The following is a 45,374-nucleotide window of genomic DNA, read 5'->3' on the forward strand; positions in this document are numbered from 1 at the left end:
ACCCTTCGGGCAGCCCTTCCACGCTGCGGCGGGTGACAAGGCCCACCAGCTCCAGCTGCTGGCCCGGCACGCGCAGAATCACGACCTGCTGCGCGGTGTTCTTCGAGCTGGGCGAGAAATAGTCCGCGAAGCTCTTCAAGGACGAATAGATGCTCTTGACCACGGGCAGGTTGGTGAACGGCATTTCAACCACGGTCAGGAAACGCTGCACGCGCTGTTTCGAGACCAGGTAGCCGATAGCCAGAATGCCCAGGATGCCCAGCGCCAGGCCCATGCCCGGCACGTAGAAGCCGCCGATGAAAGGGCGCAGGAAGGTCAGCGCCACGGCTTCCGTCCAGGCCAGGAAGATGTACAGCAGATAGAGGGTCAAGGCCAGCGGCAGGACCGTGATCAGGCCGCGGAAGAAGTATTTATAGAGACGATTCATAAGCAGAGTCGAAAAGAATTAGGGTCTGACCAGGCTTGCCGGCGCGGGTCGGAGGGCCGCCAGCATAGCAGCCGGCGCGTGCGGATTCGGTAATAAACCGCATCTCTTCGGGGCTATCAAGGGCAGGGCCCCCTTGCACCGCCGTGCACCGCCTATCGATCGACGGGCAGGTACAACGTTTCCTTGATTTCCTCCATGACCACGTAGCTGCGCGATTCCGCGGAGGCGGGCAGACGTTTGAGGATTTCGCCCAGCAGGCGGCGGTATTCGTTCATTTCGGTCAGGCGCGCCTTCACCAGATAGTCGAAGTCGCCGGAAACCAGATGGCATTCCATGACTTCGGGCACATACAGCAGCTCTTTCTTGACCTTGTCGAAGACATCGCCGGATTTGGCGGACAGCTTGATTTCCAGGAAGACGAGCAGGTTCTTGCCCAACGCGGCCGGGTTGACGCGCGCATGGTAACCCGTGATGACGCCTTCGCGCTCCATGCGTTTGACGCGGTCCGAGCAGGGGGTGGCGGACAGGCTCACCCGATCGGCCAATTCGGTGACCGAAATGCGGCCTTCGCGCTGCAGGATATCCAGGATTTTCAGGTCGATTCGGTCGAGGTCGCGCATTTCACTTTTGGCGATCAAAAAACAGGGCTGGGCCCGAGAAAAGCACTGGCGAACACAAATAATCAGTGCTTTTCACTGCCGAGAGGCTCTTAGACTACCGAAAATACTGTCTACATCCAAATACGGAAAGAATCATGCATGTCATCGTCCTCGGCAGCGGCGTTATTGGCACCACGACCGCGTACTACCTGGCCCGTCAGGGCGCCCGGGTGACGGTCCTGGACCGCCAGCCGGCCGCCGCCCAGGAAACCAGCTACGCGAACGCTGGCCAGGTGTCGCCGGGCTATTCCACGCCCTGGGCCGCGCCCGGCATTCCCTTGAAGGCCATCAAGTGGCTGTTCCAGAAACACGCGCCGCTGGCGATCCGGCTGGACGGCAGCCTGTACCAACTGAAGTGGATGGCGGCGATGCTGGCCAACTGCTCGGCCAACCGCTATTCGGTCAACAAGGAACGCATGCTGCGCCTGGCCGAGTACAGCCGGGATTGCCTGCGCGAACTCCGCGCGTCCACCGGCATTCATTATGAAGAGCGCACGCGGGGCACGTTGCAGCTGTTCCGTACCGAGGCCCAACTGGAAGCCGCCCGCCGCGACATCACCGTGCTGGAAGAAGTGGGCGTGCCCTACGAACTGCTGGACCGCAACCGCCTGGTGACGGCCGAGCCCGCCCTGGCGCGCTCGATCCACAAGCTGGCTGGCGGCTTGCGCCTGCCGAACGACGAAACCGGCGACTGCCGCCTGTTCACGACCCGCCTGGCCGAGATGGCCGCGGCGCTGGGCGTGGACTTCCGCTACAACCAGACCGTGTCCGGCTTGAACACCGTGGGCGGCCAGATCACGGGCGTGCGCGTGGGCGGCCAGGTCCTGACGGCCGACCGCTACGTGGCCGCCTTCGGCAGCTACACCCGCGGCTTCCTGGAACCGCTGGGCCTGGACCTGCCCGTGTATCCGGTCAAAGGTTATTCGCTGACCATTCCGCTGAAGGACGAGGCCGCCGCGCCGGTATCGACCATTCTGGACGAAACCTACAAGATCGCCGTGACGCGTTTCGACGACCGCATCCGCGTGGGCGGCATGGCGGAACTGTCGGGCTTCGACCTGCGCCTGAAGGACGCGCGCAGGAAGACGCTGGAATTGGTCGTCAACGATCTGTTCCCGGACAGCGGCCACGTTGCCCAGGCCGAGTTCTGGACGGGTTTGCGCCCGATGACGCCGGACAGCACGCCCGTCGTTGGCCCGACCCGCTACGGCAATCTCTTCCTGAATACCGGCCACGGCACGCTGGGTTGGACCATGGCGTGCGGCTCGGGCAAGCTGGTGGCGGATCAGGTCATGGGCCAGCGCCCGGCGATCCGCACCGATGGGCTGGACCTGTCGCGCTATGACCGCCGCGGAGCGTCCCGCACGCCGCTGGTGCTGGACGGCAACCGCGCCTGATCCGGCGCTCGCGCCACCGCCGAGCCGCTTATCGGGCATCGGCCAAAAGCCAAGCCCGCAACGGCCCTCCCTGCGCAACATGCAGGCAGGGCCGTTGTTTGTTTTGAACCGCGCGGCTTGTGCCAAAATCGGCCCATGATCCATTTCCTGCATACCGCCGATTGGCAGATCGGCCGTCAGTACGGCCAATTCGACACCGACGACGCCGCCTTGCTGGCCGAGGCCCGTTTTGACGTCGTGGCGCGCATCGCGGCGCTTGCCGCGGAACGTGGCGTGGACGCCGTGCTGGTGGCCGGCGACGTGTTCGACACGCAAGGTGTGTCGGATCGCACGATCCGCCGGCTGTTCGCCGCCATGGCGGCTTACGCCGGCCCCTGGGTAATGATTGCCGGCAACCACGATGCCGCGTTGGCCGACAGCGTCTGGAGCCGCGCGATGCAGCTGGGCTGTATTCCCGCCAACGTGCAGGTGCCGTTGCGCACCCACGTCGTGGACTTGCCCGCCATCAACCTGGCGGTGCTGGCCGCGCCGCTCACGCAGCGCCACACCTATGACGACGTGACGCAGGCTTTCGACACGCTTGAGACGGCACCTGGCCGCGTGCGCGTTGGCCTGGCCCATGGCAGCGTCGCGGGCCGCCTGCCCGACACCATCGACGCTACGAACCCCATCGCGCCTGACCGCGCGGCACGTGCAGGGTTGGATTACCTGGCGCTGGGCGACTGGCATGGCTGCCTGTCCATCGACGCGCGCACCTGGTACGCCGGCACCCCGGAACAAGACCGTTTTCGTGGCAATGAACCGGGCTACGTGCTGGATGTGCGTATCGACGGCCCGGGCGCCGAGCCCGTGGTTGAACGCGTGGCCACGGGCAAGTACCGCTGGTCCGCCTGGACCGAAACCGTCAGCCTGCCGACCGACGCGCAGGCGTTGGGCGAACGGCTGGCGGCGCTTCGCGCCGAAGACGTGCTGCGTCTGGACGTGCAGGGGCATGTCAACCTGGAGACCTGGGACGCGCTGCAACGCGCGGTGGATCAGGCGGCTGCGCAAGTGCGGGCCTTGCTGCCGGACCTGTCCGGCTTGCAACTGGAACCCGACCTGGCCGATCTGGCCGAGCTGGGGGCCAGCGGTTACATCGGCGAAGTGGCGGCGCAATTGCAGGCCTTGCAGGCCGATGCCGCGCAATCCGCGGTGGCGGGCGAAGCGCTGCGGCTGTTGCTGCGGTTCCAGCGTGAAAGCGCCGCGCAGGGGGGCGTCAAATGAAGCTCTCGCGTATCGCGCTTGAAGAATTCCGCAAATTCCGCCAGCCGATGGTGCTGGACGGCCTGCAAGACGGCTTGAACCTGTTCGTCGGCGCCAACGAGGCTGGCAAGAGCACGGTGGCCTCCGCCATCCGCGCGGCGTTCCTGGAACGCTATAGCACCAGCAAGGTCGCCGACCTGGCCCCGCGTGGGGAATCCGGCGCCCGGCCCACGGTCGAACTGGCGTTCACGCACGCGGATCATTCCTATGTGCTGAAAAAACAATTCCTGTCGCGCGCCCGTTGCGAACTGCTGATCGATGACGGCGCGCAACGGCTGGACGGCGAGGAAGCCGAAAATGCGCTGGCCGCCTTGCTGGGATTTGAACTGCCGGGGCGCGGCCAAAGCAAGCCCGACCTGGCCGGCATTCCTGGCCTGCTGTGGATCCAGCAGGGTGATGGGCACAATCTGCAGGAGGCCGCGGGCCATGCGGGCCCCCATCTGCGTGAAGCCCTTACACAGCTATCCGGCGAACTCGCGGCCAGCGACGGCGACCGGCTGTTCGAGCGGGTGTCCTCCGAGCGCGCTGCCTTGCTGGATGCCCGTAATGGCCGTCCCAAGGGCGCCTACAAGGATGCCGAGGACGCCTTGGCGCGCGCCATCGCCGAACGGGACGACTGCGCGCAGGCCATGGCCCAGCTGAATACCGATGTGGACCGTCTGGCAGAATTGCGCCGCGACCACGAGCGCGCGCAAACCGATCAACCCTGGAAGGACTTCGAGACCAGGGCCGTCGAGGCCCGGGCCCGGCTAGCCGCGCTGGCGAAGGAACGCGAAGCCTTCGAGGGCTTGCGGCGCGAGCAAAGCCAGGCCGCGCAGACGCTGACCCTGCTGCAGGATCAGGTACGCCGCGACCAGCAGGATGAATCCGATTACCAGGCGCTGGTCCAGGAAGCCCAGGCCGCCCGTGGCCGGGTCGAGGCGGCGCAAGCTCCGCTGGCCCGCGCCCGGGAACAACGCGAAATCCATGTGGCGGCGGTCGACGCGGCCCGCTTGCGGGTGGCAGCAGCCCAAGCCGTTGCCGACCGCGGCGACCTGGAACGGCAACTGGCGCAACTGAATGCCGAAGTCCAGCGGCTGGATGACGCGCTGAAAGCCGTCACCACGCTCATCGAGCAAGGCTCGACGCTGAAGGCGGAAGCCCTGCGCATCGAGATCGCGGATGCAGATATCGATGCGCTGCGCAAAAGCGAGCGCGAACTGGCCAATCTGCAGCTCCGCCAGCAAGCCATCGCCACGCGGCTGTCGTACCAGTTGGAAGCGGGGCGGGCGGCGACGTTGGACGGGCGGCCGCTGGCTGGGGCGGACCAAGTCCTGTTGACGTCCGCCGCGGAACTGGACCTGCCGGGCGTCGGACGCTTTCGCATCGAGCCGGGCGGCCAGGATTTGCCGGCGCTGCAACGCGAACTTGCTGGCGTGCAGGCCGCCTGGGCCGCCTTGCTGGAACGGCTGGGCGTGACGGCATTGGCCGATGCCGAACAACGCCACGCGCGGTTTACGGCATTGCAGCGCGAGTTGGACGGCATGCGCAAGACGCTGGCCATCCATGCGCCCAAGGGCGTGGATGTGCTGCGTGGGCAGCGCGACGACGCGTTGGCCCGGCGCGTGCCTTTGCAGGAGCGGCTGGCCAAGCTGCCGCCGATGACGGGCACGGCGCTGGATCAAGACGATCTGCCCGCCGCGGTGCAAGCGCTGCGCGAAGCCGAGGCGGTGGCTACACAGGCCGACGCATCGTTGGCCGCCGCTCAGCGCGCGCTGGACGCGGACAGCGCCCGCGCGCAATTGCTGGAAGGGCAGGCGGCGGCGCGACGCGCCGAATTGCAATCGCCCGAGCGTGCCGCGCAACGGCAGGCGCGCGCAGGCCGGCTGGCCGAAGTGCGTAGCGGCCACGACGAGCTGGAGCGTCGCGTGCGCGAGGCGCAGGGGGCGTTGGCCGCGCATCGGCCCGAACTGGTCGAGCAAGACGTGCAGCGCTATGAGAAATCAGCCGCCATCGAACGCGAAGCGCAACACAAGCGCCACGGCGAGATCCTGCAGTTGCAAGGCAAGCTGGACCAGGCGGGCGCTCAAGGCTTGGGTGAACGGTTGTCCGAATCCGCTGCCGCGTGCGAACGGCTGGTGCGCCGCCGCGATGACTTCACGCGCCGCGCGGCCGCGCTGGAACTGTTATTGACCTTGCTTACCGACAAGCGCGCCGCCGCCACCCAACGGCTGCAGGCGCCCTTGGCGCGGCGCTTGAACCATTATCTGGCCTTGCTGTTTCCCGAGGCGGCGTTGCGCCTGGACGACGCGCTGCTGCCCACTGCGTTGCGCCGCGGCGACGGCGAAGACCTGCTTGAAGCACTGAGTTTCGGCACGCGCGAGCAACTGGGCATCCTGGCCCGCTTCGCTTATGCCGACCTGTTGCGAGAAGCCGGGCGGCCCACGTTGCTGGTGCTGGACGACGCGCTTGTCCACACCGACGATGCGCGGCGCGATTTCATGAAGCGGGCGCTGTTCGATGCCGCCACGCGTCACCAGATCCTGATGTTCACCTGCCACGGCGATGCATGGCGGGACATGGGGGTCGAGCAGCGGCGGATCGGCGGTTCCTGACTCGATCCGCTTGACGTGGCAAGGGCGGAACGCTAGGCTACGCAAATGCCTCATTCCATGCCCTTCGCCGATGCTTGCGCCGCTGCCTCCACAGCCGGCCGTCGTGCGCGCGGGCGGTCCGGGCATGCCGGTTTCATCTCTCCTGTTGTTTCCCCTGTCATCTCCGCCGTCGTTTCGGCTGGGGTATCGCCGCCTGTCTCGCCGCCTTCCGGCGGTGTCTCGGGCGCCTACCCGCCTTCGGCGGTCGTGTTCGGCTAACCGCCAAACCGACGCTCCCATCCTTTTCCCTCAGTCCGCTTGATCCGTTGACGCGTATCGCGTCCGTCTCGCGCGGTTGATCGGTGCGCGCTCGCCGCCAATGGCGCGCGCGCAGGGCGGGAGCCTGTTCTTACCCTGACAGGTGAAACTCATGTCTTTTGATCGATCCACGTGGACCGCTTACGGTTCCACCACCTTGTTCGTGCTGCTGTGGAGCGGCGGCGCGATCTTCGCCAAATGGGGGCTGTCGCACGCCTCGGCTTTCGGCTTCCTGCTGCTGCGCTTCATCCTGGCCCTGACCGTGCTGCTGGCGATCTGCTTGTGGCGCAAGCGCTGGCTGCCCGAGCCGGGCACACGGGTGACCGTGGCGTTGACGGGCCTGCTGCTGATCGGCAGCTATTCCATTTGTTATCTGCTGGCGCTGGACCACGGCATTACGCCAGGGGTACTGGCCACGTTGCTGGGAGCGCAGCCCATCCTGACGCTGGCGATGATGGAACGGCGCTATTCGCCCGCGCGGCTGGCCGGGCTGTTCCTGGCCCTGTGCGGCCTGGTGATGGTGGTGTACCAAAGCATCGGCATGGCGCGCTTCTCCGTGGCGGGCATGGCATTCGCCTTTGCCGCGCTGGCCAGCATGACCGCGGGCGCCATCCTGCAAAAGCGCGTCAAGCAGGCGCCCATGGACGTCATGCCGCTGCAGTACGCGGTCAGCCTGGCGCTATGCCTGCTGTTCGTGCCGTTCCAACCGATCCGGGCCGACTGGACCGTGGGTTTCGTGTTGCCCCTGGTCTGGATGGGGCTTGTGATCTCGGTGGGGGCGACGCTGCTGTTCTACCGCATGATCCAGGCTGGCAACCTCGTCAACGTCACCAGTCTGTTCTACCTGGTGCCGGCTGGCACCGCGGCGCTGGACTACCTGATCCTGGGCAACCGTCTGTCCATGCTCAGCCTGGCGGGCATGGGGGCGATCCTGCTTGGGCTGATGCTGGTATTGCGCCATCCGGCGGCCGCCGTCAAACCAGCGCGGGATAAGCCTTCGGGTGCCAGGACGGCTGTGTAGCGCCCGGCGCCGCGTCGCCGTCTTCGGCTGCGTCCTGCCCAACCCAGTGACCACTGACAAGTTGGGCGGGGCGCGTCCGGGCCGATACGCGGGCGCAGACGGGCCAGGCGTCCAGCCGGACGCTCAGCCCGGCGTAGACGCCGTGGCCGTCGCCGGCCTGAATCGTGCCCTCGGCCTGCACGCCTTCACCCGCGCGGATCGAGCCGTCGGCGCGGATGTCTCCGCCGGCAATCATGCCCCAGCCGGATGCCAGATGGTCACCGCATTGGATGTCGCCGCCGGCCTGGATGCCGCAGGCCGCATTGATTTCCTTGTCTGCCCGCACGTCGCCGCCGGTCTTGATGCCTTGGCCGCATTTGATGGCGCCTTGCGTCTGCACGTCCTGGCCGGCATGCAGATGGCCCGTCACCGCCAGGTCCTGGCCTGCGCAGATGTCCCACTTGGCGCGCACGTTTCCCGCGCAGTCCAGGCGGGTGGCGGCGTCAATGCCCCAGTCGGCCGAAATGTCGCCGCCCGCGCGCAGGTTGCCGCCGCTGGCGATCGTGGCTGCCGCGGTGATGTTCTCGCCCGCCATGATCGTTTCGCCTGCCCGGATGCCGCCGCCGGTGAAGATGCTGCGGCCGGCGCGCACGACGCTGTCCACGTTGATGCCCATGCGCACTTCCAGCGTGCCAGCGAACACGATGGCATTGGCATCGACGGCGTCCAGCTTCAGCACGGCATCGGTGGGGCCGAACTGGTCCAGCAGCCAGCATGCGTCGCTGACGCGACCGTCGGCGACCAGCGCGTCAAGCACGGCCTGGTAATCCCCCTGTCCGTTGTGGTCGCGGATGAACCATTTGTAGCCGCCCGCGCAGGGGTTCTTGGCTTTGACGAATTTCTTGGTAAGTTGCATGGCGCTTAAGGCGTGATCGTTGCGTGGCGCGGCCGCCGGCGGCGAGGGCGGGCGGCGAAGAGTCGGGCGCGAACACCCGGCCACGCGGCAGGGCGTTCGCCAGCTCGGACGGGCGGCGCCTGCGCGGGATGTGCGCAGGCCACCGGCGGCGAGCCGGAACAGGAGGGGGGAAGCGGAAGCGCCGGGCGATTAGCCGGGCTTGGAGCGCGCGTAAGCGGAACGCGCGGCGACTTCCTGCGAGCTCAACAGAGTCGAGCGCAGGGCGCAAAGGACGCAGGCAGCGGGGGGGATGGGGGAAAAATCGGATCGCACGGGGCCAGATGCTAACACCCGCGCGATCGTAGTCAAGTGGGCAAGGCCGGCCCATCTGAAGGCGCGGCCTTGCCCCAAGGTCTGAATCAGTTCGTCGACACGATGTTGCGTTCCTTGGCGATGCGCTGGCGCAGCTCCAGTTCGCGCTTGATCTGTGCGGCGTACTCGGCGGGCGTGTTGCCGTCCACCAACGAACCGCCATCCGCCAGGCGCTTGACGATCTTCGGGTCTTTCAGCGCCTTTACGGCGGCGTCGTGGACGCGATCGACCACGGCTTGCGGCGTGCCGGCGGGCGCTACCAGTCCGTACCAGGCCATGTTGTCCATTTCGGGCAGGCCGCCTTCCTTGAAGGTCGGAACGTCGGGCAGGGCGGGCAGGCGCTTGGGCGCGGCCACGGCCAGGGCGCGCAGCTTGCCGGCCTGGATGTGGGGCATGGACGAGGGCAGGTTGTCGAACTGGGCGTTGACCTGGCCGGCAATCACGTCGTTCAGGGCCGGACCCGACCCGCGATACGGAACGTGGACCATGTCGGTCTTGGTCAGCGACTTGAACAATTCGCCGTCCAGGTGGCCGATGCCGCCGGCGCCCGACGACGCGTAGCTGTACTTGCCCGGGTTGGCCTTCAGCAGCGTGATGAACTCGGCCAGCGACTTGGCAGGCACGGCCGGGTTGACCGTCAGCACGTTCGGCACGTTCACCAGGTTGGTGATCGGCGTGAAGTCCTTGATCGGGTTATAGGGGTTCTTCGGGTTGGTGGCCGGATTCGTAGCCATGGTGCTGACCGTGGCCACGCCCAGCGTGTAGCCATCGGGCGCCGAGCGCACCAACGCATCGGCGCCGATCGAGCCACCGCCGCCGCCGCGGTTTTCCACCACGACGGCCTGGCCGAGCTCACGGCCCAGGCCTTCGGCCACGATGCGGGCCACGATGTCGGTCGTGCCGCCGGCCGCGAAGGGGACGATCAGCCGGATGGGCTTATTGGGGTAGGGGTCGGCGGCCTGGACGCCGGAACTAAAGCAGACGCCTGCGATGGCGGCGGCCAGAACGGCCTTGGCATGAGACAGCACGGTCAAGAGTCTTCTCCATATTTTGTTGTTCCGAGCCGGCCGGCTTCTTGGGCCGGCGTCGGTGAAGCGCGCGTTGCCGGGATGCTGGCCTTGCCGACGCTTCGTGGGCGCCATTCCACACAGGAATCCCCCTACGGTCAACTCAGGATTCTCCCTGCCCCATGCGAATATTTTTTTTCGGGGGACGGACCAATGTCCGGAGATCGCGTCAGATCGACGAAAATCTCATGCCTGACAACAACATGAACGTCTGCCCATTCCCTGTCATTGCGCAATCATTGCGCAGTCATCATGCTGTCATTAGACGGGTACATGCATAAATCTCTGCATAACTTACAAGAATCTGATATTTTTCGGATGAGATTCTTGCCCGGTCTTGCAAGAAAGCTGTTGCGTTTGTTTCTATCTGCGCCGTTCAATGGGGCGTTGGTTGATGTCCCCGCGGGGCAACGTGTAGTGCAGCGACGCACCGGGCCAGGGTTCCGTCCGTTTTTCAATCCCCGGTCTGTTTCGTCTCTCGCCGCCACGTGCCAGCGGGAGGGGGCCCGGACATTCTCGGAACGCCATGTCGCTGATCCTGATCCTCGCTCTGCCGTTTGCCGGCAGCCTGTGCGCCGCGCTGCTGCCTTCGAACGCCCGCAATGCCGAGGCGTGGTTGGCCGGTCTGATCGCCCTGGCCTGTGTGGTTCTGATTGCCAGCCTGTACCCGGAAGTCGCCAATGGCGGCGTGGTCCGGTTCGACATGCCGTGGGCGCCCGCCCTGGGTCTGCAATTCACTTTACGCATGGACGGCTACGCCTGGCTGTTCGCGCTGATCGTCTCCGGCATGGGCGCGCTGGTCGTCCTGTACGCCCGCTATTACATGTCACCGGAAGACCCGGTGCCGCGCTTTTTCTCGTTCTTCCAGGCCTTCATGGCCGCCATGCTGGGCGTGGTGCTGTCCGGCAACCTGATCCAACTGGTGATGTTCTGGGAAATGACCAGCCTGGCGTCGTTCATGCTGATCGCTTATTGGCATCACCGCCTGGATGCTCGCCGGGGCGCGCGCATGGCACTGACGGTGACCGGCGCGGGCGGGCTCTGCCTGTTGGCGGGGGTGCTGATCCTGGGCCATATCGTCGGCAGCTACGACATGGACCGCGTGCTGGCGGCGGGCGACCTCGTGCGCGCCGACCCCTGGTACCCGGCCGTGCTGGTGCTGGTGGCGCTTGGCGCCCTGACCAAAAGCGCGCAATTCCCGTTCCATTTCTGGCTGCCCAATGCGATGGCGGCGCCCACGCCCGTGTCCGCCTACCTGCATTCGGCCACCATGGTGAAGGCAGGGGTATTCCTGTTGGCGCGTTTCTGGCCGGTGCTGTCGGGAACCGACGAGTGGTTCTGGATCATCGGCGGCGCAGGCCTGATCACGCTGGTATTGGGCGCATATGCCGCCATCTTCCAGCAAGACATGAAGGGCGTGCTGGCCTATTCCACGATCAGCCATCTGGGCCTGATCACGCTGTTGTTGGGGTTGAACAGCGAACTGGCGCTGGTGGCCGCCATCTTCCACATGATCAACCATGCCACGTTCAAGGCGTCGCTGTTCATGGCGGCGGGGGTCGTCGACCACGAAACCGGCACCCGCGACCTGAGCCGGCTGTCCGGCCTGTACAAAGCCATGCCGATCACCGCCACGCTGGCAATGGTGGCCGCGGCTTCAATGGCGGGGGTGCCGTTGTTGAACGGCTTCCTGTCCAAAGAAATGTTCTTCGCCGAGACCACCTTCGTCAGCGGCGACAGCCTGATTCAGATCGGCTTGCCGCTGATGGCCACGATCGCGGGCGCCTTCAGCGTGGCCTACTCGTTGCGTTTCATCCTGCAAGTGTTTTTCGGCCCCCCGGCCACCGACCTGCCACGCGCCCCGCACGAGCCGCCGCGCTGGATGCTGTTCCCCAGCGCGCTGCTGGTGTTCATGTGCCTGCTGGTGGGCGTGTTGCCCGGCCTGACGGTCGGCCCGTTCCTGGCGACCGCGGCGCAGAGCATCCTGGGCGACAACATGCCGGAATACAGCCTGGCCGTCTGGCACGGCCTGAACCTGCCCCTGGTGATGAGCCTGGTCGCCACCGCGGCCGGGGTGTTGCTGTATCTGGTGCTGCGCGTGCATCAGCGCGCCAACCCGGGGCGCGTGCCGTTCATCTACCGTCTGGATGGCCGCCGCACGTTCGAGTCGCTGTTGGACGGCTCGAGCGTCGCGGCCGCCTGGTTGCTGCGCTGGGTGGCGTCGTCGCGCCTGCAAGTACAGATGCTGCTGATCGTGCTGGGCACGCTGTTCGTGGCGTGGCTGCCGCTGCGCGCGGGCGGCTGGCTGGAAGGCACGGGCCGCATGGCGCCGGTCGACCCCGCGTTCGCGTTGTTGTGGCTGGTGGGCGGGGCTTGCGCACTGGGCGCGGCCTATCAGGCCAAATACCACCGTCTGGCGTCATTGGCGCTGGCGGGTGGGGCGGGCTTGATCACTTGCCTGACCTTCGTATGGTTTTCCGCGCCCGACCTGGCGCTGACCCAACTTTCCGTTGAAGTCGTCACCGTGGTGTTGCTGCTGCTGGGCCTGCGCTGGCTGCCCCGCCGGATCGCAAAGGACGACGAGGAAACCCTCAAGGCCACGCTGCGCGCCCGGGGCCGCCGTCTTCGCGACCTGCTGATGGCCACCGCCGCCGGCACCGGCATGGCGGCGTTGGCCTACGCGGTGCTGGTGCGCCCGCAGGGCGACACGATTTCTTCCTATTTCGTGGATCGCGCGCTGCCCGATGGCGGCGGCACCAATGTGGTGAACGTGATCCTGGTGGACTTCCGCGGCTTCGATACCTTTGGCGAGATCACGGTGCTGGGCATTGTGGCGCTGACGGTCTACGCGCTGTTGCGCCGCTTCCGCCCGGCCGCTGAAAGCGCCGACCTGCCGCGTCAGCAAAAGGACCAGGACGGCGGTGTGCTGGCGGCGCCGGACATCAAGTCGCTGCTGCCGGAAGGCTCGATGATGGTGCCGACGGTGCTGGTGCGTCTCTTGCTGCCGACCGCCGCGCTGATTTCGGTGTATTTCCTGCTGCGCGGCCACAACCAGCCGGGCGGCGGCTTTGTTGGCGGACTGATCTTCGCAACGGCCGTCATCCTGCAATACATGGTGGGCGGCGTGTACTGGGTGGAATCGCGCAGCCGGCTCAACCCGCAGAACTGGATCGGGATCGGCCTGTTGGCCGCCGGCGTCGCGGCCGTGACCGCGTGGCTGGCGTACAAGCCGTTCCTGGCCGCACTGGCCTGGGACGTGGCGTTGCCGCTGGTCGGCCACGTCCATTTGTCCAGCGTGCTGCTGTTCGACCTGGGCGTGTACATGCTGGTCGTGGGCTCCACCGTGCTGGTGTTGGTGGCGCTGGCCCACCAATCGCTGCGCGCGCAACGCAAGGCCGCCGCCGAGATGGCGGCCGCCGCACAAACAGGGGAAGCCTGATGGAATTGATCTATGCCGTCGCAATCGGCGTGTTGGCGGGTTCGGGCGTCTGGCTGCTGCTGCGGCCGCGCACCTTCCAGTTCATCATGGGCCTGTCGCTGGTTTCCTACGCGGTCAACCTTTTCATCTTCGGCATGGGCCGGCTGACGTCCGGCCGCCCGCCGGTGGTGGACGACGCCATGGCGCATGACCCTTCCTGGTACGCCGACCCGCTGCCACAAGCCCTGGTGCTGACGGCGATCGTGATCGGCTTCGCCACCACGGCGCTGTTCCTGGTTGTGCTGCTGGCCTCGCGCGGCCTCACGGGTACCGACCACGTAGATGGACGGGAGTCCCAATCTTGAGTTTCTGGCTTCAACACCTTCCTGTACTTCCCATCATCACGCCGCTGCTCGCGGGCGCGGCGATGCTGTTGCTGGCCGATACCAGCCGCTACGCGCGCGGCACGATTTCGATGGTCGCCACCTTGGCCCAGCTGGCTGCCGCGATCGCGCTGTTGGCGGTCGCCGGCGGCGGCGTGCCCGGCGTCTGGCCCGGCGGGGTCGGCGTCTACCTGGTGGGCGATTGGCCCGCGCCGTTCGGCATTGTGCTGGTGGTGGACCGGCTGGCCGCCGTCATGCTGACGTTGACCGCCGTGCTGGGCCTGGCGACGCTGACGTATGCGCTGGCCCGCTGGGACCGCGCCGGCGTCCACTTCCATTCGCTCTTCCAATTTTTGCTGATGGGCCTGAACGGCGCCTTCCTCACAGGCGACCTGTTCAACTTGTTCGTGTTCTTTGAAGTGCTGCTGGCGGCGTCTTACGGGCTGCTGCTGCATGGGTCGGGCGTGGCGCGCGTCAGCGCGGGCCTGCAGTACATCGCCGTGAACCTGGTGGCGTCGTTCCTGCTGCTGATCAGCATCGCGCTGATCTATGGCGTGACCGGCACCCTGAACATGGCCGACCTGGCTTTGCGCGCCGGCAACCTGACGGGCGCCGAACGCATGCTGTTCGAAGCCGGCGCCGCTATCCTGGGGGTAGCTTTCCTGGTGAAGGCCGGCGCCTGGCCGCTGAATTTCTGGTTGGTGAAGGGCTATGGCTCGGCCGGTGCGCCGATCGCGGCCATGTTCTCCATCATGACGAAGGTCGGCATCTATGCGTTGCTGCGCATCGGGTCGCTGCTGCTGCCGTCCGGCGCGCCGGCGGCATTCAGCCTGGACTGGATGTTTGCGGCCGGCCTTGCCACGCTGCTGTTCGGCGCGTTGGGGCTGCTGGCGACCCAGCAGTTGGAGAAGATGGTGGGCTATTGCGTCATCGTGTCGGCCGGCACGTTGCTGACGGCGCTGGGCATGCCCGGCGTGACGCTTACTGGCCCCGCGCTGTTCTACCTGATCAGCTCCGTGCTGACGACGGGCGCGTTCTTCATGTTGGCCGAACTGATCGAGCGCACGCGCAGTTTCGGGGCAAACGTGCTGGCCGTGACGCTGGACGCCTTCGACCTTGACGATCCCGCGTCGGTGAACCGGTCCGACGACGTCGTCGGCGTAGCGATTCCGGCGGCGATGGCGTTCCTGGGCCTGGCATTCATCTGCTGCGCGCTGCTGGTGACCGGGCTGCCCCCGCTGTCGGGGTTCGTGGCCAAGTTCTCCCTGCTGTCGGCCGCCGTGTCCGCCGCGACGGAATCCGCGCCCCCGCTGGACGCATGGATCCTGGTGGCCGCGGTGCTGGTCTCGGGCCTGGCTGGCCTGGTGGGCCTGGGCCGCACCGGCATCCGCGTGTTCTGGGCAAGCGATGATCGCAGCACGCCGCGCCTGCGCGTGATCGAAGCCGGGCCGGTGGCGGTGCTGCTGTTGCTGTGCGTGGGTCTGGCCGCAGGCGCGGGCCCCGTATCCGTGTATCTGGACGACGCGGCGCGCTCGCTGGATCAACCCAAGTCGTATATCGACGCCGTGATGTCCGCGCAGACGGTCCGCGGCGCCAAGGGAGGAAGCTGATGCGCCGCCTTTACTTCCTTTTCCTGCCCGTTTTCCTGTTCGTCCTGTGGCTGGTCCTGAATGAAAGCCTGTCCGCGGGCCAGATCGCGCTGGGTGCGGCGCTGGCGCTGTGGTTCACGTGGGCGGCCTCGCGCCTGCGGCCGTTGCATGCGCGGCCGCGCCGCCTGTGGAAGGCGGTGCCGCTGTTCCTGCGCGTCACGAAGGACATCATCAAGTCCAACATCGCGGTGGGCAAACTGATCCTGAATCCGCGCCCGAATGATTTTTCGCCCGGGTTCATCATGATCCCGCTGACCATGCGCGATCCGCACGGCCTGGCGATGCTGGCTTGCATCGTCACCTACACCCCGGGCACGGTCTGGGTCGATCTGACGCCCGACCACCGCCTGAAGCTGCATGTGCTGGACCTCCAGAATGAAGATGACTGGGTCAAGCTCGTGCAGGAGCGCTACGAGCGCCCCTTGATGGAGATGTTCGAATGACTATGAATACCGCACTGTATTGGGCGGCGTCCTTTGCCCTGGTGTGTTTCGCGCTGGGCATGGTGTTCGCCGCCATCCGCCTCTTGCGCGGCCCCACCGCGCAAGACCGCGTGCTGGCACTGGACACGCTGTACATCAACGGCATGCTCGTCATGCTGGTTTTCGGCATCCGCTCCGGCGCGTCGCTGTATTTCGATATTGCGTTGCTGATCGCGTTGTTCGGATTCGTGGGGTCCACCGCGATGGCCCGCTTCCTGTTGCGCGGCGAGGTGATCGAGCCATGATCGAAACCGCCATCCCTCTGTGGGCCGGCATCCCGGCGTGCATTCTGCTGGTGTTGGGCGGCTTGCTGGCGCTGACCGGATCGGCCGGCCTGCTGCGGTTCCGCACGTTCTATGCGCGCATCCATGCGCCCACGCTGGGCAATACCCTGGGATGCGGCTGCGTGCTGACCGCGTCCATCCTGGTGTTCTCGGCTTTGTCCGCGCGCCCGGTGTTCCACGAAGTGATCATCACGCTGCTGCTGGTCGTGTCGTCGCCCGTGACGGCCATGCTGCTGATGCGCGCGGCCACTTATCGCAACCGGCTGACCAAGGCCGATGCCGACCTGGATGCCCGCTGACACCGGTAACAACCGCCACTGCATGTGAACGCAGCGTGCCATGTTGCACTGCGACAGGCGGCGGAACAGGGGCCACGCACCCCGGTTTTGTGTCGGGCACGCGCGTCCTCGCGCATTTGGCGCTTGATACGTAACCTTACGAATTCAAGTTGCTGGACATGTCCCCGACGCCGCATCGTGGGATAGTGGTTGTAAGCAAGCGGCGGGACGCGCAGCTGGTCTTGGCCGCTTACGGTTCAATTCTCTTCAAGGAGGTGGCCATGAACGTACGACCCATGCATACCAAACGCCTGGCAGCGACTCTCTGCGCGGCGGGCTTGATGTTGGCCGCGGGCGCGGTCCACGCGGCAGATGCGATCGGCCGCGCCGCCATCCAGTCCCAGTACGAGCAGGACGTGGCAAAGTGCAAAAGCGGCAACACCAACCAGGATCGCGCGACGTGCATGCGCGAAGCCGGCGCCGCGCGCGATGAAGCCAATCGCCAGAATCTGAAGGAAGGCAGCACCGGCCAGCACCAGCAAAACATGGTCGACCGCTGTAACCGGCTGCCTGCGGCCTCGCGCCAGGACTGCCTGACGCAGATGAGTTCGCCCACCAATGTGCGCGGCAGCGTCCAGGGCGGCGGCGTGTTGCGTGAAACGGTGATCCAGGTGCCGGCGGGCGAGGTTCCGCCCGCCACCACGGCGCCTGCGCCAGGGATGGCGCCCGCGCCGGGAACGATGCCCGCGCCGGGAACTACGCCTGCGCCGGCCCCTGGCACCATGAACGCCCCGATGCGCCAATAATGGCCGGATAGGGCCGGGGAGGGCGCACAGCCGTCGCTACATTCAGGCAAAATGGCGGCTGTCGCGCGTTTCTCGCCCTAATTCCGTCCTTTATTCACGCATCCCATGTCCGATGTCATCGCCCTGATTTTCGATTTCGACGACACGCTGGCCTCGGACAGCACGTCCGGCTTCCTGGAAAGCATCGGCGTGGACACGGCCTCGTTCTGGAAAGACGAGGTGGATCCGCTGCTGTCCCAGCACGACTGGGACCCCGTTCCTGCCTACCTCTACAAGATGATCCAGCTGTCGCAGGCGGGCACGAATGGGCTCATCACGCAGCAGCGGCTGAAGGAATGGGGCTCGCGCCTTGAACTGCACGACGGCGTGCCGACGTTGTTCCAGCGCCTGCGCGCAGCGGTGCGAGCCGAACAGCCGCAGGTGCAGCTGGAGTTCTACCTGATCTCAAGCGGCATTGGCGACGTGGTCCGTTCCACGCCCATCGCGCATGAATTCACCGAAATCTGGGCATCCGAATTCGTCTACGGCGATGACGGCGGCATCGCGTTCCCGCGCCGCATCGTCAGCTTCACCGACAAGACGCGCTATCTGTTCCACATCCAGAAGGGCATCATCGGGCGCGATTTCCGCAACAAACCCTTCGAGGTCAACCGCAAGGTGCCCGAAGACCGTTTGCGCGTGCCGTTCGACCAGATGGTGTTCGTCGGCGACGGCTACACCGATATCCCGTGCTTCTCGCTGATCCGCCGCGCCGGCGGCTTCGCGTTCGGCGTCTGGGACCCGAAGCATCGCGACAAGCGCAGCCGGGCCTGGGGCTTCATTGAAGAAGGCCGGGTGTCGAACCTGAACCAGGCGCGCTACGACGAGCAGGCCGAGCTTTACCAGTGGCTGGAAGAGGCCGTGACCAGCCTGGCCGGCCGTATCGCGCTGAAGTCCCGGGTGTACCGTGGTTGAGGCCGGTCCGCTTGCGCCCGTGCCGCCCTGGACCGAAGAAGACGCCCGCTACATTCGCCTGGCGCTGGAAGAGGCCCAGGCGGCTTACGACATCGGCGAAGTGCCCGTGGGCGCGCTGGTCGTGTCCGCCAAGGGAGAGATCCTGGGCCGCGGCTACAACCGCACCATCATCGACCATGACCCGACCGCCCACGCCGAGATCGTCGCGTTGCGCAGCGCCGCGCGGCAGCTGGAAAACTACCGTCTGCCGGGCATCACCGTTTATGTCACGCTGGAGCCTTGCGTCATGTGCATAGGCGCCATGCTGCACGCGCGGCTTGCGCGTGTCGTGTTCGGCGCCTATGACCCCAAGACTGGCGCTTGCGGCAGCGTACTGGACGTCGGTTCGATCCCGAAACTCAATCATCACACTTCAGTCACCGGCGGCGTGCTGGCGGAACCTTGCGGCGACCTGCTGCGCCGGTTCTTCCGTGAACGCCGCGCCAAGGAATCCATCGCATGAACACCCCCAAAGCCGCCAAGGCGGGCACGAAAGCAGCCGTCGGCAAGACGGCCGGCAAGACCGCCGCAAAGACGGCGATCAAGGCGGCCGCCCAAGGCCACGATCACCACGGCCCCGCCTGCGACGACGATTGCGGCCACGATCACAGCCACGACCACGGGCACAGCCACACGCTGCCGGACGCCCGCGGCATCTACCTGATCTCGCCGTCGTCGGCCGTGCGCGACCCCGCCACGGTCGAGCTTGCCCGCGAACGCCTGCAACAGCAGGGTTTCAAGACCGCCATCGACCGCACCGCCTACGCCGAACACCAGCGCTTTGCCGGCACCGACGCGCAGCGCCTGGCCAGCCTGGCGCGCGCCACCAAGCAAAAGCTGCCCATCGTCATGGTGACGCGCGGCGGCTACGGCATGGGCCGGCTGCTGCATCAGATCGACTGGAAAGCAATGGCCGACAGCGGCAAGCGCTTCGTCGGCATGAGCGATTTCACCGCCTTCAGCCTGGGCCTGCTGGCGCAGACGGGCGCGGTCAGCTACACCGGCGCCACGGCGGTGGCCGACTTTGGCGGCAAGAAAGTCGATGACCTGACGGAAGCGCTGTTCGGCGAAGTGATGCGCGGCGAACTCGAAATTCTCAGCTTCGAAACGCAAGACGCCGATCCGGTCGACGCGCGCGGCATCCTGTGGGGCGGCAATCTGGCCATGCTGACGTCGCTGCTCGGCACGCCTTATTTCCCGAAGATCCGCGGCGGCATCCTGTTCCTGGAAGACGTGGCCGAGCATCCTTATCGCGTCGAGCGCATGCTGATCCAGCTGTGGCAGGCCGGCGTCCTGGCCAAGCAGAAGGCAATCGTGCTGGGCCGCTTCTCGGACTACAAGCTGGCGCCGCACGACAAGGGCTACGACCTCCATGAAGTCGTTGCCTGGTTGCGCAAGACGGTCAAGGTGCCGGTCATCACCGGTTTGCCTTACGGCCATGTGGCTACCAAGGCCACCTTGCCCATCGGGCAGAAGGTGGGCATCGCGACTGAAAAGGGCCTGGCGCACCTGGTGCTGGACGAACATCACCACTGATCGTCGCTTCTGGCGATTCGCCCCTGGCATCCGGTCCCGGCCGGAACCGGGGGCGTTTTCATTCGGGCCAGGCATTGAAAATCGGGGCCGCAGCCCCGTTTGCTACACTATCGGGTTTCTCCGCATGCGTCTTCGGACGCCCTCAGACTCAAATACACCGTGATATCCACAGCCAATCTCACCATCCAGTTCGGTCCCAAGCCCCTTTTCGAGAACGTCAGCGTCAAGTTCGGGGAAGGCAACCGGTACGGGCTGATCGGGGCCAACGGGTCCGGTAAGTCTACGTTCATGAAGATCATCGGCGGCGACCTCGAATCGTCCGGCGGGAACGTCTCGCTTGAGCCGGGCGTGCGTCTGGGCAAGCTGCGCCAGGACCAGTTCGCGTTCGAAGACCTGCGCGTGCTGGACGTCGTCATGATGGGCCACACCGAGATGTGGGCCGCCATGTCCGAACGCGACGCGATCTACGCGAATCCGGAAGCGACCGAAGACGACTACATGCGCGCGGCCGATCTGGAAGCCAAGTTCGCCGAGTACGACGGCTACACCGCCGAAGCACGCGCCGGCGAATTGCTGCTGGGCCTGGAAATTGCCGTGGACCAGCACAATCTGCCCATGCGCGAAGTCGCCCCGGGCTGGAAGCTGCGCGTGCTGCTGGCGCAGGCGCTGTTCTCGAACCCCGACGTCCTGCTGCTGGACGAACCGACCAACAACCTGGATATCAACACCATCCGCTGGTTGGAAAACGTGCTCAATGGCTACCAGAGCACGATGATCATCATCAGCCACGATCGCCACTTCCTGAACCAGGTGTGCACGCACATGGCCGACGTGGACTACGGCGAGATCCGCATCTACGCCGGCAACTACGACGACTACATGCTGGCCTCGACCCAGGCGCGCGAGCGTCTGGTGTCCAACAACGCCAAGGCCAAGGAACGCGTCGCCGAACTGCAGGATTTCGTCCGCCGCTTCGCCGCCAACAAGTCCAAGTCGCGCCAGGCCACGTCGCGCCTGAAGCAGATCGACCGCATCAAGGCCGACCAGGTCGTGGTCAAGCCGTCGTCGCGCCAGAACCCGTACATCCGGTTCGAACAGAACAAGGTCATGCACCGTCTGGCCGTCACGGTCGAGAACCTGACCAAGGCCTACGACGCGCCGGTGATCACCAACTTCTCGGCGATGGTCGATGCCGGCGAAAAGATCGCCATCATCGGCGCCAACGGCGTGGGTAAGACCACGTTGCTGCGCTTGCTGGCCACCGAATTGCAGCCGGACTCGGGTTCGGTGAAGTGGTCCGACAACGCCGATCTGGGCTACATGGCCCAGGACGTCTCGGACCAGTTCCTGCAAACCGACATCAACCTGCTGGACTGGATGGGCGACCATCGCCAGCCCGGCGACGACGACCAGTCGATCCGCTCGGTGCTGGGCCGCCTGCTGTTCTCGGCGGACGATCTGCCCAAGGCGCCCAAGGTGCTGTCCGGCGGCGAAAAGAACCGCATGACCTTCGGCCGCCTGATGCTGGGCCGCCACAACGTCATGCTGCTGGACGAGCCGACCAACCACTTGGACATGGAGTCGATCGAATCCCTGCAGTTCGCGCTGGAAAAGTACGAAGGCACGTTGGTCTTCGTGTCGCATGACCGCGAATTCGTGTCGGGGCTGGCCACCCGCGTGATCGAAATCCTGCCTTCCGGCGAGATCATCGACTACCGCGGCGGCTACGAAGACTATCTGGAATCGCGCGGCATCGAGGCCTGATTCCGGCCGACCGCCGTGGCCTTGCCGCCAGCCTGGCGGCTGGCCGCCTGCCGGGGCGTATCGCTTACCGTGCGGCGCGATATCAGCCCCGACAATGACGTCAGGCGTGGGTGGGGGGCAGCCGGCCTTCCCACGGGCGCGCGCGCTCCAGTTGGCCCGCCAATTCGAATAGCGTGGTTTCGTCGCCGTAAGGCGCCATGAACTGAATGCCGATGGGCAGGCCCGCCGGGGTCTGGAATAGCGGCACGCTCATGGCGGGGATGCCCGCGGCATTGGCCGGGCGCGTGAAGACGGTGCCTTGCATGAACTCGCTTGCGAAGGCGCGCCAGTCCGGGCCGCGCACGTCCAGGGCGGTCATGGGCGGCGGCAACGTCGGCATGACAGGCGTCAACAGGACGTCGACCTCCGCGAACAACCGGCCCAGACTGCGGGCGACGCTGTTGGCGGTGTTGCGCGCGGCGAGCAGGGCCGGCGCCGACAAGCTGCGACCATACTCGGCCAGGCCCAGGTTGACGGGTTCGAAGCCGTCCGCGTCGGGCGGCCGTCCGGTGTCGGCGGCAATCGCGTCCACTTCCAGCGCCGTGTAGGCGGCGATGATGCGCAGGTAAGCATCGGCCAGGGCCGATTCGTCAAAATTGAAGGCGGCGGCCTGGACGCGATGCCCCAGCTGGCGGCACAGGGCTGCGGCATCGTCCAGCGCGGCGGCGATGGCATCGTCCAGACGCAAGCCCATGCCGGGCCCGGCCACGACGCCGATGCGCAACGGCCGCGGATCGCGGGATGCCGCCTGAACGTAGGGGCCGGACTTGGCCGGCGCGGCGTAAAGGGCGCCGGGCTCGGGCGCGTCGGTCAGGTCCAGCAGCAGGGCGGAATCGCGCACCGACCGCGTCAGGGCGTGGTGACTGACCAGCCCGCCCCAGTTCTCGCTGGACACCGGGCCGCAAGGCGTGCGCCCGCGCGACGCCCGCAGGCCGAACAATCCGCCGCAGGCCGCCGGGATGCGGATCGAACCCGCGCCGTCGTTGCCATAGGCCAACGGCACCATGCGAGCGGCCACCGCGGCCGCCGCGCCGCCGGACGACCCGCCGATGCTGCGGCCGGCGTCCCACGGGTTCAGCGTAGGGCCGTGCAGCGTCGGTGACGTGGCGATGTTGCCGGAGAACTCCGGCAGGTTCGTCTTGCCCACGATGACCATGCCGGCGGCCTTGTAGCGGCGCACGATCTCGTGGTCGTGCGCCGGCACGTAGCCACGGGCAGCGCGGCAGCCAAACGACATCGGCACCCCGGCATAGGTCGGGCAGTCGTCTTTCAGCAGCACCGGCACGCCACGCAGTGGCGCGTCGGCGGGCAGGTGGCGCAGCTGCTCCTCGGCCGCTTCGCGCATCGTCAGGATGACGGCATTCAAGTGGGGATTGACCCGGTCGATGGCGGCGAACGCGTGCGCGACCGCATCGGCGGGGCTGAGTTGGCCGTCGCGGATGGCGGCCGCCAGCGCGGTGGCGTCGGCGTGCCGGTAATGGATTTCAGCGTAGGACATGTCGGGTGGCCGTGTCAGGGTTGGGTCTTGGTCACGCCCCAGAAGCGGTGCGTGCCCGCTGGCCAGCCCGCGTAACCCTGCACGACGGGGCGCAGGGCGGTCACGACGGGCAGATTGAACAGGCCGATGATGGGGATATCGCGCGCCATCAGTTCGTGCAGCTGGTTGAAAAGATCGCGCCGCTTGGCCAGATCGGGCTCCATCGCGACCTGCTTGAGCAGGGCGGCGGCCTTGGGATCGTCCCATTGGCGGGTGGGCTCGAGCTTTTTATCGCCGATCAGCGATTCATACATCAGCAACGGATCCAGGCGCGCCGAATAGCCGAAGATGGCCAGCTCATATTGGCCGCGTCCGTACAGATCAAGTTGCGACGCCCAGTCGCGCACCTTCAGCTCGACATTGATGCCGGAGGCAGCCAGCATGGCCTGCACGATGGTGGCCGCCTGCACGCGTTCCTGGCGGTTGGCCACCAGCAGCGTGATCGGTTGGCCCTTGTAACCGGCCTGCGCCAGCAGTTTGCGGGCCGCGGCGGGGTCATAGGCCGGCCAGGTCTTGCTGCGTTCGTCGTAGTAGGGGCTTTGCGGCACCAGCACCGAAGGATTGGCCGTGTACAGCCCTTCGCCCGACGCTTCGGCCAGATCCGGCAGGCTGAGGGCCTGGGCGATGGCCTGGCGCATGCGGACGTCTTGCAGCGCCGGTGCGGTGGATTGCACCTGCATCACAAGCCAGCTGGGAGTTTGCTGCACCTGCACGGGGATGCCCTGGCTGCGCAGCGTGGCCAAAGTGGTGGGTTCAATGCCGTCCACCACGTCCAGATCGCCCGAGAGCAGTCCGTTGCTGCGGGTGCTGGCGTCCGGCACGGTCATGAAGCGCAGGACGGGAATGGTGGCCGTCTTATTGCCCGCGTAGCCGTCGCGCGCGCCGGGCAGGGCGTCGTACCCGGCGAAGCGCTTGAGGTCCAGCTGACGGCCCTGCATCATGCCGCCGAAGGCATAGGGGCCGGTGCCGATGGGCGTGTCGAAGCTGCCGTCCGCCTTGACGGAATCCGGGTGCAGGATCCATGGCGTGCATTGGACGGTGGCCATCGTCATGGGGAAATTGGGCGCGGGCGCGGCGAACGTGAAGCGCACGGTCAGCGGATCCACGGCCTGCACGTCTTGCAAGGCCGGGCCGATCTTGCCGTTGTAGCGGTTGACGCACTGGAAGTTGGTCTTGGGGTCCAGATAACGCTTGAAATTCCAGACGACGGTGTCGGCGGTCAGCACCGCGCCATTCTGGAAATGCACCTGCGGGCGCAACTTGAACTCGTAAACCTTGCCGCCATCGCTTGCCTGCCAGCTTTCCGCCAGCACGGGTTTGATCTTCAGGTCTTCGCCATAGGCCACCAGGCCTTCGACGACGTGCGCCAACACCATGTCGGCGTTGGCGTCGCGGTTGACCCCAGGGTTGATGCTGGCGATGTCGGCGTGCAGCGCCACGCGCAGCATCTGGGCGTCGCCCGCGGCGTGGGCGCCAGCGCTCAGCAGGCCACCTGACAGCAAGGCGAAAAAAGCAAGGTGTCGGTTCATGATTTCTCCTTTATTTTTAAAGCTTTAGCGGCGGGACTTCAAAAAGTCCTCGAAGAACGATTCCACCGCCTCGATGACCTTGAACGGTTCATGGGCCACGCCCGGCACGGTGTCGCGTCGTACCTTCACGCCATGGGCCTCGAAGCTTGCGGCCAGTGCCTCGATCCGCTGGATGCGGTTGTCGCCTTGCAGCTCGGCGCCCGGCATCCACAGCTTGCTGTCCCGCGGAATGGTGATTTCCCACGTGGCGGTGTCTTCCGTGCCCACCAGCGTCTGCACGGCGACTTCCCGCATGGCGCCGATGTCGATCGCGCGGCCGAAGCGGGCCGGTACGTCGCGCACGCCCACCCACCAGTCGTAGTCCTGATTCAGCAGGGTGACCACGCCGGGGGCGCCAATGGAGACGGCTTGCAGGCGTTCGGGGTGCAGCATGAAGAAACGCTGGCAGAACTGCCCGCCGCCCGAATAGCCGTACAGCAGGAAGCGGTGGCCGTTGACGCGGTATTTGGCGATGGTTTCGTCCACCATGGACAGCAGCACGTGGTCGTAGCGGATGTCGTGGAATTGGATGCGCTTGTAATTGGCCAGGTCGCCCGGTTCGATAATGCCCACCGGGAACAGGGGGGCCAGCACGATGCAGTCGTTGCGCTGGGCGAAATCAGCGAAGCGGTCGCGGTACTGCGCCGCCGTGCGGCCGGTGCCGTGCACGATGACCGCCAGGTCATAGGCCTTTGCGCCGGCCTCGTCATAGTCGGGCGGCACATACAGGCAATAGCTGAAGCGCTGGTCGAACTGGCTGGCGAAGAACGGCGTGGCGCCGAAGTCGTAGAAGCTGAGTTTGACGCCGTGGCCCTGGCGGGGCGGGGGTGTCGTGGACATGGACGGGATCTCCTAGGAAAACGATTCGGCGGGTTGCGCCATGGCCAGCGTGTCGTTGCGCCACTTCAGGCGGACGCCGCCGGCGGCGGTGGCTTCCAGCATGGGGATGGCGCCCAGCAACTGGCGTGTATAGGGTTCGCGGGGGCGGTCGAAAATGGCGTCGCGGGTGCCGGCTTCGACGATCCGGCCCGCCTGCATCACGATGACGCGGTCGGCGATCTGCTCCACCACGCCCAGGTCATGGCTGATGAACAGACAGGAAAATCCATAGCGTTGTTGCAGGTCCGCCAGCAGGTCCAGCACCTGGGCGCGGACCGTGACGTCCAGCGCCGACACCGCTTCGTCGGCGATCAGCAGCGCCGGCCGTCGCACCAGGGCGCGGGCGATCGCCACGCGCTGGCGCTGTCCGCCGGATAGTTCGTGCGGATAGCGCAGACCAAAGTCGCCGTCCAGGCCGACGTCGCGCAAGGTCGTGGCGACACGCTCGTCTTTTTGCGCCGCGCTGAGCCCGGGCGCCAGCCGCAGGGCTTCGGCCACCAGCGCGAACACGGTCATGCGCGGGTCCAGCGACGAATACGGGTCCTGGAACACCATTTGGCAGTTATAGCGATAGTCGTTGAAGGCGGCGCCGCGGGCGGCCAGCGGCTGGCCTTTGTAGCGCAGCGCGCCACCGGTCGGCGCGACCAGCCCGGTCAGCACGGAACCCAGCGTGGTCTTGCCGGAACCGGACTCGCCCACCACGGCCACGACTTCGCCGGGGTGGATATCCAGGTCGATACCGTGCAGCACGCGGTTGCCGGCCTGCCGGGTAAACCAGCCCTGGCGCGCGCCATATTCCACCGTAAGGCCGCGCGCCGACAGCAGTGGCGCCTGGGTGGCAAGCGGACGCGGCGGACGCCGTTGCGGCAGCGTCGCCAGCAACTGGCGCGTGTAGTCGTGCGCGGGCGTGGCCAGCAATTGCGCGGTCGGGCCGGTTTCGACGATATCGCCGCGCCGCATGACCACCATGCGCTGCGCATAGCGCGCCACCATCGGCAGATCGTGGCTGATCAGCAGCACGGCCGTGCCGTTCTCCTGGGTCAGTTCCACCAGCATCTCCATCACTTCCCGCTGAATCACGGCGTCCAGCGCCGTGGTGGGTTCGTCGGCGATCAGCAGCGCGGGGCGCAGCAGCATGGCCGAGGCGATCATGATGCGTTGACGCATGCCTCCCGAGAATTCGTGCGGATAGGCATCCAGCACGCGGGACACGTCGGTCAGCCCGACGCGGCGCAGCATGGCTTCGATGCGGTCGCGATGCGTGGCGCGTTCGCCGGGCGCATGCTGTTCCAGCCCTTCGGCCAATTGCTGGCCGACGGTCAGCGACGGCGTCAGCGACGTCATGGGTTCCTGGAACACCATGGCCACCTTCGGGCCGCGCAGGGCGCGCAATTGCGCGGGCCGCAGCCCGTAGACGGAAGTGCCGTCCAGCCGGATGTCGCCGCCCGCGCGGTCGATGGCCTGCGGGGTCAGCCGCATGATGGCCCGGCCCAGCATGGTTTTGCCAGAGCCCGATTCGCCGACCACACCGACGATCTCGCCACGCGCGACCTGCATGCTGGCTTGCGAAACCACGTTGTGGCCATGGCCGGCGGTCAGCGTCAGGGCGTCGATATCGAGCAGGACGGGGGAAGTCATACGCGCCTCCGCATGCGGGGGTCCAGCCGGTCGCGCAGTGCGTCGCCCAGCAAATTGATGCCCAGCAACGACAGCGAAATCGCCAGGCCGGGAAAGATGGCCAGCCAGGCGGCCTGGCCGATGTAGGTGCGGCTGCCGGCCAGCATGTTGCCCCAGGTCGGCGCGGGCGGCGCCACGCCCAGGCCCAGGAAACTGAGCGAGCTTTCCGCCAGGATGATCCAGCCGCACATGGACGTCGCCATGACAATCACTGGCGCCAGGCAGTTGGGCAGCAGATGCCGCATCAACGTATAGAACTCTGAGTTGCCCATCACGCGGGACGCTCGGACGAATTCGCGTTCGCGCAGGCTCATCACGGTGCCGCGCACCACCCGCACGACCGACGACATATAAGCCAGCGCCAGCGCCAGGATGATGCCGGTTTCGCTGGCGCCGAAAACGGCCAGCAGCCCAAGCGCCAGCAGCAGCCCGGGAAAGGCCAGCAGTGCGTCGTTCAGCGCCATCAGCACGCGGTCCGGCCAGCCGCGCAGATAGCCGCTGACGGCGCCGATCAGGACGCCGGCGCCCGTCGCCAGCAGCACGGTCATCAGACTGACGCGCAGGCTGGCGGTGGTGCCGCGCATCAGCCGGCTGAACACGTCGCGGCCCAGTTCATCCGTGCCCATCAGGTGGGTCAGGCTGGGCGCGGCCAGGCGCGACTTGAAATCAAGCTTGAGCGGGTCGTAGGGCGTCCAGAACAGGGCCACCAACGCCGTGATCACCACGGCCGCGACCAAGGTGCCGCCGATGACGGCGGTAAGGGAACGACGGGTCATTTCGCGGCCACCCTGGGGTCGAAAATCGGATAGAGCAGGTCCACCAGCAGGTTCACCAGGACGTAGACCGTGGCGATGAAAAGCAGGCAGCCCTGGATGACGGGGTAGTCCCGGGCGAAGATGGCGTCCACCAGCAGACGCCCCAGCCCGGGGATGGTGAACACGGTTTCAATGACCGCGATGCCCGCCAGCAGGTTGCCCAGGATCAGCCCCAGCAGCGTCCAGGTGGGGCCGAACGAATTCTTGAAGGCGTGGCGCCACATCACCTTGCTTTCCGGCAGGCCCTTGGCGCGGGCGTGGGTGATGTAGTCCAGATGCAGCACTTCCAGGGTCGAGGCACGGGTCATGCGCAGGATCACGCCGATCTCGTGCAGCAACAGCGTGGCGACCGGCAGTACCAGGTACAGCAGCGCGCGGCCGGGGTTTTCGCTGAAGGCGACGAAGCCCACCACGGGAAACCAGCCCAGTTTCAGCGCGAAGAGCAGCAACAGCAGCAGACCCATCCAGAACGCCGGCAGCGAGAGCAGCAGCGTGGCGCCGGCCACCAGCGCCAGGTCCGCCATGCGGCCTTGGCGCCAGGCCGCGAACATGCCCGCTGGCACGGCCACCAGGGTGGCGAGCACCACGGCGGGCAGCACGATCTGCGCGCTGACCGCGAACCGCTCGAGGATCAGCGTCATCACCGGCTGGCGGTTGGCGATGGATTGTCCCAGGTCGCCTTGCAGCACGTGCCCGGCCCAGATGGCGAATTGCGTCGGCCAACTGGCGTTCAGACCCAGCTGTTCGCGCAACGCCGCTAGGCTGGCCGCATCGGCGGAGTCGCCCAGCATCAGCGCGGCCGGATCCCCCGGGATCAGCCGCACCAGGATGAACACGGCAAGCGCGACGATCAGCAGCGTGGGCAGCGCCATGCCGATGCGCGAGGCGACGAATCTGAGCATGGCGTCAGGCTGCCGCCAGTTCGGACTCGCGCACGTCGACCGCGTCGCCCGGTTCGTCGCCGTCCAGCCGGTAGGTGGTGAAGCGCCGATTCGCTGCGGGCATGGGCGCGATTTCCATGATGCCCAACGCCGGTTCCATGACGATCATCGCCACGGTGGCGGTCAGGTTGCCGCCGTCGCCGTGGCGTGCGGGGCGGCAGACGGAATAGGGCGCCAGGAAGTCGTCGAACAGGGCGGCCTTGACGCCTTCGCGGTCAAGCAGGCGGCCTTGCGCCTGCAGCAGCCGGCGCACGCGCCAGTCGCGGTAGAAGCTCTCGGGCACGTGGGGAATGCCCGTGTCGCGCAGCTTGGACAGCGCGATGGCGCCCACCCAGTGGTTGGCGTGCACGATCAAGCCGTCGTCCGGATACAGCGGGAAGGCCTCGTCCGGCGCGCATTCGAAATCAATGCCGAAGCCCGCCGCCGACGCGATCATGATGTTGTTCGAGCACGACTTGGGCGTGGTCGCCACGACCTTGGCCGCCAGCGCGAAGTGCTCCTGTTCCAGCACCTTGCGGCGGATCAGGCCCAGCGGCACGCCCAGCGACCGGTAGTCGCGCTCGCATTCCAGGTAATTGGCGGTGATGGACACACCTGCCGCGTTCAAGCCGCTGCGCGCCAGCCCGCCGGCTTCGACGAAGGTCAGGTAGTCGGGGCCGTGGTTCTGACGCACCCGCAGCACCACGCCGGTGTCGGCGCATTCGGCGCGCCAGTCCCAGTTTTGCGCGTGGATCAGATTGCCGGAGGCGCTGCGTTCGGGCAGCAGGATGGCCCCGGTGCAACCGTCGTCGGCCTCGTCGTCGGGGTTGGCCGTGGCGCTTTGCGCCCGCGCCAGTGCCATGACCTCGGTGCGGGCGTTGATCATGACGATGTCTTCGAACGGTACCCCTGCGCCGGCCGCGATGCCGTGCATTTCCTCGACGTAGCGTTCGTCGAAGTCACCGATGCGGCGCGCGTAGTCGGCGATCAGGGCTGTCTTTTGCGCGGCGCTCATGCCGAATCCGTCCAGGGCCCCGCCGTATAGCGCCACGCTCTGCCGGATGCGAGGAGCCAGCGCCCGACCGTACTGGCGGCCGCGCTCTTCGGGGCCGCCCGTCAACGTCACGCAGGGAAAGGGGGTGATCGCCATCGCTTGTCCTTTTGTATTTTGATGCTGTGTAATACACTAAATAGGCCGGATGTTGGCTGTCAATCTGTTTTATGTGGCGTTATATGAAATTTAGGGAAAACGTGAATGCCAAGGATGCGAATTGGCATTGAGCATAGGAACCCACCGTGAAGCGCAGGAGCGCGATGCCATGCAGGAGCTAAGTCCCCTACAGATCGAAGTCGCCCGCAAGCTCACGGCGCTGATTCAAGGCGGCCGCTGGCAGGTTGGCGAACGGCTGTCGGATGCGCGCCTGGCGCAAGAACTCAAGGTGTCCCGGTCGCCGATCCGGCAAGCGCTGAATCTGCTGACGCGCCAGGGCCTGGTGGCGTATACGCCCGGCAAGGGCTACCGGCTGGAACGCGAACCGGGCAGCGACGAAAGCCTGGACGAACTGATGCCGCATTCCGAATCGGAAAGCCTGTACGGCGATTTGATGAGCGCGCGCGCGGTCGGCCGGCTGGGCGCGGAAGTGTCCGAGGCGCAACTGGTCGAGCAATTCCAGGTGACACGCGGCGCGGTGCGGCGCGCGTTGATGCGTTTTGCCACCGAGGGGCTGGCTGAGCGGCTGCCGGGGCATGGCTGGCACTTCGCGGAAAGCCTGGACAACGAGCAGGCGGTGAACGAGAGCTACGAATTCCGGCTGATCGTTGAATGCAACGCGCTGATGACGCCGGGCTACGCGCCGCGCCCCGACCAGTTGGCCGCCTTGCAACGCGAGCAGACCGAGATCCTGCAGATGCCCATCGAACAACTGCAGCGCGACGCCTGGTTCAACGCCAATGCAGCCTTTCACGAGACGTTGGCGGCGTGGTCCAACAACCGCTTCCTGACCGAGGCCGTGCGGCGCCAGAACTCATTGCGGCGCATGACGGAATACGCCAACTTTGGGCATCTGGCCGAGGTCCACATCCATCAGGCGTGTACCGATCACTTGGGGATCTTGGCGGCGCTGGCCGAGGGTGACCGCGACTACGCCACCGCGCTGCTCAGGCGGCACATCACGCGGTCGGCCGATATCTAGACGCGGGCTCGACGCCAGCAGGGCAGAGACGCAACCCGGCGCGCGGCCTGCCGGCCTGGCCGTCGTAATTCGACAACAGATAATAAAGATGCGAATCAGTTGCATTACACTTCTTCCCGATTCAGCAGATCGCTGTGGGAGAGGTAGTCGACATGCACGTTCACCGGCCGGGTGGCCATCCATCCAATATTCGTCCCCGATTCACGCTACGCCTCGCTGAAGGGCAGCAGACACGCAGCGCCTGCGTGGCATGGGGGCTTTTCCTGGCCCTGGCATCCGCCACCGCGGCGGCGCAGGAAGCCGGGGTAGCCACCCTGCCCAGCGTGCAGGTGGTGGGCGAAGGCGATGGCACCACGACCGAAGGCTCCGGCTCGTACACGCCGCGCGCCACCGCCGCCAGCACCGGGCTGGCGTTGACGTTGCGCGAGACGCCGCAATCGGTCACCGTCGTGACGCGCCAGCGCATGGACGATGAAGACATGCGTTCGCTGGCCGATGTGATGGCCAGCACGCCAGGCATCTCGGTGCAGAACTACGACAGCGAGCGGTACTCGTTCAGCTCGCGCGGCTTTTCCGTCAGCAATTACATGTATGACGGCATACCCACGAGTTTCGACACCGGTTACGCCGCCGGCGAATCGTCCGTCGATCCCATCATCTATGACCGCGTCGAGGTCGTGCGGGGCGCCACCGGCTTGTTGACCGGCGCCGGCAATCCCTCCGCGTCCATCAACCTGGTCCGCAAGCACGCCATCAGCCGCGAGTTCAAGGCCGACCTGAGCGTCAGCGCCGGCACGTGGGACAACTACCGCGGCACGCTGGACCTGTCGACGCCGCTGAACACCGACGGCAGCGTGCGCGGCCGCATCGTATCGGCGTATCAGGACAGCCATTCTTTCCTGGACGGCTATCAGAACAAGAAGACGGTTTTCTACGGCGTGGTGGACGCGGACCTGACCTCGCGCACCACCCTTAGCGCGGGCTTCAACTACCAGGACAATGACCCGCAGCGCAGCAGTTGGGGCGGTTTTCCGCTGTGGTACGCGGATGGCGGGCGCACCGACTGGAAGCGTTCGTTGAACACCGGGGCCGACTGGAGCGCTTGGGCAAGCACGACCCAAGGTGGGTTCGCCAGCCTGGAACACCGCTTCGACAACGACTGGCGCGTGCAGGCGGTGGCGTCGCACTCCAAGCACGAGATGGACGGCAAGCTGTTGTACCTGTACGGATGGCCCGATCGCGAGACCGGGCTGGGCATGGGGGCGTCGCCTTCCTGGTATCTGGGCGATCGCAAGCAGAACAGCATCGACGTCAAGGCGTCGGGCCCGTTCACGATGTTCGGCCGCCGCCACGAGGCCGTGGTGGGCGCAAGCTTCAACCGCCAGTACGCCGACTTCGACTACCGGTCGTCCTTATCCACCGCGCCGGTCGGCAATTTCCTGGATTGGGACGGCTCGTATCCGGAACCGGACTGGAACGGCACGTCCGTTACCGCTAGCCGCTACACGACCAAGCAAACTGGCTGGTACGGCGCATTGCGTCTGAATCTGGCCGATCCGCTGAAGCTGATCGTCGGCGGCCGTTACAGCACCTGGAAGACGGATTCCGTCGGCTTCGGCGGCGGCAATCACACCGCCTTCGACAAGAACGCCTTCACGCCGTATGCCGGGCTGCTGTACGACATCAACGACACCTACACCGCCTATGTGAGCTACACGGGGATTTTCAATCCACAAAGCTATCAGGACCGTAACGGTGGGTGGCTCGACCCCCTTGAAGGCAAGTCCTACGAGGCCGGCGTCAAGGGCGAATTCCTGGAAGGGCGCCTGAACGCCAGCGCCGCCGTGTTCCAGATCGACCAGGACAACGTGGCGCAGGCCGATACGGGATACCTGGTGCCGGGCACGATCAACGAGGCCTATCGGGCCGCGCAAGGCACGCGCAGCCGAGGCTTTGACCTGGAAGTGTCGGGCGAAGTCACGCCGGGCTGGAACTTGGCGGCGGGCTGGTCCCATTGGACCGCTAGCGATGGCGAGGGCAAGGCGATCCAGACCGACCAGCCGCGCAGCCTGGTGCGCGTGTTCACGACCTATCAGTTGCCCGGCGACTGGAACAAGCTGACAGTGGGCGGCGGCGTCAACTGGCAAAGCCACGTCTACACCATCGCCAGTGGTCCCAATGGCGCCGAACGCGTGGGCCAGGGCAGCTACGCCATCACCAACCTGATGGCGCGCTACCGGTTCAACCGCAATCTGTCGGCGCAGTTGAACGTGAACAATGTGTTCGACCGCAAGTACTACAGCCAGGTGGGGTTCTATAGCCAGGGCGCCTGGGGCGCGGGACGCAGCGCGATGATGACGATGCGCTATCAGTACTAACCGCGCCGGGCGGGGGCCCGATGCTGCGGCGCCAGCGGGCAGGCCGCGCAATACTGCGCGGTGGGCAAGAGGTGGTAGAGGCAGCACTCGCGGTGCAGCGTCACCGCGGGCCCCGGGCCGCGCGATGTTCGGGGCGGCAGGCAAAGCGGATTGGCGCGTTCGTTCGCGGGGCAACCCCACCAGGGGTTTTCCAGCAGCGCCAGCCTGTCCTGGCGCACGGCGTCGCTTGCCGCGGTGCCGTGCGTCTGCGTTTCGACCGCCTTCAGCACGACCTCCAGGTAGCGCACCGCGCCGCCCCACACCACTTTGCGCGGCAGCCGGCTGGCGCGAAACAACGCATCGGCCAAGGGCAGCAGGTGGTGCCAGACCAGCGCGTCGTACCGGCGCCAGACATCGCCGCCGGGGTCCGGCGCGCCCAGTTCCGCGATCTGGAAGCGGGCAGGCGCCGCGTTGACGTCCAGTTCGATCCACATGGCGTCGCTGCGCGCGGGCAGCGCGTGGCGTGCGCCGCTGGCGGCCGCGGCCACGGGCGGCAACAGGGTCCACAGATAGCTCATGGCCCAGGCGGAGGCCACCGCGCGTGGATCGGCATCCGACCAATGGCGGCGATGGCGGGCAAGCGTGTCGGCCAGCCCGGGCTCATCGCCCAGCAAGGCCGCGGCCTTGCTGGCGCCGGCCGGGGGCGCGCCCAGTTGCACCGTTTCGGCGTAGGGGCGCCAGTCTTCACGAAAGAAGGGCTGCAGCAACGCGATCATGCGCGCGGTGCCTGCATGGGACGGATCATCGTGTTCGGATAGGAAGGGAACCCGGGACCGGCGGATTCCGGCCTGCGAAAGAACCGCAGCGTAAAGAGAAAGCGGCGGCAGCGCAAATGTGGCGTCGCGGCGCGGTCCGCGTCACGCGGTGACGCACAGCGCGACCGGGCAATCGCGCAGCAGTTCGCTTACGTCCACGTCGCCGGCGGCGTCGATGCGCGGGCACTGTCCGGACAGCGTATTCAGCAGGGCATCCGGGGGCGTGCCGGCCGGCAGCCGGATGCGGGTGCCGGCCCAGAACCGGTGCGCCTGCCCGGCCTGGCCGTGCGCATAGGCGCCAAGCGTTTGCGCGCATAACCGGGGCACGACGACGAGCACGCTGCGGGCATCGTGCCGCCGAAGGTAGGCCACCACATGGGCGGCTTTTGGGCCATGCGCCGCCAGCGGTTCGTGGGGGGCCTGGCTGAACATCTGTGGATGGCGGGCGCGCAGATGCAGCGCGCGGCGGATCAGGGCTTGCTTGATTGCGCCGGTGTGCCAGGCCTGTGCGCCGGTGGCGATTGGTTCGCCCGCATCGTCCGAGGCCAGCAGGCCCGCCCGGGCCGCGTAGTCGACCGGGCGGCGGTTATCGGGATCGACCAGGCTGAAGTCCCATAGGTCCGTGCCCTGGTAGAGGTCCGGCACGCCGGGCAGCGTGCACCGCAGCAAGGTCTGCGCAAGGCTGTTCACCAGACCTGCGGGGGCGATGCGCAACGCGTGCTCGCCGATTTCCCGCAGCAGGACGCGGCCATCGTCCGTGTCCTTGAGCGCGTCGATGCAACGGCGCGCCGCGTGTTCGTAGACCGGATCGGGGTCCGTCCAGCTGGTGCGCAGCTTGGCCTCGCGCAGCGCCTTTTCCTGCCATTGGGCGATGCGGTCCAGGTAGCTTGCCAACGGCCCGTCGGGCGAGTCGGGCGCCAGGTCAAGCGGCCATGCGCCCACCAGGGATTGCAGCAGCACATAGGCGTCGGCGGGCGCGATGGGGCCAAGCCGGGCCAGCCGCGGCACCCAGGTCCGGGCAAGGCCAATCCATGCGTGGGGCGCTTCACTCAATACCGCCAGCCGGGCCCGCGTGTCTTCGCCCCGCTTGTGGTCGTGGGTGGCGGTGGCCAGCATGGCAAGGGGGAGGCGGGCGGCGCGTTCCGCGCATAGCGCGTGAAAGGCCTCGGGCGACAGCGAAAATCGTTCGGGGCTGGACCCCACTTCGTTGCGGGACAGCAGCGGCCCGCGCCGGTAGAACAGGGTGTCTTCCAGCGCTTTGGCCGCCAGCGGCGGCGTCAGCTGTTGAAAGCGGCGCAGGCAATGCGCCAACGCGCCCGCCAGCACAGGCGAGGTGGCGGCGTCACTGCCCGCCGCCGGCCCACTCTGGAATGAAGCGCCACCGAGCCATTGGTCAAGTTGCGCAAGCAGTTGTCCGTCGGCCGTGTTCGGCCCCAGCTGCGCACGGGCCTGGTCCAGGGCCGTGCCGATCCAATCGGTATCGGCGGGGCTGCGGCCCCCGTCTTCCGCGTAGGTGCGATACACCGGGAACGCGGCCAGCAGGGCGGTCAGCACGCGGTCGATGGCAGGGAACGTCCAGTCGCGCGTTGCCGGGTCCATGCGGGCGACATGTGCCAACGCATGCGCCAGTGCCAGGCGTTCCGCGGGGAAGTGCCTGGCCAGCATCCGCTGGCGGGCATCCAGCAATTGCGCCGGCGCGTCGCGGGGATCGCCGCTCAGCGTGTTCCAGAACGCCTGCAGCGGCGCTTCGGCGTCGGGCGCATGCAGCAGCGCGCCCGCCTGGTCCATGAAGTCGTAGCCCGTCGTGCCGTCGGCCGGCCAGCGGGAATCCAGGGTTTCGCCGTCGGCCAATATCTTTTCCACGACGAGGTAGGCCCCTGCGCGTCCTGCGCCTGCCTGCGTCAGTGCCTGGCGCAGCCGACGCAAATAGGCGCCGGGGCTGGCCAGGCCATCGACGTGGTCGATGCGCAACCCGTCCAGAATGCCTTCCTGGTACAGGCGCAACACCATCCGGTGCACGGCGTCGAAGACGGCCTTGTCTTCGACGCGCACGCCGACCAGTTCGCTGATTTCGAAGAAGCGGCGCCAGTTGATCTGTTCGGGCGCGGTCCGCCACCACGCCAGCCGGTAATGCTGGCGTTCCAACAAGTCGTGCAGGCGTGCGCGCCCGTCGGCGGCATGGGCGTCATAGGCGGCGCAGACGGCGGCGGCATCGTCGGTGTCCGCCGCGAATCCGGGCGCGATGGGCAGGTGCAGGTCGCCGACGGCCACGACGTAGGCATCCGAGTCATGGATGAGCCTTATGCCGCCGGCTTGCAGGCATTGCCCATAGGGTTCGGGCAGCACCGGCAGCAAGACCTTGCCGCGCAAGGCCGGGTCGGCCGGCCGCCAATCGATATCGAAAGCGCGCGCGTGCGGACTGCGCGGCCCCAGGCGCAGCACGTCGGCCCACCACGCATTGGAGGGGTGCGCGGCCATGTGGTTGGGCACGATGTCGGCGATCAGGCCCAAGCCCAGCGATCGGGCTGCGGCGGCCAGGCGGCGCAAGGCGGGTTCTCCGCCCAGCGCGCCGCTGACGCGCTGGTGGTCGATCACGTCATACCCATGGGTCGAGCCGTGCCGGGCTTCGGTGATGGGCGACAGGTACAGGTGGCTGACGCCCAGCGCGGCATAGTACGGAAGCTGCGCGCGGGCGTCGTCCAGCGTGAAGCCCGCGTGCAATTGCAGGCGCGCGGTGGCGCGGGGCGCGTTCATGGCCGGCCCCTGATGGCGCGCACGGATTGCAGGCGCGTGGTGGTGGCCGGCGCGTTCAGGCAATCGGCGACGGACAGCGGCGCGCGCTGACGCCAGTTGGGATGGTCGGCGACGGTGCCGGGCAGATTGGGCTGATCCAATTGGCCCGTCAGGTCTTCCAGCGTTACCAGCATCAAGGGGCATGGCGTTGCCGCGACGAAGCCCAGCAATTCCGCGCTCGGCGGTTCGCGGGAAGGCGGCAACGCGGAAGCGGTCGGCGAGGATGTCTGCACGGCTCGCCACAAGGCGGCGCGGTCGGCAAGCCGCCCGGCGCGCAGCGTGGCCTCGTCCTGTTCCGGGCCCAGCAGCCCTAGCCGCGAGCGCCACAGGATGTCCTGCCCATGCCACCACCCCTCCAGCGTGGGCAGGTCGTGCGTGGTGGTCATGGCCACGGCGTGCGGCGGCCAGTCGGCCGGCGCCAGAAAGCCCGCCGGTTCGACCGGCCGCGCACTCGGAGCAAGCGCGGGTTCAGGGTCGGGTTCAGGCGCGGGTTCGGGGGCGCGCATGAACCACAGCACGTTCATGCCCAGCAGACCCTGTTCTTGCAGCCGGGCGTCGAAGCCATCGGGCACCGTACCCAGGTTTTCGCCGATGACCAGGGCGCGGCGCAGCCAGGCTTCCAGCGCCGTCAGCCGCAGCAACTGAGTGAGCGGGTAGCGCAGATAGGCGCCGTCCTGCGGTGAGGCGCCATCCGGAATCAGCCACATGCGCGCCATGCCCAGGATATGGTCGATGCGCACGCCGCCCGCATGGGCCAGGCTGGCGCGCAACATGGCCAGGAACGCCGCGTATCCCGATTGCCGCAACGCGGCGGGCGACAGCGCGGTCAGGCCCCAACCCTGGCCCTGTGGATTATGCAGATCCGGCGGCGCGCCCACGCTGGTGCGCGTCATCAGGTCGGCCTGGCGGCTCCAGGCGTGGCTGCCCGCCGGGCTGCCGCCCACCGCCAAATCCGCCAGCACGCCGATACGCATGCCGGCGTCGCGTGCGGCTTGTTGGGCGTGCGCCAGGCTGGCCGATGCCAGCCATTGGCTGAACATGTGCGCGTCGACTTCCGCCCGATGCGCGTCGGCGTAGCGTTGCGCGGCGGGTGATCTCGGGTCGCGCAGTTCGGCCGGCCATTCGGTCCAGGGGATCGGCGCGCCTTGTGCCCGCGTCTGGTCCGCATGCAGCGCTTCAAACAAGGCGTGGTCATGCAAGTCTTGTCCCGCCGTGGCGCGGTAGTCGTCATAGGCCTTGCGCTGGGCCGGGGTGGCGGTGACGGGGAACCGGGCGTGCAGGCGGCGCAGCAATTCCAGACGGGACGCGGCGGCGGCAGGCCAGTCGATAAGCGGCCTCGCGTCCAGCGCGCGCAGCCGCGCCTGATCCATGCCGGACAATGCGTGATGCACCGCCGCTTCGCCCAGCACGCTGGCGGGGTGGGCATACAGGGCATTCAAAAACAGGCGGCTGGACGGAGAATAGGGGCTGCATTGCGCGGGGTCGGCCGCGAACATCGCATGGACCGGGCTGATCGCCAGCGCATCCGCGCCCGCGGCCCCGGCCGTGGCGGCCAGGTCGCGCAACGCACCGAAATCGCCGAAGCCGTGCGTCGCCACCGCAAGGTCCGGGGACGGCCGCCGCAGGCTGTAGAGCTGGACGGCCAATCCCCACGCGCGGGCATCCTTGACGCGCAGCAGCTCGTCGACCGCAGGCGCGCGCGGCGGCGCGACGGCAAGCGTCGTGACGCCGCCTGGCGTCGTCAGCGTGTAGTAACCCGGTTCGGCGGGCGCGACCAGCGTTGTGGTGCCGTCGGCGGCGCTGGCCGTGCGGACGGCGACCCGGGATTGCGAGCGGGTCTGCATCTGGCAGACGCCGGCGCAATGCCCGGGAAGCTCGACCGTGTCGCCGGCCAGTGCGATCAGCATCGGGGCCAGATGGCTTTGCGCCGACGCAGCGGCCAGACGGTGACGGCTGTCGCGAATGTCCGCGTCGGAATTGGCGGGCAGATCCATGGCGTCCAGCAGGGACCGCAGCGTATCGGGTGACACGCGGCGGGGGCGCTGGTCGGCGCCCATCCAGTCTTCAATGATCCCGGCCTCGGCAGCCAGGGCTGACAAGGCGTTCTGGGCGGGTGTGTTCATTCGGCATCCTCAAGCAGCCAGACCGTGCTGTCGGCACACAGGCTGCCCAGCCCCAGCGCGTCGAACGCGCCCGGCCGGGATTCGAACAGCAGCGATGAAAACAGCGGGCCCTTCGGCGCCAGGTCGGGGGGCAGCGCTTGCCGGTCCGGGCCCAGGTTGGCGTAAAGCGTCAATAGGGCGCCATCGCCCAAAAGCCATTGCGCGCGCACGGCATCGGGTCCGACGGCACGTGCCCCGGTGCTGCGCGTGCCGGGCAGCACCGGGGCAATCGCGCGCTGGCGCAAGTGCAGCAGCGCTCCGTACAGGGTGCGCCAAATTTGCGCATCGCCGCTGTCGTCGTTCCCCTCTTCGTCTTCAGCGCTTGCCGTGGCCCAGGGCAGGCTCTGCGCCCACGTGGATTCCGCGTTGGGATCCGGCAGGGCAGCGACATCCGCCGCGTTGAAGCCAGGAAAAGCCGAGAACTCCCGCCGGCGTCCGTCGCGTACCGCCTGCGCCAGGGCCGCGTCCGCGTGGCTGGTGAAATAGAGGAACGGCGCACGGCTACCGCTTTCTTCGCCCATGAAGATCAACGGAATCTGCGGCGCCAGCAGTTGCAGCGCAACCGCGGCGCGCAGACGTTCCGGATTTTTCACCAGCACCGTCAGACGCTCGCCCGCCGCGCGGTTGCCGGTCTGGTCGTGGTTCTGCAGGAACAGCACGAACGCGGTGGGCGGCAGATGGCCGCTGGGTTCGCCGCGCGACGCGCCATGCCGGACGCGCGACGGCTGGCCCTGGTACAGCCAGCCCTGCTCCAGGCAACGCGCCAGGGCCTGGGCGGGTTGGTCGGCATAGTCGGCGTAGTAGCCGTGCGACTCCCCGGTCAACAGGTGATGCAGCACGTGATGGGCGTCGTCGTTCCATTGTGCGTCGTAACCCTGGCCGAGCAGACTGGCGCGGTTGTCGTCGTTCTCCAGGACCAGGTGGATATGGCGCTGCGCCGGAATCTGGCCGCGCACGAACTGCGCCAGTTCCACCAGCCATTCCGGGTCGGGAATGGCGTGCACGGCATCCAGCCGCAAGCCGTCGAAGCGGAATTCCGTCAGCCAGTACAAGGCGTTCTCTTCAAAGTAGCGGCGCACGGCGGGCTGGCGGAAATCAATGGCAGGGCCCCACGGCGTTGACACGTCGTGCCGGAAGAATGGCGCGGCGTATTGCGGCAGATAGTTGCCGTCGGGGCCGAAATGGTTGTAGACCACGTCCAGCATCATGCTGATCCCCAACCCGTGCGCCGTGTCGATCAGGCGCTTGAGCGCGTCCGGCGAGCCATAGGCTTCATCCGGCGCATAGGGCAGCACGCCGTCGTAGCCCCAGTTGCGCGGGCCGGGGAAGTCGGCCACGGGCATCAGCTCGACAACGGTGACGCCCAGCGCGGCCAGCTCGGGCAGCTTGGCGGTCAGCCCTGCAAAGCCGCCGGCCAGGCCCGCGTGCGCTTCGTAGATGACGGCTTCCGACCAGGGCCGGCCCTGCCAGGACGGATGCTGCCAAGGGTAGGTGTCGGGCCCGGGGACGACACTGGCCCCATGCACGTCTCCATCCTGCCGACGCGATGCCGGATCCGGCACCAACAGGTCATCGCCGATGCGGTAGCGATACCGGGTACCGGCCGGACAATCCACCTCGATCTCGGCGTACCCATCGGTGCCTGGATGCAGCGCGATGGGGTCGCGTCCGTCGATGACCAACGCCAGCGCGTCGGGCGCGGTGGGCGCCCACAGGCGGAAACGCGTGCGGCCATCGGGCAGGGGCAGGGCGCCGTGGGTGTAGGGCTCGGGCCATGCCGTCATGATGAGCCTCCGGGGATGCAGGCGGCCGACAGCAGCACCAGGCCGTGGGCCTGGACGGTGATGCCGGTATCGGAGACCGGCGCGGTCGGGACCTGCGTGGCGGAATCCAGTTCGCGTATCCAGGGCAGGCCGGGCTCGGGCAACGTGAAGGCAACGGGTTCATCGCCCGGGTTCAACAGCAGCAGGGTGATGTCCGCGCTGCCGTCGTCGCGCAACGCCGCGCGGCGCAGGGCCATGGCGAGGGTCTGCGGATCGTCCCACGATGCCTGGCCGATCGGGCTGCCGTCTGCGTCGAACCAGCTGATGGCGGCGACGCCCGGGCAGATCTCCTGGGCGGCGTCGCCGAAGCGCGCGGCACGCAGGCTGGGGTGATCGCGCCGCAGCGCGACGGCGCGCGCGACAAAATGGCTCAGCGCGCGCCCGGCGTCGCTCTGGGCCAGGGTCCAGTCCAGCCACGACAAGGGGCCGTCCTGGCAGTACGCGTTGTTGTTGCCGTCCTGGCTGTTGCCGAATTCGTCGCCGGCCAGCATCATCGGCGTGCCGTCGGACAGGAACAGGGTCGCCAGCAGCGCCCGCTGCACCTGGCCGCGCCGCTCCAGGATGGCGTCGTCCTGCGTGGGCCCTTCCTCGCCCCAGTTGCGGCTGTAGTTTTCTCCGTGGCCATCGTTGCCGTTTTCGCCGTTCGCCTCGTTGTGGCTGGCGTCGTAGCTGACCAGGTCCTGGGTGGTGAAGCCGTCGTGCGAGGCCACGAAGTTCACGCTGGCCCAGGGCCGGCGGTGACGTCGGTCGAACACGTCGCGGGACCCGCACAGCCGCGCCGCCATGTCGCCGCGCATGCCTTCATCGCCGCGCCAGTAGCGGCGGACGGTGTCGCGGTAGCGGTCGTTCCATTCGGCCACCCCCGGCGGATGATTACCCAGCTGATAGCCGTCGGGCCCGATGTCCCACGGTTCCGAGATCAGCTTCACGCCGGCCAGCGCCGGATCCTGCAGCAGGGCATCGAAGAAGCCGGATCCCGGGTCGAAGCCCGTGCCTTCGCGGCCAAGCGTCACGCCCAGGTCGAAACGAAAGCCATCCACGCCGTAAGACTGCGTCCAATAGCGTAGCGAATCCATCACCATCTGCAGGACGCGAGGATGCGACAGGTTCACCGTATTGCCGCAACCAGTGTCGTTGATGTAGTAACGCTCTTCGCCCGGCATCAGGCGGTAGTAGCTGGCGTTGTCGAGGCCGCGCCATGACATCGTGGGCCCAAGTTCGCTGCCTTCGCAGGTATGGTTGTAGACCACGTCCAGAATCACTTCCAGGCCGGCCGCGTGCAAGCGGCGCACCGCCTGGCGCAGGTCGTTCGGGCCGCGCTGCAGATACGCGGGTTCGGGCGCGAAGAACGACAGGGTGTTGTAGCCCCAGTAATTGCGTAGACCGCGTTCAAGCAGGAACCGGTCTTGCAGGAAGGCGTGCACCGGCAGCAATTCAATGGCGGTGACGCCCAGGCGGTGCAGGTGTTCGATGAAACGCGGGTCCGCCAGGGCGGCGCAGGTGCCGCGTAGCGGCTGGCGCAGGTCTTCACGCTGCATCGAGACGCCGCGCAGGTGCACCTCGTAAATGGTCGTGTCGGCCCACGCGGTGCGCGGCGCCTTGCTGTTGCCCCAGTTGAATGGCACGTCTTCCGTCACGATGGCCTTGGGCATCGCCGGCGCGCTGTCGCGGCGGTCCATCGACAAGTCGGCGCGCGCGTGATTCATCCGGTAGCCAAACAGCGCGTCGCTCCAGCTGGCGGGGCCGGTCAGGTGACGCGCGTAGGGGTCCAGCAGCAGCTTGTGCGGATTGAACCGGTGACCATTGCGGGGATCATAGGGGCCGTGCGCGCGGTAGCCGTAGACCAGCCCCGGTTGGGCATCGGGCAGGTAGCCGTGCCAGACTTCATCCGTGCATTCGGGCAAATCGAAACGCCGCAGCTCCTTGCGGCCCCGCGCGTCGAACACGCACAGTTCAATGCGCGTGGCGTTGGCGGAAAAGACGGCGAAGTTCACGCCCAGGCCGTCGCTGACCGCACCCAGCGGATACGGCTGGCCGGTCGTGAGGCGGGGCAGTTGAGAGGGATCCATGGGGTCAGCCTTCCAGCGTGAAAAATAAGGTGGCCAGGGGCGGCAGCGTCAGGGGCAGGGATTGCGCGTGGCCGTGCGAGGGCTCGGCGACGGTGAACGCCGCGCCTTGATTGCCCTGGCCCGAGCCGCCATAGCAGCCCGCGTCGGTGTTCAGCGTTTCGATCCAGCGTCCCGCAACGGGCACGCCGACCCGGTAGCCGTGCCGCGTGACGGGCGTGAAATTCGAAATGGCCAGCACCAGCGATGTGCGGCCCTGGCGCAGGAACGCGGCCACGCTGTTGTCGGCGTCATCCATCACCACCCAGGCGAAGCCTGCGGGCTCGGCGTCAAGTTCATGCAGGGCGGGGGTATCCCGATAGAGGCGATTCAGGTCGGCCACCAGGCGCTGCACGCCTTTGTGGCCCGCGTCGTCCAGCAAGGCCCAGTCCAGGGCGGCGTCGTGGTTCCATTCGGTGGGGCAGGCAAGCTCGCCGCCCATGAATAGCAATTTCTTGCCCGGGTGCGCCCACATGAAGCCCAGATAGGCCCGCAGGTTCGCCAGCTTGGCCGCCCGGTCACCCGGCATTTTGTTCAACAGCGAGCCCTTGCCGTGGACGACTTCGTCATGCGAGAGGGGCAGGATGAAGCGTTCGGAATAGGCATAGGCCATGCCGAAGGTGATGTCGTGGTGGTGGTGCTTGCGGTGCACCGGGTCTTCATGCATGTAGCGCAGCGTGTCGTGCATCCAGCCCATGTTCCATTTGTAGTGGAAGCCCAGGCCGCCTTCGGCCACCGGGGCCGTCACGCCAGGCCAGGCGGTCGATTCTTCGGCCACGACGATGGCGTCGGGGGTCTGCTCGCGCACGGTCGCGTTCAGTGCCCGCAGGAATTCAACCGCTTCCAGGTTTTCGCGGCCGCCGTGCCGGTTCGGGATCCATTCGCCGGGCTGGCGGCTGTAGTCGCGGTAGAGCATCGACGCCACGGCATCCACGCGCAGGCCGTCGATGTGGTAGCGCTGCAGCCAGTGCATGGCGCTGGCGATCATGAAGGCTTTCACTTCAGTGCGGCCGAGGTTGTAGACCAGCGTGTTCCAGTCGGGGTGATAGCCTTCGCGCGGGTCCGCGTACTCATACAACGGCGTGCCGTCAAAACGCGCCAGGCCGTGCGCGTCATCGGGAAAATGCGCGGGTACCCAGTCCAGGATGACGCCGATGCCGGCCGCGTGGCACCGATCGATGAAGCGGGCGAAGGCGTCGGGTGGACCAAAGCGCGCGGAAGGCGCGAACAGGCCAAGGGGCTGGTAGCCCCAGGACCCGCCGAACGGGTATTCCATGATCGGCATCAATTCGACATGCGAGAACCCCATGGCGTGCGCGTAGGCGGGCAGCTTGTCGGCAAGCTGGTCCCAGGCGCAGCGGTCGCCATCGGGCGCGACCCAGGAGCCGGCGTGTACTTCGTAGATGGAAATGGGGGCGTGGCGCGCTTGGCGCCCGGCGCGGGATTGCATCCATGCGTCGTCCGTCCAGGGGTAGGGAGAGGGATCGTCCACGACGGATGCCGTGGCGGGCGCCGCCTGGGCGCGGCGCGCCATGGGGTCGGCTTTCAGCGTGATGGCGCCATCGGTGCCGGTGATCGCGAACTTATAGCGTTCGCCGGCCGCGACTGCGGGGATGAACAATTCCCAGACGCCGGCCGCGTGGCGCAGGCGCATCGGATGGCGGCGGCCGTCCCAGCTGTTGAAGTCGCCCACGACGGCCACGCGCCGCGCATTGGGCGCCCACACCGCGCAGCGCAGGCCGCGGATGCCGTCCATCTCGGTCAGCCGTGCCCCCAGCAGTTCCAACGCGGGGCGCCAATCGCCAGCCGCCAGCGCCTCCAGGTCCTCGGCCGACAGGACGGGGCCGAAGGCATAGGCATCGTGCGTGACCTGTTCGGCGCCCGGCCACTGGATTGCCAGCCGGTACGAGCCGGGTTGGCCCGGGCGGACGCCAGGCGCCGCGCCGGTATACAGCCCATGCGCCTGCTCACGCAGGGCGGTGCGTTGGCCATCATGGGTGACGACCGACACGGCGGTGGCGCCGGGCACCCACGCACGGACCACGCCGTCGTGGGGCCCCAGCACCGAAAACGGATCGGCATGCCGCCC

Annotated in this window: 34 protein-coding genes (1 of these 34 running past the window's edge); 17 read left to right on the plus strand and 17 right to left on the minus strand. The window is 67.1% G+C overall.

Features of this window, described 5'->3' with window-relative positions; genetic code table 11:
• A protein-coding gene (locus CQ050_RS11035) for a DUF502 domain-containing protein (protein ID WP_105556860.1) crosses the window boundary here: on the minus strand, positions 1-427 show its 5' portion. It extends 236 nt beyond the left edge of the window; only the first 427 of its 663 coding nucleotides appear in the window; the start codon lies at positions 425-427; the stop codon falls past the left edge of the window.
• A gap of 152 nt (positions 428-579) precedes the next feature.
• A complete protein-coding gene (locus CQ050_RS11040) occupies positions 580-1,047 on the minus strand; it encodes a winged helix-turn-helix transcriptional regulator (RefSeq protein WP_088587260.1) in 468 nt (155 codons plus the stop codon).
• Positions 1,048-1,181: 134 nt separating this feature from the next.
• Between CQ050_RS11040 and CQ050_RS11045 the strand changes: the two genes are divergently transcribed.
• The 4 genes from CQ050_RS11045 to CQ050_RS11060 all read left to right on the plus strand — a co-directional run bounded on the left by CQ050_RS11045 (position 1,182) and on the right by CQ050_RS11060 (position 7,697).
• Positions 1,182-2,483 (plus strand): D-amino acid dehydrogenase, encoded by a 1,302-nt coding sequence (locus CQ050_RS11045; protein WP_105556861.1) that lies wholly within the window; start codon positions 1,182-1,184, stop codon positions 2,481-2,483.
• 135 nt (positions 2,484-2,618) lie between these two features.
• Positions 2,619-3,746 (plus strand): DNA repair exonuclease, encoded by a 1,128-nt coding sequence (locus tag CQ050_RS11050; protein ID WP_105556862.1) that lies wholly within the window; start codon positions 2,619-2,621, stop codon positions 3,744-3,746.
• The gene (locus tag CQ050_RS11055; RefSeq protein ID WP_105556863.1) at positions 3,743-6,379 is read left to right on the plus strand and encodes an AAA family ATPase; all 2,637 of its coding nucleotides are present in this window, start codon (positions 3,743-3,745) and stop codon (positions 6,377-6,379) included. Before CQ050_RS11050 ends, CQ050_RS11055 begins: the two co-directional genes overlap by 4 nt.
• 409 nt (positions 6,380-6,788) lie before the next feature.
• Positions 6,789-7,697, plus strand: coding sequence for a DMT family transporter (locus CQ050_RS11060; protein WP_105556864.1), 909 nt, complete (start codon positions 6,789-6,791; stop codon positions 7,695-7,697).
• Here the strand turns inward: CQ050_RS11060 and CQ050_RS11065 are convergent.
• Together CQ050_RS11065 and CQ050_RS11070 are read right to left on the minus strand one after the other, a co-directional pair.
• A complete protein-coding gene (locus CQ050_RS11065) occupies positions 7,651-8,592 on the minus strand; it encodes a hypothetical protein (protein WP_105556865.1) in 942 nt (313 codons plus the stop codon). The two genes, CQ050_RS11060 and CQ050_RS11065, sit on opposite strands and share 47 nt — an antisense overlap.
• A 398-nt stretch (positions 8,593-8,990) precedes the next feature.
• Positions 8,991-9,977 carry a tripartite tricarboxylate transporter substrate binding protein BugE gene (locus CQ050_RS11070; RefSeq protein WP_105556866.1) on the minus strand — a complete coding sequence of 329 codons (987 nt, stop codon included), beginning with the start codon at positions 9,975-9,977 and terminating at the stop codon, positions 8,991-8,993.
• A gap of 559 nt (positions 9,978-10,536) precedes the next feature.
• Here CQ050_RS11070 and CQ050_RS11075 point away from each other — a divergent pair.
• From CQ050_RS11075 to CQ050_RS11125, 11 genes are all read left to right on the plus strand, one after another.
• Positions 10,537-13,449, plus strand: coding sequence for a monovalent cation/H+ antiporter subunit A (locus tag CQ050_RS11075; RefSeq protein WP_105556867.1), 2,913 nt, complete (start codon positions 10,537-10,539; stop codon positions 13,447-13,449).
• Positions 13,449-13,793: a Na+/H+ antiporter subunit C gene (locus CQ050_RS11080; protein ID WP_105556868.1), complete on the plus strand. Its 345-nt coding sequence runs from the start codon at positions 13,449-13,451 to the stop codon at positions 13,791-13,793. Before CQ050_RS11075 ends, CQ050_RS11080 begins: the two co-directional genes overlap by 1 nt.
• The gene (locus tag CQ050_RS11085) at positions 13,790-15,421 is read left to right on the plus strand and encodes a monovalent cation/H+ antiporter subunit D (RefSeq protein ID WP_105556869.1); all 1,632 of its coding nucleotides are present in this window, start codon (positions 13,790-13,792) and stop codon (positions 15,419-15,421) included. Before CQ050_RS11080 ends, CQ050_RS11085 begins: the two co-directional genes overlap by 4 nt.
• Complete coding sequence (locus tag CQ050_RS11090) at positions 15,421-15,903, plus strand: Na+/H+ antiporter subunit E (RefSeq protein WP_105556870.1); 483 nt, start codon at positions 15,421-15,423, stop codon at positions 15,901-15,903. Before CQ050_RS11085 ends, CQ050_RS11090 begins: the two co-directional genes overlap by 1 nt.
• Positions 15,904-15,905: 2 nt before the next feature.
• Complete coding sequence (locus CQ050_RS11095) at positions 15,906-16,187, plus strand: K+/H+ antiporter subunit F (RefSeq protein WP_105556871.1); 282 nt, start codon at positions 15,906-15,908, stop codon at positions 16,185-16,187.
• Positions 16,184-16,525, plus strand: a complete 342-nt coding sequence (mnhG, locus tag CQ050_RS11100; protein WP_105556872.1) for a monovalent cation/H(+) antiporter subunit G — start codon at positions 16,184-16,186, stop codon at positions 16,523-16,525. The genes CQ050_RS11095 and mnhG overlap by 4 nt, the downstream gene beginning before the upstream one ends.
• 260 nt (positions 16,526-16,785) lie before the next feature.
• A complete protein-coding gene (locus CQ050_RS11105) occupies positions 16,786-17,310 on the plus strand; it encodes a hypothetical protein (protein ID WP_233213958.1) in 525 nt (174 codons plus the stop codon).
• A 105-nt stretch (positions 17,311-17,415) separates the two neighbouring features.
• Entirely contained in the window at positions 17,416-18,264 is an 849-nt protein-coding gene (locus tag CQ050_RS11110; RefSeq protein ID WP_105556873.1) for an HAD family hydrolase, read from the plus strand.
• Positions 18,257-18,766, plus strand: coding sequence for a tRNA adenosine(34) deaminase TadA (tadA, locus tag CQ050_RS11115; protein ID WP_199196782.1), 510 nt, complete (start codon positions 18,257-18,259; stop codon positions 18,764-18,766). The genes CQ050_RS11110 and tadA overlap by 8 nt, the downstream gene beginning before the upstream one ends.
• On the plus strand, positions 18,763-19,839 hold the full coding sequence (locus CQ050_RS11120) for an LD-carboxypeptidase (RefSeq protein ID WP_233213961.1): 1,077 nt from the start codon (positions 18,763-18,765) through the stop codon (positions 19,837-19,839). Before tadA ends, CQ050_RS11120 begins: the two co-directional genes overlap by 4 nt.
• A gap of 159 nt (positions 19,840-19,998) precedes the next feature.
• On the plus strand, positions 19,999-21,603 hold the full coding sequence (locus tag CQ050_RS11125; protein WP_199196783.1) for an ABC-F family ATPase: 1,605 nt from the start codon (positions 19,999-20,001) through the stop codon (positions 21,601-21,603).
• A gap of 100 nt (positions 21,604-21,703) precedes the next feature.
• On the opposite strand, the gene CQ050_RS11130 is transcribed toward CQ050_RS11125, so the two are convergent.
• From CQ050_RS11130 to CQ050_RS11160, 7 genes are read right to left on the minus strand one after another with little or no spacing between them, the layout of a single operon-like run.
• Positions 21,704-23,140: an amidase gene (locus CQ050_RS11130; RefSeq protein WP_105556875.1), complete on the minus strand. Its 1,437-nt coding sequence runs from the start codon at positions 23,138-23,140 to the stop codon at positions 21,704-21,706.
• Between the two features lie 14 nt (positions 23,141-23,154).
• Positions 23,155-24,708: an ABC transporter substrate-binding protein gene (locus tag CQ050_RS11135; protein WP_105556876.1), complete on the minus strand. Its 1,554-nt coding sequence runs from the start codon at positions 24,706-24,708 to the stop codon at positions 23,155-23,157.
• Positions 24,709-24,732: 24 nt separating this feature from the next.
• Positions 24,733-25,587, minus strand: a complete 855-nt coding sequence (locus tag CQ050_RS11140) for a hydrolase (protein WP_105556877.1) — start codon at positions 25,585-25,587, stop codon at positions 24,733-24,735.
• 12 nt (positions 25,588-25,599) lie between these two features.
• Positions 25,600-27,264, minus strand: a complete 1,665-nt coding sequence (locus tag CQ050_RS11145) for an ABC transporter ATP-binding protein (RefSeq protein WP_105556878.1) — start codon at positions 27,262-27,264, stop codon at positions 25,600-25,602.
• A complete protein-coding gene (locus tag CQ050_RS11150) occupies positions 27,261-28,079 on the minus strand; it encodes an ABC transporter permease (protein ID WP_105556879.1) in 819 nt (272 codons plus the stop codon). The genes CQ050_RS11145 and CQ050_RS11150 overlap by 4 nt, the downstream gene beginning before the upstream one ends.
• Complete coding sequence (locus tag CQ050_RS11155; protein ID WP_105556880.1) at positions 28,076-29,020, minus strand: ABC transporter permease; 945 nt, start codon at positions 29,018-29,020, stop codon at positions 28,076-28,078. The genes CQ050_RS11150 and CQ050_RS11155 overlap by 4 nt, the downstream gene beginning before the upstream one ends.
• Before the next feature lie 4 nt (positions 29,021-29,024).
• Positions 29,025-30,188: a C45 family peptidase gene (locus tag CQ050_RS11160; RefSeq protein ID WP_105556881.1), complete on the minus strand. Its 1,164-nt coding sequence runs from the start codon at positions 30,186-30,188 to the stop codon at positions 29,025-29,027.
• Between the two features lie 169 nt (positions 30,189-30,357).
• Here CQ050_RS11160 and CQ050_RS11165 point away from each other — a divergent pair, with 169 nt between their 5' ends.
• Positions 30,358-31,230 (plus strand): GntR family transcriptional regulator, encoded by an 873-nt coding sequence (locus CQ050_RS11165; RefSeq protein ID WP_105556882.1) that lies wholly within the window; start codon positions 30,358-30,360, stop codon positions 31,228-31,230.
• Between the two features lie 152 nt (positions 31,231-31,382).
• The gene (gene fhuE, locus CQ050_RS11170) at positions 31,383-33,608 is read left to right on the plus strand and encodes a ferric-rhodotorulic acid/ferric-coprogen receptor FhuE (protein ID WP_105556883.1); all 2,226 of its coding nucleotides are present in this window, start codon (positions 31,383-31,385) and stop codon (positions 33,606-33,608) included.
• On the opposite strand, the gene fhuF is transcribed toward fhuE, so the two are convergent.
• The 6 genes from fhuF to glgB form a co-directional block, all read right to left on the minus strand.
• Positions 33,605-34,363, minus strand: coding sequence for a siderophore-iron reductase FhuF (fhuF, locus tag CQ050_RS11175; RefSeq protein WP_105556884.1), 759 nt, complete (start codon positions 34,361-34,363; stop codon positions 33,605-33,607). The two genes, fhuE and fhuF, sit on opposite strands and share 4 nt — an antisense overlap.
• Before the next feature lie 141 nt (positions 34,364-34,504).
• Positions 34,505-37,156 carry a malto-oligosyltrehalose synthase gene (treY, locus tag CQ050_RS11180; RefSeq protein WP_105556909.1) on the minus strand — a complete coding sequence of 884 codons (2,652 nt, stop codon included), beginning with the start codon at positions 37,154-37,156 and terminating at the stop codon, positions 34,505-34,507.
• Positions 37,153-39,318, minus strand: a complete 2,166-nt coding sequence (malQ, locus tag CQ050_RS11185; RefSeq protein ID WP_105556885.1) for a 4-alpha-glucanotransferase — start codon at positions 39,316-39,318, stop codon at positions 37,153-37,155. The genes treY and malQ overlap by 4 nt, the downstream gene beginning before the upstream one ends.
• Positions 39,315-41,141 carry a malto-oligosyltrehalose trehalohydrolase gene (gene treZ / locus CQ050_RS11190; protein WP_105556886.1) on the minus strand — a complete coding sequence of 609 codons (1,827 nt, stop codon included), beginning with the start codon at positions 41,139-41,141 and terminating at the stop codon, positions 39,315-39,317. Before treZ ends, malQ begins: the two co-directional genes overlap by 4 nt.
• Positions 41,138-43,249: a glycogen debranching protein GlgX gene (gene glgX / locus CQ050_RS11195; protein WP_105556887.1), complete on the minus strand. Its 2,112-nt coding sequence runs from the start codon at positions 43,247-43,249 to the stop codon at positions 41,138-41,140. The genes treZ and glgX overlap by 4 nt, the downstream gene beginning before the upstream one ends.
• Positions 43,250-43,253: 4 nt before the next feature.
• On the minus strand, positions 43,254-45,374 hold a 2,121-nt coding region (gene glgB / locus CQ050_RS11200; protein WP_233213966.1), incomplete at its 5' end, for a 1,4-alpha-glucan branching protein GlgB.

Origin of the sequence: Achromobacter sp. MYb9, assembly GCF_002975275.1 — a bacterium.
In the GTDB taxonomy this organism is placed as follows: domain Bacteria; phylum Pseudomonadota; class Gammaproteobacteria; order Burkholderiales; family Burkholderiaceae_B; genus Achromobacter.

Bases quoted from the DNA above. Each gene is read 5' to 3' on its own strand.
- mnhG (WP_105556872.1), top strand. From the start codon at position 16,184: ATGATCGAAACCGCCATCCCTCTGTGGGCCGGCATCCCGGCGTGCATT.
- CQ050_RS11075 (WP_105556867.1), top strand. From the start codon at position 10,537: ATGTCGCTGATCCTGATCCTCGCTCTGCCGTTTGCCGGCAGCCTGTGC.
- CQ050_RS11055 (WP_105556863.1), top strand. From the start codon at position 3,743: ATGAAGCTCTCGCGTATCGCGCTTGAAGAATTCCGCAAATTCCGCCAG.
- CQ050_RS11135 (WP_105556876.1), bottom strand. From the start codon at position 24,708: ATGAACCGACACCTTGCTTTTTTCGCCTTGCTGTCAGGTGGCCTGCTG.
- CQ050_RS11110 (WP_105556873.1), top strand. From the start codon at position 17,416: ATGTCCGATGTCATCGCCCTGATTTTCGATTTCGACGACACGCTGGCC.
- CQ050_RS11090 (WP_105556870.1), top strand. From the start codon at position 15,421: ATGCGCCGCCTTTACTTCCTTTTCCTGCCCGTTTTCCTGTTCGTCCTG.
- CQ050_RS11105 (WP_233213958.1), top strand. From the start codon at position 16,786: ATGAACGTACGACCCATGCATACCAAACGCCTGGCAGCGACTCTCTGC.
- CQ050_RS11080 (WP_105556868.1), top strand. From the start codon at position 13,449: ATGGAATTGATCTATGCCGTCGCAATCGGCGTGTTGGCGGGTTCGGGC.
- CQ050_RS11040 (WP_088587260.1), bottom strand. From the start codon at position 1,047: ATGCGCGACCTCGACCGAATCGACCTGAAAATCCTGGATATCCTGCAG.
- CQ050_RS11150 (WP_105556879.1), bottom strand. From the start codon at position 28,079: ATGACCCGTCGTTCCCTTACCGCCGTCATCGGCGGCACCTTGGTCGCG.
- CQ050_RS11145 (WP_105556878.1), bottom strand. From the start codon at position 27,264: ATGACTTCCCCCGTCCTGCTCGATATCGACGCCCTGACGCTGACCGCC.
- CQ050_RS11160 (WP_105556881.1), bottom strand. From the start codon at position 30,188: ATGGCGATCACCCCCTTTCCCTGCGTGACGTTGACGGGCGGCCCCGAA.
- CQ050_RS11065 (WP_105556865.1), bottom strand. From the start codon at position 8,592: ATGCAACTTACCAAGAAATTCGTCAAAGCCAAGAACCCCTGCGCGGGC.
- treZ (WP_105556886.1), bottom strand. From the start codon at position 41,141: ATGACGGCATGGCCCGAGCCCTACACCCACGGCGCCCTGCCCCTGCCC.
- fhuF (WP_105556884.1), bottom strand. From the start codon at position 34,363: ATGATCGCGTTGCTGCAGCCCTTCTTTCGTGAAGACTGGCGCCCCTAC.
- CQ050_RS11140 (WP_105556877.1), bottom strand. From the start codon at position 25,587: ATGTCCACGACACCCCCGCCCCGCCAGGGCCACGGCGTCAAACTCAGC.
- glgX (WP_105556887.1), bottom strand. From the start codon at position 43,249: ATGGATCCCTCTCAACTGCCCCGCCTCACGACCGGCCAGCCGTATCCG.
- fhuE (WP_105556883.1), top strand. From the start codon at position 31,383: ATGCACGTTCACCGGCCGGGTGGCCATCCATCCAATATTCGTCCCCGA.
- CQ050_RS11050 (WP_105556862.1), top strand. From the start codon at position 2,619: ATGATCCATTTCCTGCATACCGCCGATTGGCAGATCGGCCGTCAGTAC.
- malQ (WP_105556885.1), bottom strand. From the start codon at position 39,318: ATGAACACACCCGCCCAGAACGCCTTGTCAGCCCTGGCTGCCGAGGCC.
- treY (WP_105556909.1), bottom strand. From the start codon at position 37,156: ATGAACGCGCCCCGCGCCACCGCGCGCCTGCAATTGCACGCGGGCTTC.
- CQ050_RS11060 (WP_105556864.1), top strand. From the start codon at position 6,789: ATGTCTTTTGATCGATCCACGTGGACCGCTTACGGTTCCACCACCTTG.
- CQ050_RS11095 (WP_105556871.1), top strand. From the start codon at position 15,906: ATGAATACCGCACTGTATTGGGCGGCGTCCTTTGCCCTGGTGTGTTTC.
- CQ050_RS11165 (WP_105556882.1), top strand. From the start codon at position 30,358: ATGCAGGAGCTAAGTCCCCTACAGATCGAAGTCGCCCGCAAGCTCACG.
- CQ050_RS11120 (WP_233213961.1), top strand. From the start codon at position 18,763: ATGAACACCCCCAAAGCCGCCAAGGCGGGCACGAAAGCAGCCGTCGGC.
- CQ050_RS11130 (WP_105556875.1), bottom strand. From the start codon at position 23,140: ATGTCCTACGCTGAAATCCATTACCGGCACGCCGACGCCACCGCGCTG.
- CQ050_RS11155 (WP_105556880.1), bottom strand. From the start codon at position 29,020: ATGCTCAGATTCGTCGCCTCGCGCATCGGCATGGCGCTGCCCACGCTG.
- CQ050_RS11045 (WP_105556861.1), top strand. From the start codon at position 1,182: ATGCATGTCATCGTCCTCGGCAGCGGCGTTATTGGCACCACGACCGCG.